At 44.2% G+C, this 57,671-nt stretch carries 48 protein-coding genes and 1 riboswitch (2 of these 49 running past the window's edge); of the genes, 27 read left to right on the top strand and 21 right to left on the bottom strand.

Going from position 1 to position 57,671, the window contains the following annotated elements; genetic code table 11:
* From ACMAZD_RS04225 to tadA, 4 genes are all read left to right on the top strand, one after another.
* Nucleotides 1-742, top strand: partial view of a hypothetical protein gene (locus ACMAZD_RS04225; RefSeq protein WP_435248687.1) — the 3' portion only. It extends 599 nt beyond the left edge of the window; the window shows 742 of its 1,341 coding nt (coding positions 600-1,341); its start codon lies beyond the left edge, outside the window; its stop codon occupies nucleotides 740-742.
* Entirely contained in the window at nucleotides 732-1,181 is a 450-nt protein-coding gene (locus ACMAZD_RS04230; RefSeq protein WP_435248688.1) for a type IV pilus modification PilV family protein, read from the top strand. The genes ACMAZD_RS04225 and ACMAZD_RS04230 overlap by 11 nt, the downstream gene beginning before the upstream one ends.
* 297 nt (nucleotides 1,182-1,478) lie before the next feature.
* On the top strand, nucleotides 1,479-3,041 hold the full coding sequence (locus tag ACMAZD_RS04235; RefSeq protein WP_435248689.1) for an AbgT family transporter: 1,563 nt from the start codon (nucleotides 1,479-1,481) through the stop codon (nucleotides 3,039-3,041).
* A 223-nt stretch (nucleotides 3,042-3,264) separates the two neighbouring features.
* Complete coding sequence (gene tadA, locus ACMAZD_RS04240; RefSeq protein ID WP_435248690.1) at nucleotides 3,265-3,831, top strand: tRNA adenosine(34) deaminase TadA; 567 nt, start codon at nucleotides 3,265-3,267, stop codon at nucleotides 3,829-3,831.
* Between the two features lie 56 nt (nucleotides 3,832-3,887).
* Here tadA and ACMAZD_RS04245 read toward each other — a convergent pair whose 3' ends face one another.
* Together ACMAZD_RS04245 and mltF are read right to left on the bottom strand one after the other, a co-directional pair.
* Nucleotides 3,888-4,022 (bottom strand): hypothetical protein, encoded by a 135-nt coding sequence (locus ACMAZD_RS04245; protein WP_017106613.1) that lies wholly within the window; start codon nucleotides 4,020-4,022, stop codon nucleotides 3,888-3,890.
* A 302-nt stretch (nucleotides 4,023-4,324) separates the two neighbouring features.
* Nucleotides 4,325-5,893, bottom strand: a complete 1,569-nt coding sequence (gene mltF / locus ACMAZD_RS04250) for a membrane-bound lytic murein transglycosylase MltF (protein WP_435248691.1) — start codon at nucleotides 5,891-5,893, stop codon at nucleotides 4,325-4,327.
* A gap of 329 nt (nucleotides 5,894-6,222) precedes the next feature.
* On the opposite strand from mltF, the gene purL reads away from it, so the two are divergent.
* A complete protein-coding gene (gene purL, locus ACMAZD_RS04255) occupies nucleotides 6,223-10,167 on the top strand; it encodes a phosphoribosylformylglycinamidine synthase (RefSeq protein WP_435248692.1) in 3,945 nt (1,314 codons plus the stop codon).
* 186 nt (nucleotides 10,168-10,353) lie between these two features.
* Here the strand turns inward: purL and ACMAZD_RS04260 are convergent, their stop codons facing one another.
* The 7 genes from ACMAZD_RS04260 to ACMAZD_RS04290 all read right to left on the bottom strand — a co-directional run bounded on the left by ACMAZD_RS04260 (nucleotide 10,354) and on the right by ACMAZD_RS04290 (nucleotide 17,131).
* The gene (locus tag ACMAZD_RS04260; protein ID WP_435248693.1) at nucleotides 10,354-11,295 is read right to left on the bottom strand and encodes a VirK/YbjX family protein; all 942 of its coding nucleotides are present in this window, start codon (nucleotides 11,293-11,295) and stop codon (nucleotides 10,354-10,356) included.
* A gap of 287 nt (nucleotides 11,296-11,582) precedes the next feature.
* Nucleotides 11,583-12,614: a 2,3,4,5-tetrahydropyridine-2,6-dicarboxylate N-succinyltransferase gene (dapD, locus tag ACMAZD_RS04265; RefSeq protein WP_435248694.1), complete on the bottom strand. Its 1,032-nt coding sequence runs from the start codon at nucleotides 12,612-12,614 to the stop codon at nucleotides 11,583-11,585.
* A gap of 228 nt (nucleotides 12,615-12,842) precedes the next feature.
* The gene (locus ACMAZD_RS04270; protein ID WP_435248695.1) at nucleotides 12,843-13,484 is read right to left on the bottom strand and encodes a MarC family protein; all 642 of its coding nucleotides are present in this window, start codon (nucleotides 13,482-13,484) and stop codon (nucleotides 12,843-12,845) included.
* A 229-nt stretch (nucleotides 13,485-13,713) separates the two neighbouring features.
* Nucleotides 13,714-14,703, bottom strand: coding sequence for a GGGtGRT protein (locus ACMAZD_RS04275; RefSeq protein ID WP_435248696.1), 990 nt, complete (start codon nucleotides 14,701-14,703; stop codon nucleotides 13,714-13,716).
* 23 nt (nucleotides 14,704-14,726) lie between these two features.
* A complete protein-coding gene (locus tag ACMAZD_RS04280; protein ID WP_435248697.1) occupies nucleotides 14,727-15,419 on the bottom strand; it encodes an iron-sulfur cluster assembly scaffold protein in 693 nt (230 codons plus the stop codon).
* Between the two features lie 194 nt (nucleotides 15,420-15,613).
* Nucleotides 15,614-15,698, bottom strand: a riboswitch (Fluoride riboswitch).
* 154 nt (nucleotides 15,699-15,852) lie between these two features.
* Nucleotides 15,853-16,146: a YebG family protein gene (locus tag ACMAZD_RS04285; protein WP_004735185.1), complete on the bottom strand. Its 294-nt coding sequence runs from the start codon at nucleotides 16,144-16,146 to the stop codon at nucleotides 15,853-15,855.
* A gap of 88 nt (nucleotides 16,147-16,234) precedes the next feature.
* Nucleotides 16,235-17,131 (bottom strand): LysR family transcriptional regulator, encoded by an 897-nt coding sequence (locus ACMAZD_RS04290; RefSeq protein ID WP_435248698.1) that lies wholly within the window; start codon nucleotides 17,129-17,131, stop codon nucleotides 16,235-16,237.
* 161 nt (nucleotides 17,132-17,292) lie between these two features.
* On the opposite strand from ACMAZD_RS04290, the gene ACMAZD_RS04295 reads away from it, so the two are divergent.
* The 5 genes from ACMAZD_RS04295 to recD all read left to right on the top strand — a co-directional run bounded on the left by ACMAZD_RS04295 (nucleotide 17,293) and on the right by recD (nucleotide 28,252).
* Nucleotides 17,293-18,273: a TDT family transporter gene (locus tag ACMAZD_RS04295; protein WP_435248699.1), complete on the top strand. Its 981-nt coding sequence runs from the start codon at nucleotides 17,293-17,295 to the stop codon at nucleotides 18,271-18,273.
* A gap of 141 nt (nucleotides 18,274-18,414) precedes the next feature.
* On the top strand, nucleotides 18,415-21,891 hold the full coding sequence (gene recC / locus ACMAZD_RS04300; RefSeq protein WP_435248700.1) for an exodeoxyribonuclease V subunit gamma: 3,477 nt from the start codon (nucleotides 18,415-18,417) through the stop codon (nucleotides 21,889-21,891).
* A gap of 6 nt (nucleotides 21,892-21,897) precedes the next feature.
* Complete coding sequence (locus tag ACMAZD_RS04305) at nucleotides 21,898-22,107, top strand: hypothetical protein (protein WP_435248701.1); 210 nt, start codon at nucleotides 21,898-21,900, stop codon at nucleotides 22,105-22,107.
* A 245-nt stretch (nucleotides 22,108-22,352) separates the two neighbouring features.
* Entirely contained in the window at nucleotides 22,353-26,027 is a 3,675-nt protein-coding gene (gene recB / locus ACMAZD_RS04310) for an exodeoxyribonuclease V subunit beta (protein ID WP_435248702.1), read from the top strand.
* Nucleotides 26,027-28,252 (top strand): exodeoxyribonuclease V subunit alpha, encoded by a 2,226-nt coding sequence (recD, locus tag ACMAZD_RS04315; protein ID WP_435248703.1) that lies wholly within the window; start codon nucleotides 26,027-26,029, stop codon nucleotides 28,250-28,252. Before recB ends, recD begins: the two co-directional genes overlap by 1 nt.
* A gap of 115 nt (nucleotides 28,253-28,367) precedes the next feature.
* Here recD and ACMAZD_RS04320 read toward each other — a convergent pair whose 3' ends face one another.
* Together ACMAZD_RS04320 and argA are read right to left on the bottom strand one after the other, a co-directional pair.
* Nucleotides 28,368-28,559 carry a hypothetical protein gene (locus ACMAZD_RS04320; RefSeq protein WP_435248704.1) on the bottom strand — a complete coding sequence of 64 codons (192 nt, stop codon included), beginning with the start codon at nucleotides 28,557-28,559 and terminating at the stop codon, nucleotides 28,368-28,370.
* Between the two features lie 279 nt (nucleotides 28,560-28,838).
* Nucleotides 28,839-30,176 carry an amino-acid N-acetyltransferase gene (gene argA / locus ACMAZD_RS04325; protein ID WP_435248705.1) on the bottom strand — a complete coding sequence of 446 codons (1,338 nt, stop codon included), beginning with the start codon at nucleotides 30,174-30,176 and terminating at the stop codon, nucleotides 28,839-28,841.
* Between the two features lie 162 nt (nucleotides 30,177-30,338).
* Between argA and ACMAZD_RS04330 the strand changes: the two genes are divergently transcribed.
* The 4 genes from ACMAZD_RS04330 (at nucleotide 30,339) to csdE (ending at nucleotide 33,440) form a co-directional block, all read left to right on the top strand.
* On the top strand, nucleotides 30,339-30,812 hold the full coding sequence (locus tag ACMAZD_RS04330; protein WP_435249327.1) for a DUF2850 domain-containing protein: 474 nt from the start codon (nucleotides 30,339-30,341) through the stop codon (nucleotides 30,810-30,812).
* An 81-nt stretch (nucleotides 30,813-30,893) separates the two neighbouring features.
* A complete protein-coding gene (gene mltA / locus ACMAZD_RS04335) occupies nucleotides 30,894-32,006 on the top strand; it encodes a murein transglycosylase A (RefSeq protein ID WP_435248706.1) in 1,113 nt (370 codons plus the stop codon).
* 113 nt (nucleotides 32,007-32,119) lie between these two features.
* A complete protein-coding gene (gene tcdA / locus ACMAZD_RS04340) occupies nucleotides 32,120-32,929 on the top strand; it encodes a tRNA cyclic N6-threonylcarbamoyladenosine(37) synthase TcdA (protein ID WP_435248707.1) in 810 nt (269 codons plus the stop codon).
* Nucleotides 32,930-33,011: 82 nt separating this feature from the next.
* Nucleotides 33,012-33,440 carry a cysteine desulfurase sulfur acceptor subunit CsdE gene (csdE, locus tag ACMAZD_RS04345; protein WP_435248708.1) on the top strand — a complete coding sequence of 143 codons (429 nt, stop codon included), beginning with the start codon at nucleotides 33,012-33,014 and terminating at the stop codon, nucleotides 33,438-33,440.
* 62 nt (nucleotides 33,441-33,502) lie between these two features.
* Here the strand turns inward: csdE and csdA are convergent, their stop codons facing one another.
* The 7 genes from csdA to ACMAZD_RS04380 form a co-directional block, all read right to left on the bottom strand.
* On the bottom strand, nucleotides 33,503-34,714 hold the full coding sequence (gene csdA / locus ACMAZD_RS04350; RefSeq protein ID WP_435248709.1) for a cysteine desulfurase CsdA: 1,212 nt from the start codon (nucleotides 34,712-34,714) through the stop codon (nucleotides 33,503-33,505).
* Between the two features lie 87 nt (nucleotides 34,715-34,801).
* Complete coding sequence (gene panE, locus ACMAZD_RS04355; protein ID WP_435248710.1) at nucleotides 34,802-35,695, bottom strand: 2-dehydropantoate 2-reductase; 894 nt, start codon at nucleotides 35,693-35,695, stop codon at nucleotides 34,802-34,804.
* A 110-nt stretch (nucleotides 35,696-35,805) separates the two neighbouring features.
* A complete protein-coding gene (locus ACMAZD_RS04360) occupies nucleotides 35,806-36,612 on the bottom strand; it encodes an outer membrane protein OmpK (protein ID WP_435248711.1) in 807 nt (268 codons plus the stop codon).
* Nucleotides 36,613-37,374: 762 nt separating this feature from the next.
* On the bottom strand, nucleotides 37,375-38,733 hold the full coding sequence (locus ACMAZD_RS04365; protein ID WP_435248712.1) for an AmpG family muropeptide MFS transporter: 1,359 nt from the start codon (nucleotides 38,731-38,733) through the stop codon (nucleotides 37,375-37,377).
* Nucleotides 38,734-38,787: 54 nt separating this feature from the next.
* Nucleotides 38,788-39,336 (bottom strand): peptidylprolyl isomerase, encoded by a 549-nt coding sequence (locus tag ACMAZD_RS04370; RefSeq protein WP_435248713.1) that lies wholly within the window; start codon nucleotides 39,334-39,336, stop codon nucleotides 38,788-38,790.
* Nucleotides 39,336-39,905, bottom strand: coding sequence for a YajG family lipoprotein (locus ACMAZD_RS04375; RefSeq protein ID WP_435248714.1), 570 nt, complete (start codon nucleotides 39,903-39,905; stop codon nucleotides 39,336-39,338). Before ACMAZD_RS04375 ends, ACMAZD_RS04370 begins: the two co-directional genes overlap by 1 nt.
* Nucleotides 39,906-39,972: 67 nt before the next feature.
* Nucleotides 39,973-41,124, bottom strand: coding sequence for a methyltransferase (locus tag ACMAZD_RS04380; protein ID WP_435248715.1), 1,152 nt, complete (start codon nucleotides 41,122-41,124; stop codon nucleotides 39,973-39,975).
* A gap of 175 nt (nucleotides 41,125-41,299) precedes the next feature.
* On the opposite strand from ACMAZD_RS04380, the gene bolA reads away from it, so the two are divergent.
* The 9 genes from bolA (at nucleotide 41,300) to nqrM (ending at nucleotide 49,417) form a co-directional block, all read left to right on the top strand.
* Nucleotides 41,300-41,608, top strand: coding sequence for a transcriptional regulator BolA (gene bolA / locus ACMAZD_RS04385; RefSeq protein ID WP_017064186.1), 309 nt, complete (start codon nucleotides 41,300-41,302; stop codon nucleotides 41,606-41,608).
* Between the two features lie 520 nt (nucleotides 41,609-42,128).
* Nucleotides 42,129-43,469: a Na(+)-translocating NADH-quinone reductase subunit A gene (locus tag ACMAZD_RS04390; RefSeq protein WP_435248716.1), complete on the top strand. Its 1,341-nt coding sequence runs from the start codon at nucleotides 42,129-42,131 to the stop codon at nucleotides 43,467-43,469.
* Between the two features lie 5 nt (nucleotides 43,470-43,474).
* On the top strand, nucleotides 43,475-44,719 hold the full coding sequence (locus tag ACMAZD_RS04395) for an NADH:ubiquinone reductase (Na(+)-transporting) subunit B (RefSeq protein ID WP_017104448.1): 1,245 nt from the start codon (nucleotides 43,475-43,477) through the stop codon (nucleotides 44,717-44,719).
* Nucleotides 44,709-45,476, top strand: coding sequence for a Na(+)-translocating NADH-quinone reductase subunit C (locus ACMAZD_RS04400; protein ID WP_017104447.1), 768 nt, complete (start codon nucleotides 44,709-44,711; stop codon nucleotides 45,474-45,476). The genes ACMAZD_RS04395 and ACMAZD_RS04400 overlap by 11 nt, the downstream gene beginning before the upstream one ends.
* A complete protein-coding gene (locus ACMAZD_RS04405; protein WP_435248717.1) occupies nucleotides 45,476-46,108 on the top strand; it encodes an NADH:ubiquinone reductase (Na(+)-transporting) subunit D in 633 nt (210 codons plus the stop codon). Before ACMAZD_RS04400 ends, ACMAZD_RS04405 begins: the two co-directional genes overlap by 1 nt.
* 7 nt (nucleotides 46,109-46,115) lie before the next feature.
* Nucleotides 46,116-46,712 carry an NADH:ubiquinone reductase (Na(+)-transporting) subunit E gene (gene nqrE / locus ACMAZD_RS04410; RefSeq protein WP_004735211.1) on the top strand — a complete coding sequence of 199 codons (597 nt, stop codon included), beginning with the start codon at nucleotides 46,116-46,118 and terminating at the stop codon, nucleotides 46,710-46,712.
* 29 nt (nucleotides 46,713-46,741) lie between these two features.
* Nucleotides 46,742-47,968: an NADH:ubiquinone reductase (Na(+)-transporting) subunit F gene (gene nqrF, locus ACMAZD_RS04415; RefSeq protein WP_004735212.1), complete on the top strand. Its 1,227-nt coding sequence runs from the start codon at nucleotides 46,742-46,744 to the stop codon at nucleotides 47,966-47,968.
* A 173-nt stretch (nucleotides 47,969-48,141) separates the two neighbouring features.
* On the top strand, nucleotides 48,142-49,146 hold the full coding sequence (locus ACMAZD_RS04420) for an FAD:protein FMN transferase (RefSeq protein ID WP_435248718.1): 1,005 nt from the start codon (nucleotides 48,142-48,144) through the stop codon (nucleotides 49,144-49,146).
* Nucleotides 49,147-49,162: 16 nt separating this feature from the next.
* Nucleotides 49,163-49,417: a (Na+)-NQR maturation NqrM gene (nqrM, locus tag ACMAZD_RS04425; RefSeq protein WP_017104444.1), complete on the top strand. Its 255-nt coding sequence runs from the start codon at nucleotides 49,163-49,165 to the stop codon at nucleotides 49,415-49,417.
* A gap of 149 nt (nucleotides 49,418-49,566) precedes the next feature.
* Here the strand turns inward: nqrM and ACMAZD_RS04430 are convergent, their stop codons facing one another.
* On the bottom strand, nucleotides 49,567-50,817 hold the full coding sequence (locus ACMAZD_RS04430; RefSeq protein WP_435248719.1) for a diguanylate cyclase: 1,251 nt from the start codon (nucleotides 50,815-50,817) through the stop codon (nucleotides 49,567-49,569).
* Between the two features lie 159 nt (nucleotides 50,818-50,976).
* Here ACMAZD_RS04430 and dinB point away from each other — a divergent pair, with 159 nt between their 5' ends.
* Entirely contained in the window at nucleotides 50,977-52,053 is a 1,077-nt protein-coding gene (gene dinB, locus ACMAZD_RS04435) for a DNA polymerase IV (protein ID WP_435249328.1), read from the top strand.
* Between the two features lie 66 nt (nucleotides 52,054-52,119).
* On the opposite strand, the gene ACMAZD_RS04440 is transcribed toward dinB, so the two are convergent.
* Nucleotides 52,120-54,054 (bottom strand): RecQ family ATP-dependent DNA helicase, encoded by a 1,935-nt coding sequence (locus ACMAZD_RS04440; RefSeq protein ID WP_435248720.1) that lies wholly within the window; start codon nucleotides 54,052-54,054, stop codon nucleotides 52,120-52,122.
* A gap of 145 nt (nucleotides 54,055-54,199) precedes the next feature.
* Between ACMAZD_RS04440 and ACMAZD_RS04445 the strand changes: the two genes are divergently transcribed.
* The 3 genes from ACMAZD_RS04445 (at nucleotide 54,200) to ACMAZD_RS04455 (ending at nucleotide 57,153) form a co-directional block, all read left to right on the top strand.
* The gene (locus ACMAZD_RS04445) at nucleotides 54,200-54,673 is read left to right on the top strand and encodes a GreA/GreB family elongation factor (protein ID WP_435248721.1); all 474 of its coding nucleotides are present in this window, start codon (nucleotides 54,200-54,202) and stop codon (nucleotides 54,671-54,673) included.
* A gap of 87 nt (nucleotides 54,674-54,760) precedes the next feature.
* Nucleotides 54,761-55,519, top strand: a complete 759-nt coding sequence (locus ACMAZD_RS04450) for a YggN family protein (protein ID WP_435248722.1) — start codon at nucleotides 54,761-54,763, stop codon at nucleotides 55,517-55,519.
* Nucleotides 55,520-55,791: 272 nt separating this feature from the next.
* The gene (locus tag ACMAZD_RS04455; protein WP_435248723.1) at nucleotides 55,792-57,153 is read left to right on the top strand and encodes a sodium-dependent transporter; all 1,362 of its coding nucleotides are present in this window, start codon (nucleotides 55,792-55,794) and stop codon (nucleotides 57,151-57,153) included.
* A gap of 160 nt (nucleotides 57,154-57,313) precedes the next feature.
* On the opposite strand, the gene lipA is transcribed toward ACMAZD_RS04455, so the two are convergent.
* Nucleotides 57,314-57,671 carry the 3' end of a lipoyl synthase gene (lipA, locus tag ACMAZD_RS04460; protein WP_017110197.1) on the bottom strand. 608 nt of this gene lie beyond the right edge of the window, so 358 of the gene's 966 nt are visible here — the last part of the coding sequence; the start codon falls outside the window, past its right edge; its stop codon occupies nucleotides 57,314-57,316.

The following is a 57,671-nucleotide window of genomic DNA, read 5'->3' on the forward strand; positions in this document are numbered from 1 at the left end:
CCCGTTTTCTGGTTTTGATGGCGTATGTGATAGCGAATATAAAACGGAGATCCCCAAAGGCAATTCAGGAAGTCGCTATTCAATTTATGCGCCAGACTCCTCTCAAGGAACAAATCAGCCTCCCTTCCAAAAAGATTTTAATCCCGATCCAAATATGAGCCCGTTTTATACTTTCTTTGGTATCGCGAAAACGGATCAAAATATTGTCGACTTATCACAAGACACTGATCTTTTTAAGCGCGTGCAGATACTGAATGCGACAGAGTGTGGCACCGAAATTATGGACCATTTTACTCTAGGGCAAACCAAGGGATTGTGGGTTGAGGGAAATTGCCATATCAATTCAGCGCTTGCTGCCGCCAACAATCAATCTCAACTTCTGGTGATTCAAGATGGTGTGCTCGCGTTAAATGGTGCCATGGCTTACAACGGTGTGATTTATCATTTGGTCGACTATCAAAAGAGCCATGTTAAAACTCGTATAGACGACTTCTGGAAAGCGCTTGTCACTCCCAATGTATTTGCTCCTTTTATCAAAGACATCGATGACGCTACCGTCCTGAAAAAAAGTGTTGGGATTCAATTTGCCTCTGATTTACCTTCAGGTGGCCTTATCTTTGATTCGCCACTTGGTGTGACAACGATTGTTGGTGATATGGATTTGGATTTTCGTTCAGAATCTAATGCGAGTGATCCGCCTGCAATTTACCAATGGAAGCGAGGATCATGGAATGACTTCTAAACACCAAGGTTTCAGTTTGATAGAGGTGCTTATCTCTTTTTTGCTCATAGGGGTTGCTTCGTTAGGGTTGGTTAAATTACAGATTTATGTTGAACAAAAATCGGACTTTGCTCTCCACAGTGTTGAAGCGCTGTATTTTGCTGAAAGGCAGATGGAGTATTATCGAACTCGGGCGTCTAATGCGAGTGGGGCGGTAGGTTTAATTCCTTTTTCGGAACTCAATCAAGTGAGTTACTGTCTGAACACGACAAGTTCAGTTCCCTTGTCCGGCTTATCTGGCTCTGCTTATGTGATGACATGCGAAGTGACAAATGCCAACGGTGCTTTGTCTGGTGCTTTGAAAAACATTATTGTGACAGTTGCATGGCAAGATCGTATGAACAAATCACAAAGCATTTATCTAGAAACTATGCTATCCAAATACAGTGAGTTTGACTGATCCCTAAGCAAGCGTTTACTGCATGCCAAGGCACACGACACTCCTTTTACCGACACTTTTCATTTCTAGGACATTGTTTGCGTACTAGTTAAATGGCTGTATATGGAATGGTGTTTTTTGTGTTTTTATATTGTTGCCGTTGCATTGTATTTTTGCAAAATATGTCTCCATTTATGGAAAATAAGGTGGAATATTGTGCTTTTTTATGGCGACTTTAATAGAATATGTGCTGCACCAATAGGCCGTGGTCAAAACTTATATTAGGCCTAAACAAATAACATCACATATGGAGTTACCATGAGTAACCAAGCCGTAAAAAAAGCACCATCGACTGAGAAGACCAGTGGGATGGACCGCTTTCTAAACTTCATTGAACGCGCCGGCAACAAAATTCCAGACCCAGCAATTCTGTTCTTCTGGGCTCTAGTTATCGTATGGGTAGCATCTGCACTTTTGTCGAATCTTTCATTCGACCTAATCAACCCTCAAACGGGTGCTGCTCTAGAAGTTAACAACCTACTAACTGGTGAAGCGCTTGCTAGCTTCCTAGCGAATATGGTTACCACATTCACAGGTTTTGCACCGCTAGGCATTGTACTTGTTGCTATGCTAGGTGTTGGCGTTGCTGACTCTTCAGGCTTCATTACGACTGGCCTTAAGAAGATGCTTAACTTCACGCCAGCTAAGCTACTAACGCCAATGCTAATTTTGGTTGCTATCGTGTCTCACACAGCAGCTGATGCAGGTTACGTTCTAGTCATTCCTCTTGGCGGTATCATCTTCCACGCAGCGGGTCGTCACCCTCTAGCGGGTATTGCAGCAGCGTTTGCTGGTGTATCTGGTGGTTTCTCTGCGAACTTCATTCCTTCAGGTATTGATCCTCTACTAGCAGGTTTCACTCAAACAGCGGCAAACGTTCTTGACCCTGCATACGTGGTTAACCCTCTAGCGAACATCTTCTTTACGGGCCTATCTTCCGTTCTAATCGTTGCTATCGGTTGGTACGTAACAGAGAAGATCATCGAACCTCGTCTTGCTAACACTCCTGTTGATGAAGATGCAGAACAAGCACCTGATCTAGGTACCTTCACGGCGATTGAATCTAAAGCATTCAAATTTGCTGGTTGGGCAATGGTTGCAGGTATTGGTCTGCTTATTGCTGCTTTGGTTCCTGAAAACTCTGCACTTCGTTCGCCTGAAGGTGAACTAACGGCGTTCTCAGCACCAGTGATGAAGTCTATCGTTCCTCTGATCTTCATCCTGTTTATTATTCCGGGTATCGTCTACGGCCGTGTTGCGGGTACTTTCAAGAATAGTAATGATGTTATCAAAGCAATGTCTGAGACGATGGCAACGATGGGCGCATACATTGTAATGTCGTTCTTCTGTGCTCAGTTCCTATCTGCATTCGCTCAATCAAACATCGGTACTATGTTGGCACTTTACGGTGCTGAAGGCCTGAAAGCGATGGATCTTCCTGGTGAAGCGACAATCGTTGGTATGATTCTACTAACGGCTGCAGTTAACCTTCTTGTAGGTTCTGCTTCTGCTAAGTGGGCACTGATTGGTCCTATCCTAGTACCTATGCTAATGGTTGTGGGTATCTCTCCTGAGCTATCTCAAGCGGCTTACCGTGTAGGCGATTCAGTGTCTAACATCATCTCTCCACTAATGGTGTTCTTCCCACTGGTTGTTGTTTACTGTCAACGTTACGTTAAGTCGACAGGTATCGGTACTCTAGCTTCTCTAATGATGCCATTCTCGATTGCTATGCTAATCGGTTGGTCAATCTTCCTGCTAGCTTACTGGGCTCTTGGTATCCCACTGGGTATCCAAGCACCTTACACTTACACTATGTAAGATTGAACTAAGCAAAATTAAGCTTTATTCATTACTAAGCCCGCACCGAAATGTGCGGGCTTTTTCTGTTATTTAGATAGAGATATAGTTAAAAGTAAAAACTAACCTCTATTATCTAGCACGTGGTTATTGTTCACATCTCTTTGTTGTTCATCATCACTAAGATTAGGTATGCTTCACCGCATACTTTTTTGTTTCTATTGTTTGCTTTTTGGAGTCTCCTTTGTCAGACCATCAATTCACCCCTCAAGATGAAATCTTCATGCGACGAGCCATCGAAGTAGCCAAAAAAGCGGAGAGTGAGGGAGAGGTGCCCGTCGGTGCCGTGTTAGTAAAAGATGGTGAAATTATCTCTGAAGGATGGAACCGTTCGATTGGCAGCCATGACGCAACAGCGCACGCTGAAGTGGAAACCTTGCGCAAAGCGGGGCAGGTTCTGGAAAATTATCGACTGCTTGATACCACCTTGTATGTCACGCTTGAGCCATGCCCTATGTGTGCGGGTGCCTTGTTACACAGCCGAGTGAAGCGCATTGTTTTTGGTGCGCCAGATCTAAAAGCGGGTGCTGCAGGGACGGTGTTGAATTTGTTTGAGAGCCAAGCTTCTTATCACTATGCCGATGTTGATCACGGGCTATTAGAGGATGAGTGTCGCGAGCAACTACAGGCGTTTTTTAAACGACGTAGAAAAGAGATCAAAGAGAAGCGAAAGCTTGAGCGTTTGCAGGAAGAGCAGCGTTTAGAAGCCAATAAGGCAAGTGACAAGAATAAGGACAGTAACAATAGATAGAAGCATGCTTCGGCACTCTCATTGCAAGAGTGCCGCAGAAAACTTACTCGGTATCTTTACTCAGAAAGTATCTGCATGAAAGCACGGTTGCGCCAAATGATCTTTTTCTTATTATTTGAAAGCATACGCTTACGACGGTTTGCAGCAACGGTCTTATCAAGGCGTTTCGATTTCAGTTTGTTCTTCATCATTTCAACGATTTCCTATTTGTCGTCTGGCTTTGTAATTATGACTTCAGTTTTAATTATAGTGGTTATTTGTTTATGAGCTCTGTCGCGAACTTAGCGATACCTTTTGAGTAACCATCGCGATGGCCAGTGTCTGAATACAGCAGAACACATGGCGCTTATGGTGTGTCGTTATAAAGTTCGATTGTTACTGCAATATGACACCTTAAATTTAACGGTCACTTTGTTTACTTATTTTCTCAATGCTAACCAGCAGTTAAACAAACAAAAAAAAGAGCAACGCTATATAGCATTGCTCTTTTTATTTATTTGGAAGACTCAGCTTCGTCGACAGCGGATTCAGCCGCACTGATTGTCGATTCAGCGCCCGAGATCTCTAAAGGTGGGATAACCACCAAACCTTCAAGGCTTGCTTCTTCTTCTTTATTTCGCTTGTTCACATGGCCAATAATGCTTTGGTAATAACGTCGAATGTTCTCAACGTAATTCCTTGCTTCATCACCACGAGCATAACCGTAACGAGCTTTACTGTAGTACTTCTTATGTCTTAGAAGAGGCAGCCTGTCTTTCACATCCCCCCAAGCGTCAGGATCACCGCCTTGTGCTTTGGTTAAGCGACGTGCATCCATCATGTGACCGTAACCTACGTTATATGACGCGAGGGCAAACCAGATTTTTTCATGTTGAGTAATAGAGTCAGGAACTCGATTCACGATACGACGTAAGTATTCCACGCCACCTTGTACCGATTGTTTAGGATCAAGACGATTGGTTACACCTACGCTCTTCGCGGTTGGCAGCGTCAACATCATCATGCCACGAACACCGGTTGGAGAACGCGCGACTGGGTTCCAGTGTGACTCTTGGTATGCCAAAGCAGCGATTAAGCGCCAATCAAATTCTTGTGAGTATTGCTGAAATAGTGGTGACCATTTTGGTAGCTTGCTGTCCAATGCACGGATAAAAGCACGAGTATCAACGTAGTCAAAGGTACTAATGTGACCGATGTATTTCTCTTCCAGTGAAGCCAGTTCACCTGACTGTTTAAGGTTACCGAAGAACTCAATCAGCAACGCATACAGACTCTCATCTTCTGAACGTTCTAAATACCAAGAGATAGGTTGGTCTTCAGTGAGTTCGAAAGCAAGAGCCACATCAGGGTATAAACGCTGAGCCAATGAAAGTTCAATGGAGTCTGCAACAGTAAACAATCGCTCTCCGGTTGATACTTCTTTTAGCAGGTCATTGATGTCTGCATTCCCGACCGCATCGTAGATAAAGTCATCGTGTGTATTCTGAAGCTGTTTTAGTGTTGGTTCAAAGTGTGAGTCTTTCACCACAACTAAAGATGGCGTCAGTGTTTCATTTGATGCCGTTTCTTCTGATTCAGATTGTTTTTTTACAAACTCGGCCTGACGATCGTTCTCAAACTTGATCAGTTGATCGAGATTTCTTGGTCGCCATTGACCTTTCTTGTACACGACTTGTTGGCTTACGTAGTAATAAGCAGGCGCAGCGCGATACGTACGTGTCAGGTTGTTGTTTTGTGTTAACCCAGTCGCGATAAGATCGATTTCGCCTTTCTTCAACGCAGGGAATAGGCCGGATAAGCGGTATGCAGGTTTAACTTCAAGCTTTACACCAAGCTCTTTAGCAAACTCACGAGCCAGTTCATAATCTAAGCCAGCAGGGCCATCGGGACCAATGTAATAAGAGAGTTGGTTATTCAGTGTGCCGACACGCAGAACGCCGCGATCTCGTATCTGCTCAAGGACACTTTTAGGTTCAGACTCAATCTGGCATCCAGCTAGTCCAAAAAGAGCAATAGCAAGCAGAAGGAATTTGGACGAAAAGATGAGCGTAAATTTAGGCATCAAAATGAAATCTCGAAAAGTGGAAGCCCCTTTATACCAAACCCCGCAAGGCTGGCAAAGCAGGTTTATTTAAACAGTTGTAAAAGTGCTGATAAATGCAGCAAAACTGTCATTTATATCGTTAGATGAAAAAAATAACGCAAACGGTTGCTTTTGGTGTTACGTCACAAAAAGAAATGCTTTATAATGCGCTCGCATTGAAGAGGTGGAATCGGCATAGGTTTGTTAACCTTCGGGAATAGCTTCGAAGAAAACAGTTAGGTTGTTCCTATAACCCACTGAATTTATTCCAATATCACCTTAATCAACTGCATAAGAGACCTAAGCACATGAGAATTTTGCGTGGCTCCCCAGCTCTATCTGAGTTTCGTGTTAACAAGCTTTTAGAGCTTTGTCGTGAATTAAGCTTACCTGTAACAGGTATTTACGCTGAGTTTGCCCACTTTGCTGATTTAACGGCAGACCTAGATGCGTCTGAAGTTGAGAAGCTAGAAAAGCTACTGACTTACGGTCCAACGATTGAAGAGCATGAACCTGAAGGTTTATTGCTGCTTGCAACGCCACGTCCAGGCACTATCTCGCCTTGGTCTTCAAAATCAACTGATATCGCACACAACTGTGGACTGGCTAAAGTGTCACGTCTAGAGCGCGGTACCGCTTTCTACATTGAAACTTCTTCTGAACTTTCTGAGCTTCAACTTGTTGAGCTGAAAGCAATCTTGCACGACCGTATGATGGAAGTGGTTTTCACTGACTTCGAATCGGCCGCAGCACTATTTATTGTTGCTGAACCTGCTCCTTATGCGGAAGTTGACCTATTAACTGGCGGACGTAAAGCGCTCGAACAAGCAAACGTTACCCTAGGTCTTGCGCTTGCAGAAGATGAAATTGATTACCTTTTTGAAAGCTTCACTGAAAAGCTAGGTCGTAACCCGACTGACATCGAGCTAATGATGTTCGCACAAGCGAACTCAGAGCACTGTCGTCACAAGATCTTTAACGCTGATTGGACTATCGATGGCGTTAAGCAAGAAAAATCATTGTTCAAGATGATTAAGAACACCTTTGAAACGACACCAGAACACGTTCTGTCTGCTTATAAAGATAATGCAGCGGTAATGACAGGTTCTGAAGTCGGTCGTTTCTTCCCAGATCCAGAAACTCGTCAGTACAACTATCACCAAGAGAAAACACACATCTTGATGAAAGTTGAAACGCACAACCACCCAACGGCAATCTCTCCATGGCCGGGCGCATCAACAGGTTCAGGCGGTGAAATCCGTGATGAAGGCGCGACAGGTATTGGTGGTAAGCCAAAAGCGGGTCTGGTTGCTTTCTCTGTATCTAACCTTAAGATCCCGAACTTCGTTCAACCTTGGGAAACTGACTTTGGTAAGCCGAGCCGTATCGTTACTGCTTTGGATATCATGCTTGAAGGTCCTCTTGGTGGCGCAGCATTCAACAACGAATTTGGTCGTCCAAACCTACTAGGTTACTTCCGTACTTACGAAGAGAAAGTAAACTCTCACGCAGGTGAAGAAGTACGTGGTTACCACAAGCCAATCATGCTGGCTGGTGGTCTAGGTAACATTCGTGATGATCATGTTCAGAAGAAAGAGATTCCAGTAGGTGCAAGCCTAATCGTTCTTGGTGGTCCTGCGATGAACATCGGCCTTGGTGGCGGTGCTGCATCTTCAATGGATTCTGGTTCTTCTTCTGAAGACTTAGATTTTGCTTCTGTACAGCGTGAAAATCCAGAAATGGAACGTCGTTGTCAGGAAGTGATCGACCGTTGTTGGCAGCTTGGTAATGCGAACCCAATCGCATTCATCCACGATGTGGGCGCAGGCGGTATCTCGAATGCACTTCCTGAGCTAGTAGACGATGGCGAGCGTGGCGGTATCTTTAATCTACGTGACGTGCCAAACGATGAGCCGGGCATGAGCCCACTTGAGATCTGGTGTAACGAATCTCAAGAGCGTTACGTTATGGCGGTTGCTGATAAAGACATGGCAACATTCGACGCGATTTGTAAACGTGAACGCGCACCTTACGCGGTGGTTGGTAAAGCAACAGAAGAACGTGATCTTAAATTAGAAGATTCTCACTTCGACAACACGCCAATCGACATGCCAATGGACATCCTATTAGGTAAAACACCTAAGATGAACCGTGATGCGAAGACGCTAAAAGCAAACAATTCTGCGATTGACCGTTCTGGTATCGAGCTGAACGAAGCGGTTGACCGTATCCTTCGCCTACCAACCGTGGCAGAGAAAACCTTCCTTATTACTATCGGTGACCGCTCGGTAACAGGCCTTGTCGCTCGTGACCAAATGGTTGGCCCATGGCAGGTTCCAGTAGCAAACTGTGCGGTAACCGCAGCTAGTTACGACACTTACCACGGTGAGGCAATGTCTCTTGGTGAGCGTACGCCAGTGGCACTACTAGACTTCGGCGCATCAGCTCGTCTAGCGGTTGGTGAAGCAATCACTAACATCGCAGCGACCAACATCGGCGATATTAAACACATTAAATTGTCAGCTAACTGGATGTCTCCAGCAGGTCACCCAGGTGAAGATGCTGGTCTTTACGAAGCAGTTAAAGCCGTCGGTGAAGAGCTATGTCCGGCACTGGGTCTTACTATCCCAGTAGGTAAAGACTCAATGTCGATGAAGACCAAGTGGGAAGAGAACGGCGAGCAGAAAGAAGTAACATCTCCGCTATCTCTTGTTATCACTGCGTTTGCACGTGTTGAAGATGTTCGTAAAACTATTACTCCTCAATTGCGTACCCCTGATAACCTTGAAGGACTAGGCAATACTTCACTGATTCTTATCGACCTAGGTAACGGCCAAAACCGCATGGGCGCAACAGCACTTGCTCAGGTTTATAAGCAGCTTGGTGATAAGCCAGCAGACGTAGACAACGCAGCACAGCTAAAAGGTTTCTACGAAGGTGTTCAAGCACTTGTAGCGAACGACCAAGTTGTGGCTTACCACGATAAAGGCGATGGCGGTCTATTCGTAACGCTGGCTGAAATGGCGTTCGCAGGTCACTGTGGTGTTAATGCTGATATTGCAGCGCTTTTATCTGCATCAGAGAATAGCGAAGATACGTTAGCAGCGCTCTTCAACGAAGAGCTAGGTGCGGTAATCCAAGTTCGTAACGACGACCTAGACGCAGTTCTTTCTACGCTTGCAGCCAACGGCCTAGAAGCGTGTTCACACGTAATCGGTTCTGTTGAAGCATCAGACGAAGTAGTGATTAAGTCAGGTGCAGACGTTGTAATCCAACGTAGCCGTACTGAGCTTCGTACTATCTGGGCTGAAACCACGCACAAGATGCAAGGTCTACGTGATAACCCAATCTGTGCAGACCAAGAACACGAAGCGAAGAAAGACAACTCAGACCCAGGTCTGAACGTGAAACTAAGCTTTGACGTAAACGAAGACATTGCAGCACCGTTCATAGCTGGCTCTATGATAAATAAAGGCGCTAAGCCTAAAATGGCGATTCTACGTGAGCAGGGTGTTAACTCTCACGTTGAAATGGCAGCAGCATTCGACCGTGCAGGCTTCGAAGCGACTGATATTCACATGAGCGACATCCTTACTGGTCAAGCGGTACTTGATGATTATAACGGCCTTGTAGCATGTGGTGGCTTCTCTTACGGTGACGTACTAGGCGCTGGTGAAGGTTGGGCTAAGTCGGTTCTGTTTAACGATTCGACTCGTGAGCAATTTGAAAGCTTCTTCAAGCGTGAAGATACCTTCTCTTTAGGTGTGTGTAACGGTTGTCAGATGTTATCTAACTTACGTGAGCTAATCCCAGGCGCAGAATACTGGCCTCGTTTCGTTCGTAACGAATCAGAGCGTTTTGAAGCTCGCTTCAGTTTAGTTGAAGTTCAGAAGTCTGATTCAGTGTTCTTCAATGGTATGGAAGGTTCTCGTATGCCAATCGCTGTTTCTCACGGTGAAGGCCGCGTAGAAGTGCGTGATAACGACCACCTAAACGCGATTGAAAACTCAGGGACGGTTGCTCTACGTTACGTTGATAACAACGGTAACCAAACGCAGCAATACCCGAACAACCCGAATGGTTCGCCAAACGCTATCACAGGTCTAACAACGACGGATGGCCGCGTGACTATCATGATGCCTCACCCAGAGCGTGTATTCCGTACGGTTGCTAACTCTTGGTCTCCAGAAGGTTGGGGCGAGAATGGTGCTTGGATGCGTATGTTCCAAAACGCACGTAAGAATGTGGGTTAATCATGCCGCGTTAATCTGATTAGATTAAGCAGAAGTAAAAAGCGCAGATCCAAAGGTCTGCGCTTTTTAAATTCATTTGGCCAGTATGTTTGAAGGTTGCTCAATAATTAATTGTTATTATGAACGAGGAAATTGTTTTTTATCATTAGATCTATTGACTCTCAGATTTGATGACATCACTTCGGTTCAAATAATTGAATCGCTTGCTTCGTTTGGTAAGGCAATTTTTGATAAAGACTCAGTCAGTTCCTCCTCCCATTTATCAAGTAGAGCGTACCTTTTTGAGTAAAGGTTACGCTGACTTCTTTTTAAATGAGTTAGGTCTTTGCGTTCTAATTCAACTGGAATCTGATAAAAGAACTTATTTACTTTTTGTCCGCCCATCTCTTCCCACAAAGAGTCATAATCACTGCCAATAGCACCTCTTTTTGAACCCAAGTATCGCAAAGCCTGATATACATGGCCTTTATTTGATACTGCGATCACTTTGTTCACTTCAAAATACCTAGCAAATATTAAGCTCAAATTGAGCATTAGAGCTTTAGGGCGAAGGCCGTGAAGTGTTCGAGTTATTTCTTTAATCTTAATCTGACTATCAATGACATGGCGGTTGGTTCCTTGTAAGCAACCTATGTGTAAAACTCTGTCATGTCCTTGTTTAGAGAGGTTACACGTAATTGAATATATGGTCTGGCCAGAATGCAATTCTACAAGCTTAATGCCGATAGATCCCTCTCTTGACTCACCTGGATAAAGCTCAATCGTGTAAGATTGACCATTCCTATCTTTGAAGGTTGTTATCTCGAATGGTTTTTCATAAAGGTTGATAACTTTGCTATTAAACTTATCAGTTAAAATTTGAAAATGTGATCGTATGAGCTCTAGCCTCTGGGGGGATGAGAAACTAGAAGAGATAAATGGTTTCAATGGCTTTTCAAAGAGCTTGTAGTTGTTTTCAAAGATTGCTGTTAGTTTTTTATCCTTCTGTAAATCGTACATTCCTTGAGTAACTTGACGATTGAGCAATCCCCACATAACAAATCGAATGTTTTTACGAAGGTAATCTACTCCGTAACAATGCGGGTGAACTTTCTTTGATAGAAGGTGTAATTCTTTTAAACTTTGCATGAGAATTTTGTTCGAAATGAGTGGATCAATTAAGGTGATTATATACAACAATAAAACACTGTTCAAAATTTCATGGCCATTTAGTTAGTTGTTAGCAGGGAATTTGGCTCTCTGAGCTGTTTCTGTCATGTGTCACTGGATAAGGTGAATTTGTTAGAAAATGTGTATGTTAACAGGTATATTGGTGGATTAAGGGTTGACATACTTTTGGACACTAGCAAAAGAATGAAGAAAGCCGCTGGATTTCACCCCAGCGGCTTCGTATTTTCTAGCATCGAGTAATTAGATTAGTTGTTGCTGTGTAGCTCGCTGTTTAGTTCAACAGCAGACTTGTTCGCTAGACACTCAATTTGACCAGTGATCGAGTTGCGACGGAACAGCAGATCAGAAACGCCAGCTAGATCGCGAGCTTTGATAATTTCTACTTCGTTGCCTTCTTTATCTAGCATGCGAACTTTCGTACCAGCCGTTACATATAGGCCAGACTCGACAGTACAACGGTCGCCCATTGGGAAGCCAAGGCCCGCGTTTGCGCCTAGTAGGCAGTTTTCGCCGATAGAAATAACCATAGTACCGCCACCAGACAGAGTACCCATGATTGAAGCGCCGCCGCCGATGTCTGAACCGTTACCCACAACAACACCTGCAGAGATACGACCTTCAACCATGCTTACGCCAGTAGTACCTGCATTGAAGTTGATGAAACCTTCGTGCATTACCGTTGTACCTTCACCCACATGTGCGCCAAGACGAACACGAGAAGTGTCAGCAATACGAATCCCAGTTGGTACTACGTAATCCACCATTTTAGGGAACTTGTCTACGCAATCTACAGACAGAATACGACCTGCAAGGCGAGCTTCGATTTGACGCTCAGCCAGTTCAGGAAGGTCGATTGGACCTTCGTTTGTCCATGCGATGTTGTGCAGTAGACCGAAGATGCCGTCTAGTACCGTGCCGTGTGGCTGAACTAGGCGGTTAGAGATAAGTTGTAGCTTTAGGAAGCCTTCAGTAACAGATGCTGGCTTCTCGTCAGTCGCAAGAACAACAAGAACAAGTGGCTGCTCAGACGCTGCAGCTTTTTCTGCGAAAGATGCGTTTGCTGCGTCGTCGTTTGCTGCGAATGCTTTCGCCAGTTCTGCGCTTTGTGCAGCAGAGATTTCGATAGCTTGGTTGCCTTCAGTGTAACCTGCAATTTCACCGATAGCCGCTACTAGAGCGTCGCTTGGATTTAGAAGTGGGCTAGGGAAGAACGCTTCGATGATTTTATTGTCGCGGTTTTTGGTTGCCGTACCGAAGGCTAGTGAAAAGAAAGCCATGTTGAATCTCCATGTGTTGAGTCTTGATTTTGCTATCTCATAACAGCGGCTCGAATAACCAGCGCTGCCATTAGCAAAGTTAATTTAATTGCGTTCATCATAAAGAGAGCGCCCTCGTTATGAAAGGGCGTATCGGGATAAAGTCTGTAAAATGATATTGCTTGTCTTTTTAGCGATAGTTTTCTGCAATGAGAAAATGATGCAGTTCAACACAATTATGGTCGTACTCTAAACAAACAGAGCCTTGTAAGCCTGTTCAATCCCTTCAATCAACATCTGCATACCGATGACTGCAAGTATCAACCCCATCATTCGGGTAATTACGTTCAGTGCGCTTGGTCCTACGGCTTTCACGAAGCGTTCGCCGAATACAAATAATATGTAGGTTAAGGTACACAGTAGACCAAAGGCTACTATGGTGATTATGGTCTCGTAAATTCCTTCGGTACTGGCGAAGTTCATCGCAGTGGCAATAGTGCCCGGGCCTGCCAGTATTGGCATGGCTAAAGGTGATACTGCGATACTCAGAGCTGCGTTTCTCTGGGCGTCTGAGTTGACCTTCTCTTTCGCTTTGGCGTGTGTTGAATCACCTTGCAGCATGTGGAAGCCAATCAAAAAGACCAGAATGCCGCCTGTGATGCGCAGCGCGTATAAAGTGATACCAAAGAGGTCAAAGATCAGTTTACCAGATATCGCAAAAGTACTGACGATAACAAAGGCAATGAGTACCGATCGGAATGCGATAGATTTAACCGTTTCCCTGTCATTGTCACCGGTTAATCCAAGAAAGATTGGCGTATTAGCGATAGGGTTCATAATGGCAAAAAAGCCCATGAACACGGTAATGGTATGAATGATGAGCTCTTTCATATTATTCCTTTGAAAAGATGCAGTTAAATACGAATGGTTTGTGTATTTAATCTTAGATACAAATAATTATTAGAAATAGATAGTAGAGCAAGTGTGAATAAAAAACAGCCAGTATAAGGCTGGCTGTTTGGTTTTAGTGATAGGTGTAGAGTTTTGGTCGTCTGTTATTACTTGTTTCTCAGTTAACGGACTCTACTCTATGGATAAATCGTTGCGCTCAACGTTGTCGTTATGCGTTTTGAGATTCGCTCACTGCCACAGCTAATGCAACCGTCGCACCGACCATTGGGTTATTGCCCATACCGATGAAGCCCATCATTGCCACGTGAGCAGGGACAGAAGAGCTACCTGCGAACTGAGCATCAGCGTGCATTCTGCCCATGGTATCTGTCATGCCGTAAGACGCAGGGCCTGCTGCCACGTTATCTGGGTGCAATGTTCTACCTGTACCGCCGCCTGAAGCAACGGAGAAGTAAGGTAAACCTTGGCGAGTACGTTCTGCTTTGTAGATACCTGCAACAGGGTGTTGGAAGCGCGTTGGGTTAGTTGAGTTACCTGTAATACTTACATCCACTTCTTCTCTGTGCATAATCGCTACGCCTTCACGTACATCATCAGCGCCGTAACACAAGATCTCTCCGCGAGGGCCTTGTGAGAAGCGGCGACGTTCTGTTTCAACAAGTTCACCGGTTTGGTAATCGTATTGAGTGCGAACATAGGTAAAACCATTGATGCGAGAGATTAAGTAAGCCGCATCTTTACCTAGACCATTGAGTATTACCTTTAATGGGTTGTGACGTGATTTGTTGACGTTGAGTGCGATTTTTATTGCACCTTCTGCAGCAGCAAAAGATTCATGGCCCGCAAGGAAAGCAAAACAGTGGCTCTCTTCATTGAGAAGACGCGCAGCCAATGCGCCGTGGCCAATACCGACTTGGCGTTGTTCGGCAACACTGCCGGGTTTAGTAAATGCTTGAAGGCCCTCACCAATGATATTCGCTGCTTGTTCCTCGCTAGTGGCTTTACGAAATAACGCCAGTGCTGAGCCAAGAATATAAGCATCGGCAGCGCTTTCAAAAGCGATAGGCTGGGTGTCCATCACTAAGGCTTTTGGATCAACGTTGTGGGCTTTGCAGTATTGGTTCGCTTGCTCTAAAGAGTCGAAGTTCATTTCTGCCAATACGCGAGTTACTGATTCATTAAATTGAGTGTTCATCATATCTTTCCTCTAAATTGGCAAAATTAGTGTTGGCGTGGGTTAATGGTGGTAACGGCTTCATCGAAGCGACCGTAAGTCCCCGTCGCAAGGTCAGCAGCTTCATTGGCTGGTACACCTTGATTAATCGCCTTCATCATTTTGCCGAGGTTGAGATATTCGTAGCCAATCACTTCGCTGTGATCATCAAGTGCAAGCTTGGTCACGTAGCCTTCTGCAAGCTCTAGGTAACGAACGCCTTTCGCTGAGGTTGAATAGCTGGTGCCTACTTGGCTACGTTGTGTTTGACCTAAGTCTTCCAATGCTGCGCCAATTTCTAGGCCGTCTTCAGAGAATGCGGATTGAGTTCGACCGTAAACGAATTGCAGAAAGATTTCACGCATCGCTACGTTGATCGCATCACACACCAAGTCAGTATTCAGAGCTTCAAGAATGGTTCTTCCTGTGAGGATTTCGGCTGCCATCGCGGCTGATTGAGTCATGCCTGAACAACCAATCGTTTCGATTAGCGCTTCTTCGATGATGCCGTTTTTTACGTTCAGCGTCAGTTTTGCTGCACCTTGTTGTGGTGCACAAGTGCCTACGCCATGGCTTAAACCAGAAATAGCGATGACATCTTTTGGACTAACCATAGCGCCTTCAACTGGAATTGGCGCTGAAGTGTGAAGATCACCCCTTTGAATAGGGCACATTGATTGAATTTCTGAAGAGTAGTGCATAATGTTTTCTCACTGATAGAGCCATTTAAGACCTAGGGCGTTGAGAAAACAGGATGTGTTGGAAGAGGTGCGGCTAATTCACTACAGATCTTGAGTATCGATCATCCAAAGGTGTCATGAAGCTCGGTCTTAATAGACTAAGTCCGTTCCAAAATGGAGGAGTAGCGATACATCCAACAGTATTACCTGTTTTCGATTCTGTAGGAGTCATTAGCACTGTTCGAAAAGAACGGGCGGTTGAAGCAAAAGCTTAGGTGGAACCCCATCACCTGATGGCTATAGATTAGATCTTAATCACACTTTTGTGCAAGCGAATGTTTAGAGCTATTTCGACTATAAACAGAGTTCATTATATTTCGATAAGCATAAAAAACGCCAATAACGAGCTCCAATTAGAGGCGTCATTGACGTTTTCTAGAAAAATATCAGCTAGTTATGCAGCATCTTCTTCTGCGTCTTCAACAGCTTCAAGTTTCTTTTCTTTTTTCGGAGCTGGTTTGCGCTTAGCACCTAGTGCGTAAAGTACTTCTTCTTTATTCTTCGCTAGGTACATTGCAAGTTCTTCTTGCTTGCCTTCATCTTCAACTAAATCGCTTTTGCTTAACAGTTCAAAAAGCTCATCAGCCATATCCAGCATTTTGTCGTATGCGTCAGCTTCGGCTTTAGAGGTAAAAGTCATTTTCTCTTCTCCGTTGCGTTCGACCACGTACTTGACGATAACAGCCATGGTTAATCCTCTAAGTTTGATAAGTTTTACTGGCTTTTTATACAGCTTCTGATGCAAAAAGTCCAGTTAATGACCTAACTATGCGGCCTCAATTTTGATGTGTAGCCCAGTCTTCACAATAACCCATGAAAGATTTCAGCAGCGGACTCTGATATTTGTCTTTGTGCACCAGCATCCAGAATCGGCGTTTCATGTCGAGCGGGACATCGAGTGTTTTAACTCGGCCGGAATCAATCGCTCGTTGTGCGGCTAACCGTGATAAACAGGCAAGTCCAAGCCCTGCAGAAACCGAATTAATGATCGCCTCGGTGGTGTTGAGCTCAAAGGATTCATACCAATGTTCGATACGAGGTGCGACGGCACGCAGGAAAAACTCACGAGTTCCTGAGCCTGACTCACGCAATATCCAGTGGCTGCCTTCTAAATCTTGTAATGCAACTTTGTCTTGAGAAAGGAGAGGGTATTGATTACTAACGATAATACACATTTCATCGCTACTAAACTGGCTAGAGATCAACTCCGGATGGAGTGTTTTTCCTTCAATTAACGCGATATCCAGTTCATAATCCACCAACTTTTGGCAAATCAGCGCACTGTTTGAAATGAACAAGCTCTGATCTTGATGCTGAGTTAGCTCGCGAAAGCCAGACAGAATAAATGGTGCGACTTGATTACCAATAGTGTCGCTCGCACCAACCTTTAAATTGCCACTTAATGGTTGGTCATCTCGGAACAAAACATCGATACCTGCGGCTCTGTGAAGAATCTCGTCAGCCAAAGGAAGCAGCTTTTGTCCTTCTTGATTGAGAATTAATCGGTTGTTGACCCGGTCAAATAGAGAGTGACCTAACTGTTTCTCCATTTCACCCAGCGCCATGCTGACAGCAGCCTTAGATAAAAACAGTGCTTCCGATGCGGCGGTAAGCGTTGAATGCTGGGTAATGGTGACAAACACTTTGAGTTGTTTGATTGAAATATTAGCCATCAGGTTCCTAGTTTACGCTGCTGGTGGAAAAGGTATCGTTCAGTATTGATGAACGCTTGTTATATATAATTGGATATTGTTTAACGAAGCGCAAGCGTATTATGGCTTCAACAAGCTGATGAGTTCACAAGTTTAGTGAATTAAGTTTAAGAGAGGCTGACATGATTCAACGTATTAAATATAGATTAACAGGAGCTCCAACCCCCATGGCTGGGTTAGCACTTGCAATTGCAAGCTTAGGCTGGTGTTGGGATGGTGTTTTAGTCGCACAAGGTATTTTACACACACCGGGTTTGGTGCAGTGGATCAGTGCTGGTATTGCTGCGGTATTACTTCTTGTTTTAGCAGTGAAATTTTTGACTCACGGCCACTTATTACGTGAAGACCTTGCTCATCCTGTTGTCGGCAGTGTTGTACCCACATTCGCAATGGGTTGTATGGTGGTGTCTGCTTCGTTGGCGCCAATCTCTCAATTCCTACAAGAAGCTGTGTGGCTCGCTTCGGTAGCGTTACATGTCGTGTTTCTAGTGAGCTTTTTGTATTACAGAGCAAAACAGTTTGAACTTCATCACATGGTGCCAAGTTGGTTTGTACCACCAATTGGTATTATCGTTGCGGATGTTTCTTTCTCTGGTAACCCGATCTTAGAACCTGTTGCTCACGCGACTTTAGTCTTTGGCTTATTGGTTTATGCCGTAATGTTACCGCTCATGATCTACCGTTTGATCTTCTCTCATGAAGTGCCTGACGCAGCCAAACCAACCATTGCGATTATGGCGGCTCCAGCAAGTCTATCTTTAGCAGGCTACCTAACGGTGACGGCAAATCCTTCGCCAGTGATCATTGGGTTACTCTTTGGCATTGCAGTGTTGATGACGTTTATTATCTACATCGCGTTTTTCAAACTACTTCGTCTGCCATTCAGCCCAGGTTATGCGGCGTTTACATTCCCAATCGTGATTGGTGCAACGGCACTATTTAAATTGGCAGCTTGGATGCAAACTGTTGGTGTGGAAACTCACTATGTGGATCAAGTCTTCAACCTAGCGTATCTAGAACTGATTGTGGCAACGTTTGTAGTAAGTTATGTGGCGGTTCGTTATTACATGAATTACAAACCTCACGGTATGATTAGCCGTTAATCGTAGATTGTAAGTAAGCATTAGTTCAAAAGGTAAACAGAGCTTAAGTTTTCAGTATTTCATAAGCTTATATTGCTAATCCAAACTCGGCACTTATGCTAATCTGGCAGTATATTGTGGCAAGATTAGCGTGAGTGCACTTTGTTTACTGTTTACCATTCCAATAAAGTTGATACTTTAAAAATTCTTCTCGTTCACTTAATCAAAAGTGACCCTTTAGCCAACCCTTTCGAAAAAGAGCAGATCTTGGTTCAGAGCCCAGGTATGTCTCAATGGCTTAAGATGGAACTCGCCAAAGAGTTTGGTGTAGCAGCAAATATCGATTTTCCTCTTCCTGCAACCTTCATTTGGGATATGTTTACCCAAGTGCTTCCTGATGTACCCAAACGCAGTGCTTTTAACAAAGAAGCGATGACGTGGAAGTTGATGAGTTTGCTACCCGCTAAGCTTGACCACCCTGATTTTTTACCGCTACAACGTTATCTTGAAAATGATGAAGATGACTCTAAGTTGTATCAATTGGCAGAGAAAATTGCCGATATCTTCGATGGTTACTTGGTGTATCGACCTGAATGGATGGCGATGTGGGAAGCGGGAGAGCCCGTTACTGAGTTGGTCGATGATGAGGGACAGCAAGAGCACCCTTGGCAGCCAATTTTGTGGCAAGCACTCTATGAGCAAACTCTGTCTCAAGGCCAATCTAAATACCACCGTGGCAACTTGTATCACGATTTCATTGAAGCTTTAGCCAATCAACAAGGCCAACTGCAACATCTGCCTAAACGCTTATTTGTGTTTGGTATTTCATCGCTGCCTCCTCGTTATATGGACGCGTTGAAAGCACTTGGTGAGCAGATTGATGTGCACTTGATGTTTACTAACCCTTGTCAGCATTATTGGGGCGATATTCGCGATCGTAAATACTTGGCAAGAGTCGAAGCGCAGCGCCGTAAGCAGTTTGCGTTGGTTGATGGTTTACCTCAGCTAGAAGGCGAAGTATCACCATTGAAAGATGGTATTGAAGCCAACGTTGAAGATAAACTGCACACCAGCCAAGCCGTTGGTAATAGTTTGCTTGCGTCTATGGGTAAATTGGGCAGAGATAACCTATTTTTGCTATCTCAATCAGATAGCGAAGAACATGAGTTCTTTATTGATGTTGAGAGGGATAACCTACTTCATCAACTGCAAGCCGACATTCTCCAGTTAGAAGAGCATCAAGACGACCACATCTTAGATTCCAGTCATCATAAACAGGTGGTTGAGCTTGGCGATCGCTCTCTGACCGTACATGCGTGTCACAGCCCTATGCGAGAGGTCGAAGCTCTTCATGATCAGTTGTTGGCGATGTTTGATGCCGACCCGACACTAAAACCACGCGACATCATCGTAATGGTGTCTGACATCAATGCCTATAGCCCAGCGATTCAGGCGGTATTTGGTAATGCTCCGGGTGAGCGTTATATCCCTTACTCGATCTCTGATAGAACCGCAGACCAAGAAAGCCCAATTCTGACCGCCTTCATGCAGTTGGTCGCGCTACCGAATACGCGTTGTTTAGCGTCTGAGTTACTAGAGCTATTAGAAATTCCTGCAATGATGGCGCGCTTTGGTATTAATGAGTTTCAATTCGAGCAAGCCAAACAGTGGGTTGAAGAAGCGGGTATCCGTTGGGGCGTCGATGCTTCAACGGCGACAGAATTTGATCTACCTGCCACCGAGCAAAATACCTGGCTATTTGGTATCCAGCGTATGTTGTTGGGCTATGCGATGTCAGACTCTGCAGGTTTGTTTGAAACTGAACACTCTCCAATTGCCGCTTATAACGAAGTTCAAGGCATTAACGCCGAACTTGCAGGTAAGTTAGCGCACTTTATCGATCATATCGCCCATTACCGTCAAAGCCTTACTGAGACTCAATCCATCGATATGTGGCGTGAAACCTTGCTGCAAATGATTGATGATTTCTTTGCGGTTGAACTGGAAGGCGAGGTGGTGCTCAAATCGATTCGCGATGCACTTTCGCAACTGAATGAACAGCTTGATGATGCCTTGTATGAACAAGAGTTGTCGCCAAGCATTATCTACCAGTACCTCAATAATAAGTTATCTGGCGCACGTATTAGCCAGCGTTTCTTAGCGGGCCAAGTTAACTTTTGTACCTTGATGCCGATGCGTTCTATTCCGTTCAAAACCGTCTGTTTGTTAGGCATGAATGATGGTGTTTACCCTCGCTCAATGCCGCCAGAAGGTTTTGATTTGATGAACGGGCGCACTCGTCCGGGTGACCGTTCTCGCCGTGATGATGACCGCTATCTATTCTTAGAGGCGATGCTGTCAGCGCAAGAATGCTTGTACATCAGCTATGTTGGCCGTTCGATTCAAGATAATACTGAGCGAGTGCCATCGGTGTTGGTTTCAGAGTTGATTGAATACTGCCAACAGAATTACTGTTTGAGTGAAGACCAAGCCTTACCAAGTGATGATTCAGGCATCAACCTGACTCAAGCGATCAGCTTTGAACACACTATGACACCGTTTAGCCCAGCAGCCTTTACACAAGGTGATGCAAGCCATGTATTGAGTTATGCCAAAGAGTGGCTTCCAGCGGCTAACCGTTCCGGTGAACGCAGTGGTAAATTTAATCGCGCATTGGATAATTACTTGTTGGGTGCAACGTATCCTTTAGAACTCGACTTGGTTGAGTTACAGCGTTTTTGGCGTTTGCCAGTGCAGTACTTCTTTAATCGCCGTCTAAAAGTGGTGTTTGAGCCGCCACTTCCTGTGATGGAAGATGATGAGCCATTTGTACTTAATGGTTTAGAGAGTTTCCAACTTAAGGATGCTTTGCTGCAAGTGTTGCTGGACCACCCTGAAGGCGCAGACGAAGCGGTTCGATTGTTTGTCTTTGAGCAAAAAGCACAGGGCCGATTACCGGTTGGCGCCTTTGGTGATATCGAATTTGAAACTAACCGTGTTCAAGCGGAAGACTTAGCCAAAGAGATTCGATTTGTGAGCGGATCACCGCAACAAGATCTCGAAGTGAATATCGAATTTGATGTGCTGGGCGAAGGTAAGCCTGTTCGCTTGATGGGCTGGTTAACTCAAAACTATCAATCAGGTCTAGTACGTTTCCGTAGTGGAACAATTCGTTCGCAAGATTATTTGGCAGCGTGGATTGATCATCTATGTTGTGCAGTGATGGGACACGGAAAGACGACCCATATTATTGGCTACGACAGAAAAGAAGGCGTGGTTCACCAAACGCTACAACCTATCGGCGATGCGCAGCAAGCGAAGAGTTTGCTGGCTGAGTTAGTACGACTGTTTTATCAAGGCATGACAGCTCCGTTACCTTACTTCCCGAAAACCGCATTGGCTGGCGTTGAGGCGGGCTTTAGTCGTGGTAAGTGGGTTGATGACGAAGAGAAGTCTCTGAAGAAAATGGCCGATACCTTTAATGACAGCTTCGCCTTTATGGGCGAGGGCAGAGATACCTACATCTCACGCATTTGGCCTAAGTGGGATGATGAATTGGCTGCTGAGTCGCGTATTTATTCAACGCTTGTGTTACAGGCCGCAAGACTTGCCGCTGCCGATCTAGAAGATCAGGAGTAATCGGCAGTGATCAGCAAGATCGCCAACGATACTAACGTCAAAGAGATGCACTTGAATAAAGGCATGGAAAAGAAAGAGTTAGATGTAAATTTGGAGTGCTTGGCTTATCAAAAGGTGAGAGGTAATCGAGGTATAAGCTTAGTAAAAGCGATAGATAGTGACTTGCGGGAAGTTAGGGTACAGGAAATAAAGTGGCCGCCAGTAAATCATTATTAGTGTAGGGCGTTCGCTGTACGGCCACAGGTCAGAGGGACCATTATTCTGTGGTTCAAAGTAACGCATGAGAATAAACTCGAATCGCGCTCCCGAACTCGTGCGCGCATAGTAGCGAGGCGATCTGAATTGATCCGTGAGAGAGATCGCACTAACTATTAACAAATCAGCGTAGGACGTAAATTGAATGACGTTTTCCACGCTAGGTCACATTTGTAACAAACTAATTTATCAGAAGGCAGTAAGGCATGACGACCACAAGCAGTGTTCAGGTAATCGCTCCACAGACACTCGATACCATGACGTTTCCACTTCATGGCGCGCGTTTAATTGAAGCATCAGCGGGTACTGGTAAAACATTCACCATCGCTGGCTTGTACTTGCGCCTACTGCTCGGTCACGGCACGGCTGCACCACAAGGTGATCTGACTGAAGCCACTCGACACCATGAGCCGCTGACCGTAGATCAAATTCTGGTGGTGACCTTTACTGAAGCGGCAACGGCAGAGCTACGTGATCGTATTCGAGCTCGAATTCATGATGCACGTATTGCGTTTGCACTTGGACAAAGTGACGACCCAGTGATTGCACCTCTGTTACAAGCCATCGAAGATCATGCTGGTGCGGCGAAAACTCTACTCAATGCCGAAAGACAAATGGATGAAGCGGCTGTCTACACCATTCATGGCTTCTGTCAGCGTATGTTGACTCAAAATGCCTTTGAGTCTGGCAGCCGGTTTGATAATGAATTTGTGACCGATGAAAGTCACCTGAAAGCGCAAGTGGTAGCTGACTATTGGCGTAAGCAGTTTTACCCGCTGCCAATTCAACTGGCTGGCGAAGTGCGAAATATTTGGGGTTCGCCTGCTACATTATTAGCAGACGTAAATCGTTATCTGACAGGATCTCCGCTGAAATTGACGGTAGATGCGATGTCGGGTGACTTGCAAACTCTGCACAATCAAAACCTAGATAAAGTGAAGCAACTTAAGGCGTTGTGGTGCGAATCCGAAGCGGACTTTTTGGCTTTGATCTCAGGTTCAGATGTAAACAAGCGTAGCTACACCAAGAAGTCTTTGCCGACTTGGTTAGAAGCGGTAACAGAATGGGCGCAGAGCAACACTCATGATTACCAGTTCCCAGATAAATTAGAGAAGTTCTCACAAACAACATTAATCGAGAAAACACCGAAAGGCACGGCTCCTCAGCACGCCGTTTTCGAAGCGATTGACGGTTTCTTAAATAACCCTGCCGATTTGAAAGCTCCGCTATTGGCGCATGCCATTACCCATTGTCGAACTATGTTAGCTAAGGCTAAACAGCAGAAGCAATGGCTATCGTTTGATGATTTGCTGACTCAGTTATCTGCATCGATTGATGTGGATGAGCAATCACTGCTGGTGGAGAGAATCCGCACCTTATACCCAGTGGCGATGATCGATGAATTCCAAGATACCGATCCGCTGCAATACAGTATTTTTAGCCGAATCTACCTCGATAACCCGCAATGTGGTCTGTTTATGATCGGTGATCCGAAGCAGGCTATCTATGGCTTCCGTGGCGCGGATATTTTTACCTATATCAAGGCGAGAAACCAAGTTAGTGCTCACTACACCTTAGGGACTAACTGGCGTTCGAGTGCTGACATGGTCAGTGCAGTAAACCAAGTGTTTATGAATTCAGACAGTCCGTTTATTTACGACCAAGACATTCCATTTTTTCCCGTTGCAGCCAGCCCATCGGCCGACAAGCGCCAATGGGTGATGAACGGAGAAACTCAGCACGCGCTCACCTTTTGGCTACAAGAGGCTGAAGATAAGCCGTTACCAAAGGGGGAATATCACAAAGCCATGGCCGAGGCGACCGCGAGTAAAATTCAAACTATTCTGACCGCATCTCAAAATCAACAAGCCTATTTTGATAACGGTAAAAAACAACATGCCGTGAATGCGGGTGACATTGCTGTCTTAGTTCGAACCGGCAGTGAAGGCCGTCTAATCAAGAACGCGCTATCCGAACAGGGCATTGCGAGTGTGTATCTGTCGAACCGAGACAGTGTGTTTACTAGCTTAGTTGCGCAAGATATTCAACGCTTACTGCAAGCGGTGCTGACGCCTGAAAATGACCGTGCATTGCGCGCGAGTTTAGCGTCGGAATTGTTTGCTTTGGATGCCGCATCATTGGATGAACTCAACAACGATGAAGTGGTGTGGGAAAACGTCGTTAACGAATTTAGAGAATATCGTAAGTTGTGGCTACAGCGCGGCGTGTTACCAATGTTGCGCAGCGTGATCAGTAAAAGACATCTCGCGGAACGCTTACTGGAGGAAGAAAATGGTGAGCGCTCACTAACCGATTTGATGCACATTGGCGAGCTGCTGCAACAAGCAAGGCAAGATCTCGACAGTGACTATGGTTTACTGCGTTGGTTGGCTGAAGCGATATCGGATGCACAAAATGGTTTAGGTGGCAGTGAAGACGACATTCAACGCCTTGAATCAGAAAGAAACTTGGTTCAAATCGTTACTATTCATAAATCGAAAGGCTTGGAATATGACTTAGTGTTTTTGCCGTTCGTTGCAAGCTATCGTGAAGCGAGTGAAGGTAAATTCTACGATCACGAGTCAGATACCACAGTACTTGATATTACGGGTAGCGACAGTGCCTTAGCAAAAGCCGATAAAGAGCGATTGGCAGAAGATCTACGTTTGATTTACGTGGCGCTGACTCGTGCGGTTTATGGCTGTTTTATTGGTATGGCTCCTTTACGTAAAGGGCGCTCAACCAAAGAACCGACGGGCGTGCATTTGAGTGCGATGGGCTATTTGGTTCAAAACGGACAAGAGCAAGGCATCGCCGAGTTACATCAAGCTCTATCTGCAATTGAGGGTAAGAATTCAAGCGTATTACTGTCTGAAATGCCTACCGCTCACGAACAAATTTTTATGCAAACAGAGCAAGTGAGTGAAGACTTACAGGCCAATGAACTCAAGGCTTCAATTGACCGAGCTTGGCGTATCACTAGTTACTCGGGGCTTGTAAAGCAAGGCAGTCACGGCGCAAGTCATGATGCCACGATTGAGGTGTCTGGTTTCGATATTGATTCGGCTGATGAACAAGATGAGTCGGAACTGATTGAACCTGAACGTTCTATATTCACGTTCCCTCGTGGCGCTCGCCCGGGTACCTTCTTACACACCTTGTTTGAGGATGTTGAATTTACCGAGCCAGCAACCAGCGAACATAACACGCAAGTAATCACTCACTTATTAGAGTCGGAGCAATATGAACTAGAGTGGTTACCCGTGCTTCAACAGCTTGTCGATACGGTGCTTAACACCGCATTAGATGGCAAAAATCTAAAGCTGAGTGAGAAAGACTCGACTCAACGCTTAGTTGAGATGGAGTTCTTGTTGCCGATCGAAGTGTTGGCCGCATCTGAGCTGAATCAAACCATTCAATATCATGATCCGTTATCAGCCAAAGCGGGTGATCTAGGTTTCCAAACCGTGCAAGGCATGTTGAAAGGCTTCATCGATTTGGTGTTCGAGCACCAAGGTAAATACTATGTGCTCGACTGGAAATCGAACCATTTAGGTGATGACGTTGCCGTCTACCATGGTGAAGCATTGAAATCGGCGATGGCAGACCACCGCTACGATCTACAATATCAAATCTATGCATTGGCACTGCACCGCTTTTTACGGAGTCGTGTTGCCAATTACAGCTACGAACAACATTTTGGTGGGGTTTATTACTTGTTTTTAAGAGGAATGGACGGCCAATCTCAACAAGGTATTTTCTCGGCGAAACCTACATTGGCTTTGCTCAATGAAATGGATCAATTGATTGATGGTAAAGTGATAGACAGACGTTCAGCACAATTAAATGACAATGAAACTGGACAGATGGGGCTTCTATAATGACGACAACGACCGCGAATACCAGCATAGAGACAGCCAACTTTGTTAAGCCAGTTTCACTTATCCCTGAGCAGCTCATGGATGTATTAAAGTTCCTCGCCGACAAGGGCTCAATTCGTCAACTGGATTATCAGTTTGCCCGTTTTATTTCTCAGCAAGCGACGAGTCATTCTCAAGAGATCGGCTTTCTCGCTGGGGTGGTGAGCCATGAATTAGGCAAGGGGCATATTTGTACTCGGCTTATACAGCTACATACGGCAGGCCTTGAGCAAACGGCAGATCTAGCTCAGTTACTCGGTTTGTACGGTGAAACGGCACTGCAATTGAACCAAAAACTGTTGGGTATTGATTGGGTGACGGTTCTGCAATCATCTAACCTCGTTGGAACAACGAATGACTGCGTTAAGCCGCTGATGTTTGATGGACAGCGCGTCTACTTACAGCGTTATTGGAACTATGAAGTTGTGTTGGCTGAAACGTTAAACCGTTTAAGTAAGCCAGTAGAGTTCAATATTGAGCAGAAAAAGGCGCTGACAGAAACGCTCAATCAGCTTTTCGCACGTAGTTATCACTTTCTGTTTAACGCCTTAGCCAAGGCTGAAGCAAATCAGCAGACGTCTCAGGTACTGCGCCAACAGCTGGTGTGTGATCACCTTGATATTGTCGATGAGCAATCTTTGAATTGGGGCGCAATTGACCAAGCGATTGTTCAAGCCAAACAAGTGACCGATTTAGATGTGCTGGATAGTCTAGTACCGTTATCTATCTGTTTGAATTGGCAAAAAGTAGCGGCAGCGGTGGCGCTGAGTCGTCGCTTCGCGGTGATCTCTGGTGGGCCGGGTACTGGTAAAACGACCACAGTAACCAAGTTATTGTCGGCGATGGTCGAGCAATCACTAAGCCAAGGCAAAATACCGACGATCAAGCTGGTGGCACCGACAGGTAAAGCCGCGGCTCGTTTAACAGAGTCGATTGGTAAAGCGATTGAGCAACTGCCTTTAGCGCCTGAAGTAAAAACCAACATACCAACGGAATCGAGCACTTTACACCGATTGCTTGGCGCGATTCCTAATCGAGCTGAGTTTAGACACAACCGACGCAATCCACTTCACCTTGATATCTTGGTGGTGGATGAAGCATCAATGGTCGACCTGTCGATGATGTATAAGCTGGTGGATGCACTCCCTGAACACGCAAGGTTGATTCTGCTTGGTGATAAAGATCAGCTCGCTTCAGTAGAAGCGGGCGCGGTGTTGGGCGATATCTGCTCGTTTAATTCAACAGGCTACAGCTCAGCGCAAGGCAATTTGATTGCGGAAATGACAGGCTTTGATGTGATAGCTAAACCAAGGCAAGTCAAAGCTGGATCGGTTAACCCTCCTGCGATTGCTGATAGCTTGTGTATGCTGCAGAAGAGTTATCGTTTCGATGCCCGTTCAGGTATCGGGCAGTTAGCAAAAGCAATCAATAACGGCTCTGCGAATCAAGTAGACCAAGTGTTTGCCAAAGGATTTGGCGATATTGAAAATCATCCTCTATCGAGCGACAGCTATAACTTGATGTTGCGTACGTTAGTCAATGAGTATGGTGCGTACCTCAACCGAATGAATGTGCAACTGGAAGAGTTAGAAACTCAAGAAGCGAGAGCTAAATCGGTACTCGATTTGTTCAGCCAGTGTCGATTGCTGTGTTCGATTCGTGAAGGCGATTTTGGTGTTAAAGGCCTCAACCACAGAATCGAAAGGGCGCTTGCCGCAAGACGTTTAGTGAATCCACATAACGATGAATTGTGGTATCACGGGCGACCAGTAATGGTAACGCGCAACGATCATGGCTTGGGCTTATACAATGGTGATATTGGTATTTGTATGCTTGAGGCTGATGCAAGTAGCTCTTCTTCAAATGACGATAACTCAGTCCCTCGATTAAAGGTGTACTTTGAATTGCCCGATGGCAGCGTAAAAGCCGTACTACCAAGTCGAGTGCCTGATCATGAAACCGCCTATGCGATGACGATACACAAATCTCAGGGCAGTGAATTTGATCTGACCTTAATGATCCTTCCGCCAGATTTTAGCCCCATCTTGACGCGAGAGCTTATCTACACAGGTATTACGCGTGCGAAGAAACGATTAATGATGTTCAGTGATACTAACGTATTGAAGCGTGGTATTAAGGTGAAAACAGAGCGAGTCAGTGGTTTAGGCAGTCGCCTAACCAGTTAACAGTCAGTCGTTTTAACGAAGATGTTGCTGGAAGTAAAACGACGAAATAGCAGGGTAGAATGTAGAATGTAGAATGTATACACAAAGCAACCATCCCTGGTTGCTTTGAACGTTATTAGGAATCCGTGCCTAAAAACGCTCGGGTAAACGATATATGTTTTATCTTGTACTTTGCTTGGCAATTCAAAATAAACTCTTTGAGGTTCTCACTCACAGGGAACACGCAGTGCACGTCTAGCCCTTCTAAGAATTGGTTATCAGCCATATCCCAAAAACTTTGCAGCGAGTTACAAACAATGGTTCTCATATCAATGTTGCTCTTTTTGCTGTTTATACTAACGTCAGAGCTACTGCTAGCGTCTGACCGTTAACGGGTATAGCAATCCGTGCAGTTACCATCTCAAGAAGTCGATATGACTATCGAGGTGGCAATTCCTATAAAAACATTTGTTAATATTATTAAAGCGCTTAAATTCTATACAATAATTCGTGTGAGTGAAAGTGCATACTTAAAAATCTCATATAGAAAACGATTACATGTGCAATTATTTTTCTTTTGAACTGAGGTTTTAGTCCAAAACTTTATTTACACATTCAACGCTAAGATCTTTGAGTTACGTTGATAGTTGTATAACCCCTGCTTTTCCATTGGTAACTCATCCACACCTATCTCGTAAAAGCCCTGTTCTCGGAACCAATGCAGGCTATGTGTGGTAAGAACAAAGATCTGGTCGATGTCACGTGACTTGGATTGATGACGCATGTAATTCAGCAGTAATTGCCCACGGTTTCCATCGCGGTAATCAGGATGGATAGCAACACACGCCATTTCTGCCATGTGATCTTCAGGATAAGCATATAGTGCAGCGCAGCCAATAATCAGACCGTCTTTTTCAATGATGGTAAAACGATGGACTTCTTGTTCTAACTGCTCTCTTGAGCGACGCACGAGAATACCTTGTTCTTCAAGCGGGCGAATGAGGTCAAAGATGCCGCCAATATCATCAATCTGAGCTTGTCTGACTTGCTCGGCACTTGCCATGACCACTTGGGTTCCAATACCGTCGAAAGAGAACAGCTCTTGGATTAGTGCGCCATCGACTTTGTAGCTGATTAAGTGACAACGAGGCACACCAGCACGACATGCTGAGATTGCGCCTTTCAAGAATCGCAATGTTCCTGTACTTATGTCTTCAGCTGGGCCTTGAGATTGAGTTAAGCGTTCCAAAATATGTTTTGCGTCTTTAGGGAACAGTTCGGCGAGCACATTGCCGTTTTGATCCGTTACCCCCTGCTCAGAGCAAAAACCAACCAACTTATCGGCCTTTAAACGAATGGCCACTTGAGTGGCGACTTCTTCAGAAAGTAGGTTAAAGCTTTCGCCTGTTACCGAGCTAGCAATAGGGCCAAGCAGAACGATGGATCCTTGGTCGAGTGTGCGATTAATCCCTTCAATATCGATTCGACGAATGCGCCCGCTGTGGCAGTAATCCGTACCATCATCGACACCTAGTGGCTGAGCGGTAATAAAGTTGCCACTCATGACATTCAGTTGAGTGCCTGCCATTGGGGTGTTGTTCAGGCTCATTGAGAGTCGAGCTGTGATGGCAAGTTGTAATTGGCCAGCAGCTTGCATCGCAACACCTAGGGAATACTCATCGGTGACCCTAATATTCTTGTGGTAAGGCGTGTGGCAATCTTGCTTTGCTAACAATTGGTTGATCTGCGGTCTTGCCCCATGAACAAGAACAATCTTGACCCCAAGGCTGTGGAGTAAGGCAATATCACTAATAATGTTACCAAAGTTTCTATCGGCAACGGCTTCGCCTCCCAGCATAATTACCATGGTTCTACCACGGTGAGCATTTACGTAAGGGGTTGATTGTCTGAAACCTTTTACTAGCGCTGTACTTCTTAATTTCACAGAACAAGTCCATTTATGTTTATTTATTCGTTAATTTAGCATTTAAATTCAATGTTAAACAACGTATTTTTGGAATAAAGCGCAAACTATTCTTATCTAGGGTTCATTATATAAACTGTCTCAGTGTAGAATACGCATAGCATCTTTATGAGTAGTCACCGAATGCAACAAGCTCCAGCAAGAAAGAACAAGATCGATGAAATAACCAAAGGCCTCTACAGTGAAGCTGAGCAACGCAACCAATCTAAATTGAAGCGTAAAATTATTGAACGCAGCCTAATGGTATTAGCTATGGTCGGAACGTGTGCGGTGGTGTCTCTTTTTGGTGATGTTATTAATCGATTACAAGATGCAGCAACACCCGATCACTTGCTTTATGGCACTTGGGTTGAACAAGATGTTGCTCATTATGCGACAGATGAATTTGTGCTTAATGCCAACGGTGTCTCAGTCGGTGGTTCGGTCATTTCGACTAACTTTGAGTTTGATGGTAACTACTTTGAATACAAGGCGGGGGATAAAACGTACCGCTTCCGCATGACCAAATCTGATCATACAGAAATGGTGCTCGATTCAAATGGGCACTACAACCCAGTCTTTCGCCTCAAAGGCTATATCGATAATTCCGTTCGATAGGTTATCTTACTGTAAACTCTTACAATCTAAGATTGTGTTATCTGACCATTTTTGTCATCCTCGATGCATAGAATTTTTAGGATGACTCTTGTGATTAAAAAATGGCTTCCCCTTGTTGCCGCCTCCTTACTATTTGGCTGTGCTCAACCCACCGATCGTGCTCAACAACACCTTGATGATGAATTTCTCCGCGCCTTAAATAAGGTCGATCAGGTTGAATCCAATAAACCAAGAGACTACACCGCATTTTCAGAACAAGCTGAGATGGTGGTTTCTAAATCCCCTTCAATGGCAAAAATCTATGAGCCGCTTTATCAGCAACTTAACGAGTGGGCGATGCAAAGTGGTGACCCGAGCGAACTAGCCAATTTCGGTGTTCAAACCGCGCAACTTGGTGGTGGCGATAAGCAAGGTAATGTTTTGTTCACGGGTTACTTTTCTCCGGTGATGGAACTGCGCCATGAAGCGAATGAAGCATACAGATTCCCTGTTTATGGACTACCTGATTGTGATAAAGATTGTCCGACTCGTGAAGAGATCTACAACGGTGCATTAGAAGGCCAAGGTCTTGAATTAGGTTACGCAGCAAACCGTATTGACCCGTTTATGATGGAAGTACAGGGTAGTGGCTTTGTCCATTTTGGTGACGATGACACGCTTAAATATTTCGCGTATGCGGGTAAGAACAACAAAGCTTACGTGAGCATTGGCCGTGTTTTGATCGAGCGAGGCTTAGTTCCACGCGACAAAATGTCTTTGAAAGCCATCAAAGAGTGGGTCATGGCAAATGATCCTTCCGTGGTAAAAGAGCTGCTTGAGCAAAACCCTTCTTTTGTTTTTTTTAGTTCTAGAGAAGATTTATCGGTAATGGGTAGCGCAGGCATTCCATTGTTACCAATGGCGGCGGTTGCAGGTGATCGCTCTATCTTACCAATGGGAACTCCGATTCTTGCAGAGGTGCCACTATTAAATGCTGATGGTACTTGGAGTGGTGCGCACCAACTAAGATTGCTACTGGTTTTGGATACCGGTGGGGCGGTTAAGCAGAACCACTTGGATCTCTACCATGGTATGGGCCCAAGAGCAGGTACTGAAGCGGGTCATTACAAGCATTTTGGTCGAGTGTGGAAGCTGGGTCTAGATGGCAGCGCAACCGAAGCGCCTTGGGCTTTACCTCCTGAGAAGGTCGAGTAAACGACAATAAAATTGGGCATTGAAAGCGAATCGCTAATCCCCTAGACTTTTTATTCAAGAGTGCGTATAAAACGCACTCTTTTCTTTTTCTCAGAAATAAATTGGCGGCAACAATGCGTGAATTGACCACTCCAGCTTCAGAAAACTATGACCAACGATTTGGTGGCACTCGTCGCCTATATGGCAATAGTGAAGTCGACATACTTAGATCCGCACACGTGTGTGTTATCGGTATTGGTGGCGTGGGGTCATGGGCTGTTGAAGCGCTTGCTCGTACTGGTTTAGGTGAGCTGACGTTGATCGATATGGATGACGTGTGCGTGACTAACATCAACCGTCAGATTCACGCAATGTCGGGTACTGTCGGTAAGAGCAAAATCGAAGTGATGGCTGAGCGCGTTAAGTTGATTAACCCTGAGTGTAAAGTGAACCTGATTGATGACTTTATTGGTCCTGGCAATCAAGCTGAGTATTTGTCGAAAGAGTTTGATTTTGTGCTGGATGCTATCGATAGTATGAAGGCTAAGGCTTCGTTACTGGCGTATTGCCGCAGTAACAAAATCAAAGTGATCACTACGGGGGGCGCGGGTGGTCAAATCGACCCAACGCAAATTAAAGTGGCCGATCTGACTAAGACGATTCAAGATCCGTTAGCAAAGAAATTGAAAGACACGTTGCGTCGTCACCATAATTTTCCTAAGAACCCAGCACGTAAGTTTGGCATCGATTGTGTGTTCTCGACTGAGCAACTTAAATACCCTCAAGCTGACGGCAGTGTCTGTGCTGCGAAAGCGACCGCAGAAGGTCCAAAGCGTATGGATTGTGCGACAGGTTTTGGTGCTGCAACTGTAGTAACGGCGACTTTTGGATTTGTTGCCGTTTCGCGTATTGTAGAAAAGATCATTCAAAAGCACAGTAAGTAGTTCTCTATTATTTGCTTAAGCACATTAAGAACATTAAGCCATTGTCACCTGTACATTTAGTCATAATCTATTGGATATTAAAATGATGTCATTCCCAAGCTCTCCATTTGGTACTGAAATTACCAGTGATGATATTGTCACGAAAATGCAGACATTCAACGGTTGGGAAGACCGTTATCGCCAAGTGATTCAATGGGGTAAGAAATTACCTAGCATGCCTGATGAGCTGAAGAGTGAGCAGGTTGTAGTTTCTGGTTGTGAAAGCCAAGTCTGGCTGGTTTCTCAGAACATCAACGGTGTTTGGTATTTTTGTGCTGATTCTGATGCTCGTATTGTGCGCGGTCTGATTGCATTAGTGATGGCTGCGTATGATGGAAAAACATCAGAGCAGGTTCAAGCGTTTGATATTTATGGTTACTTTGAAAACATCGGTTTAATCACCCACCTAAGCCCATCTCGCGGTAATGGATTAAAAGCGATTGTTGCTCAAATCCAAGAGCTAAGTGCTTAATATCTCTTAGATACACAGAAACGAAAAGGGTTGACGCTAAACGCCAACCCTAAATAATCTCGCTACAGCATATCAACGGCTTTTTCTATCGCAGCGATAAGCTTATCAACGTCATCCATGTTGTTGTAAATACCAAATGAAATTCGAACCGTTCCTTTTACATTAAGCGCATCCATCAATGGGTGAGCACAATGATGCCCGGCACGTACCGCGATCCCTTGCTGATCCAACAGTGTCGCGATGTCTTGATGGTGAACACCATCCATCACAAAAGTAATCACACTGGCGTTGGGTTGATACCCCAAAACCTGAACATCATCCAGTTTACTGAGTGCAAGATAAGTCTCGTGCTGAAGCTGGTGGATATGATTTTCGACATCTTGCTGGGCAAAACCACTTAACCACCCTATTGCGGTACTTAATGCGATGGCTCCCGCCACGTTTGGCGTGCCCGCTTCAAATTTTCCCGGCAGTTCAGAAAAGGTGGTGCCAGAGAAAGACACGCGCTCAACCATCTTGCCACCACCATGCCAAGGTGGCATCGCTTCAAGCAATTCAAGCTTACCGAAAAGTACACCGATACCAGCTGGGGCATAGAGCTTGTGCCCTGAGAACACGTAGAAATCAGCCCCTAAAGCAGCAACATCAACGGGCTCATGAACGATACCTTGTGCGCCATCTACTACCACAATTGCATTCATTTTATGTGCTTTCTTGATGACCGCTTCAATCGGCTGACGAGAGCCTGTGACATTGGTTATCTGAGCCAGAGCAACAATCTTAGTTCGTTCATTCAAAAGGGCGTCAAACGCAGCAACGTCAAAGTCACAATCTGATGTAATTGGTACTTTCACGACTTTAGCACCAGTTTGTTCAGCCACAATTTGCCAAGGCACGATGTTGGCGTGATGTTCCATTTCACTCACTAAGATCTCATCGCCAGGTTGAAGCGTGCTTCTTGCGTAAGTTTGTGCGATCAGGTTAAGTGCTTCGGTTGCACCACGAGTCCAAATAATCTCTTTTGACGATGTCGCGCCAATAAACTGAGCGACCTTGTCTCTGGCCGCTTCAAATTGACTGGTTGCTTGAGCTGTTAAGCTATGACTGCCACGGTGAACATTGGCATTTTGCTTGGAGTAATATTGGCTAATGGCATCAATAACCACCTGAGGTTTTTGTGTCGTTGCCGCGCTGTCTAAGTAAATCAACGGTTGTTGGTTAATGGTTTGTGATAGCGCAGGAAACTGCTCTCGGATGTGATTGATATCAAGCATCTATTCTTACCTAAAATCTTGGAAATTGGTGCTAGCGTTATGCTGAGCGGTATCGGTATTTTATCGCGACTTGTTAACTGTTGCTGACTAATCTTGATGATTCCAGCTATTTTCTCGTTCTTTAACCTGAGCGAAGAGCTTTTGGTTAACCGGAACGTCTATCTGATGCTTAAGCGCGGTTTTTATTAGGTGTCCGGTAATGAAGTCGATCTCTGTCTTTCGTTGGTAAAACACATCTTGCTTCATTGAAGAGTTGTTCTTTGCTGTCGCTTGGATAACCTTGTTGACACTTGTCTCTAATTCGTCGAAGGAACAAGTCATATCCTCAGCCTGCATCACTTGCGTGAGTTCTTTAATTATAGAACTCAAAACCTCGCTAAACCTTTGGTCAGCAAGCTCTCCATTTTTGATTTGTTCCAACCCAGTCAGTGGGTTGATGGCGCAATTGATGGCGAGCTTGGTCCATAGCGCTGTTTTTATCTCAGGATTCCAACTCACGGCAGGTAAGGCATGTTCCAACACATCAACCAAAAAAGTGCACTGTTGACCTTTGAGGTTAAAAGCCCCCAATTGTGTTTGGCCGATTCCTGTGTGGGATACATTGTTGCGGTTGGGCTTGAATGCCGCTTGGGTGGTAGTCGCCAATACTACCGGGTGAGCATCAATTTGAGTGGCTATCTGATCGACAGCTCCCATTCCGTTGTGCATAAACATGAGAATGGTGTCGGGAGCGAGATGTTGAAGCAGTGGAGCGGTTGCTTCTTCTACTTGCCAAGCTTTGACCGTGAAGATGACTAGATCACTTTCCGATAGCTTTTCGATATTGTGATTACTGAAAGAAAGAGAAGCTTGCTCATCCAATGATAGTTTCATTGAGTCGCCAGCCGAGCGGCCCCACAAAGACACATTATGACCCGCTTGAAGTAGTTTTATCGCCCATAAAGAGCCGATGGCCCCAGGCCCAACAATCGTGATGTTCACAGCAATACCGAGATAAGAAAGTGATGCTGCAAGGATAGCGAGGCATTAAATGAAAGCAATAAAAAATGGCACCCGAGGGTGCCATTTAGGAAATTTTCTTAGAAGTTCGATTAGAACTTGTAAGTTACTGCTAGGTAGTGACCTACACCTGAAGTACGACCAGCGAAACCGCCATCTTCTAAGCCGTAAACAGTTTCGTATGCTTTTAGGCCGTAACCCACAGCATAACGGTCTGAGTGCCAGTAGATACCGTTAAACATTGCGCCGCCGCTGCTTTCTGCGCTGTACTCGTCTTCCATCGCAAATTGCCAATCAATGTAACCTTGGTAAGAGATGAATGAACCGTTTTCGAAGAAGAAGAAAGGCTTGAACCAGTTAGTTGAAATTTGGAAACCGTTCCAGTCTTTGTTGTTTGAATCGTATGTGCTGTAAAGGTTTAGACCCATTTTGCCAAACCATGGAACCATTACGTCAGAACCTAGACCGATTTTTTGTTGGTTAACACCAAAAGTAGTGTCAGTTGTGTTAACGCCGTCCCAAGTGATTTCAGAAGCTACATAAAGCTCTTGAACTGGACCGAAAGACAGATCTTTACCAGTTAGGCCGTCAAGAGACATACGTGGAGCAAACTTCATGAACATTTTTGCTTGGCTGTCTGCTTTATCGCTACCTGGATCCGAAAGTAGGTTAAATACATCAACATAGCCATATAGGTCGAAGATTCCTGAACGACCGCCAAATTCCATTTCCATATAATCATGGCTAGAGTTACCAGGCTTTTCGTTGAATGCACCCATAAGGTTGAACTGCATCCACTTGTAATCGTTCTTGTGGATGTCGCCGTCAGAATAATCAGCCGCCATTACTGGAGCAGAAGCTGCTGCAAGTAGGCCAAGAGTTAAAAGTGATTTACGCATAATGGAACTCTCTATGTTTGAAATAATTAACCCGCTAATCCGTGCGTGTTTATGATGTCCGAATGCCGAGCATAATAGCGATTTTGTTCTCAATTAAAAGTGAGAAAGAGTGAAAACTATAATTATTATGGTGAGGTTGATCACATTAACGATCTAAAGGATGGAACTTTAATGCGTAAGCGCATCTTGATGCATCTCTAATTCTATTGATTTTGTGGAATTGGATTGTTTTGTGGATAAATCGGTGAAATACTGTGCTAAGCAAACGATTCTACTAAATAGAGTGATATGCATATCAAAATCAACAGTATTCCTTTGTATGTGATTTTCTCACTAAAAGCGGATAGATCTCTCCTCATATAACCCACTTCCTGATCTATTTTTAATCAACTTCGTAATGGTGGTGGAATCAATTGATGAACGACTGACGTGATGAGTCGTCTGGAATTTGAACATGGTTGCTTTTTCTGTCACAGAACTCTTGAGACAGTTATTTGTACGAAACTCAAAGATTGCGTGAACGGTTTTTTTCACAGCGGGAACTTGCTCTGTGACATTCTTATTACTGGCTAATCATCTATTGTCGAGGTGGATTCTGTAGCGACAACCATTAGCTAATGGAGTGTTGAATCAAATGGTGGTGATTGATGATTCGATGGACGTCGGTTTTCACTTAATCGCGGGTGATACGACGGACTGATTGTGTTCCTAGAGTGACTGACAGTAAAAAAGAGAGGGTAGCGCGATGTTACCCTCTTTCTATTACTCTTGGTTGGTTTTGGCTTTTTCTAGCAAATCCGTGAAAAAGTGGCGTAACGAGTAGAGCATGATCAAACTTGGAATCACCATGAGTGCAGTAACTATAAAGAAGGTTGACCAATCATTGAGGTAGTCAACCAGCTCACCACTGAAGGAGGCCAGTGTTGTACGTCCTAAATTCCCTAAAGAGGCAAGCAAAGCATATTGCGTTGCAGAGAAAGCTTGACCAGTTACCATGGTAAGAAATGAAACGAAGGCCACCGTTGAAAAAGCAGCAGTAAAATTATCAACCATAAGAGTTGCAAGAAATAGCTGCTCATTCGGGCCCACATGAGCAATCCATGCAAACATTAAATTACTGGCTGCCATCGCTATACCGCCGATCATTAACCCTCGAACTATGCCGAATTTTACGTTAACCATACTACCAATTAATGTGAATAGCATGGTGAGTCCCCAACCAATTAATTTTGAGTAGTAACCGATTTGTTCATTTGAGAATCCGACTTCTTTATAGAAGGTGATCGACATTCTTCCTAAGAAGGCTTCACCTATCTTAAATAGGAAGACGAATAGTATTAAGGTTAAAGCGACTCTGAAACCACTACGCTTGAAGAAGTCAATAAAAGGTTCTGCGACTGTAACTGTAAGCCAAACAACAACAGGATTGCCCACCATTTTACTATGGCGAAGCTCTGCTTCTGCTTGTAAGCTATCACGTCGAGTTTTAGGTTCCCCAACGAGTAATGTGAATAGCATTAGAATAGCGACAATACCAGCCATGCCGTAATACACCCCATTCCATCCAATAGAATCAGCGTTAACGAAGGCTAGGTAACCTGGTAGTGAGTAACCTGTCCACCAACCAATAACAGCCATTGCGGAAGCTTGGGGAAGTTTAGATGTGTCTGATTTTGGAAAAGTATCAATCCGGAAGGCATCAATCGCGATATCTTGAGTCGATGAAGCAATCGCGATCCCTAGTGCTAGCATCGAGGTGAACATCAAATCATTGGCTGGGTTGACGCCGGCGATGAAGAGTGTGCAGACCAATACGAAGCTTTGGCATAGGAATATCCAACTGCGTCGTTGGCCGAGTATTGCGTGAAGCACCGGCAGTTTTACTCGGTCTACCAATGGTGCCCATAAAAAGTTAATGGCATAGACGGCAAATACACTACCGAAATAACCGATCGCAGCACGAGTTAAGCCAGCATCTTTAAGCCAGCCAGACATGTTAGAGCCGATAAGAACCCAAGGAAAGCCACTCGAACAACCCAGCATAAACACCCAAAGTAGACGTTTATCTAGGTAGCTACGAAAGGTCTGCATCCAAGAAAGAGAGGGAGTGCCAGATGACATGGGGCGTCCTTGTATAGAAAAACGCCCTTAAGAGGTTAAGGGCGCTGTATGAGATTACTTAAGAAGTGTTACTTTGTTGATGATGATAGGGTCTGATGGGATATCTGACATACGACCCATTCGCTTGGTCGGGATGGTAGCCATCTTTTGTACAACATCAAAACCCTCAGTCACCGTGCCAAAAACAGCGTAGCCAGGGTTGCCACCTTTTGCATTCAAGAAATCGTTATCAGAAAAGTTGATAAAGAACTGACGAGTTGCAGAATCTGGCGCGTTAGTGCGAGCCATTGCGATCGTTGCTGTATCATTTTTTAGACCGTTACTGCCTTCATTTTTGATCGGAGCATAAGTCGCTTGTTGATTCATGTCTTGATCAAAGCCGCCACCTTGCGCCATAAATCCAGGAATAACCCGGTGGAAGATGGTGCCTTCGTAGCTGCCATCTTCAACGTATTTTAGGAAGTTAGCCACACTAATCGGTGCTTGCTCTTGGTTTAGCTCGATGGTGAAGTCGCCTAATGTTGTCTCTACGTTTACTTTAGGGGTAGCCCAAACGCTCACGCTAACCAGCATTAATGCGATAGAAGTTAGAATACGGCTCATTAGAAACGTTCCTTCATGTAGTTTTGTAGTTCAGGATCGTTCGCGATTTCAGTAAGAACCAAGTTGATCACATCGTTTAGAACCATTGAGATGTCGTCGTTTGAAGCGCTTAATGCACCAGTACGAGTTGCTGTACCGTTGAATGTTTTCACGAGCTTACCTTCAGGTGTTTCAGCCGTGACTTCAAGTGTGACTTTACCGTCCATTTGGTTTTCCATAATGGTGTGTTCTACGGTAACAAGTGCTTCTTGAATCTCTAAAACAATTGAGTTCTCACTGTTTACACTTGCACGGAAACCTTGAGAGCCCAGTTGTTTTGCTAATGCGTCCTCTAGAGAAATACGCATGTTCTGTTTCGCGTGAATCGGCTGGATATTTGAACGGCCACTATCAACCAAGGCTACATACTGAGCGGCACGAACATCTTTGCTCGTTAGTGTGTATGTTTTGTCTTGAACGATATTGCTTGAGCTTAGTGAAGCTTCTGGCATTACGTTGATCTGTTCTTGCTGAGGGGCTGAACAGGCAGTCAGAGCCATGATAGAAGCAGCCAAAATCAGTTTTTTCATTCCTTTATCCTTTCTAAATTCACACCAGAAGCTCGGTATCTTAAATTCTTATGAAGCAGTCTACTGCCTATTTATTAAAATTAGCAGGCTCTCTTGTTGCCTGTAATATCTCAAATTTTTGGTTTAATTCAAGCGTTTCGACGTTAGCTTCACCAAATAATCTTGCTAGTTTGACATCGTATCCGAGGTGTCGGTTACCAATAACAATTAATTTACCTCCGTTGCTAAGAACATGCTTTGCATCACAGAACATTTGCCATGCGATGTGGTCTGTAATCGCTTGTTGCTGGTGGAACGGAGGATTACACATAACTAAGTAAGTGCTGTTCTTCTTGAAGCCATCTAAACAGTTGTTGGCGATGAACTGGAAGTTACCTTCTTCACCAAGGTTATCCTTGACGTTTTGGCGCGCCGATTCCACCGCCATAAAGCTTTCATCCACACAGGTGATACGAGCTTGTGGGTTCAATTGCCCGGCTTTTACACTCAATACCCCGTTACCACAGCCTAAGTCGATGATATGACGTAGCTCAGGGTCTTGAGGGATGTGCTCTAGCATATAACGAGCGCCTTGATCGAGTGCTTCCCCTGAGTAAACATTTGGTAAATTTTTCAGGCGGATATCTTCACCATCCACGTCCCACTCAACGAATGGTTCAACTTTGTGAATAGGCTGACAGTTTGGAGAGGAGAACACCAAGCGGTGCTTTTTCTTCGCCAGTGATGTTTTGGTTTCACCCAGATACTTTTCAAACAGGTTCAGTGTTGAAGTGTGGATCTCTTTTACTTTATTCACACCAATTACTTGGCAGCCTTCAGGCAATGCTTGGCGCAATTGACTCAATTGCCATATTAGGTGGCGGTTGGTTTTTGGCAATTGCATGATCACAAGGTCGATACCGTGTGGGATATCATCCATTGTGTTTAAAAAGTTCACACGGTTGCTCTGATTGCGCTGTAAGTTTTTTAGCGTTCCGCGATGAGAAATGAAAGAGTCACTCATCATGGTCACATCATGGTCTTTCGAGAACCAAGCGGATAGGGCGCCAAAACTGTCGTTCATAATCAGTATGTGTTTACCAGGTTCAAGATTCATCTCTTCAACATAGCTAATCAGGTATTCGTCGCCGGCATCCCAAGCTTGAAGGGTTTCATTTGAACGGTTGGGGAAACGATTTAGGGTTAAAATTCTATCGTGAAGGGTAAGTTCAGTTTTCATTGCTTGAGATACTTATGTAAGGAATAACAAAGATATTCTCTCAAATGCAGCCTGAACAAGATATAAAAAACTCGACTAAACTCCTCGAGTCAGCGATGAAATACTCAGACAGTCGGTTAGTTAGGGTTTATACTGGAGCGACAGATAATGCTAATACGCTATTTAAGGAATCACAATGATCCAAGAAGTTATCGAAACAAAATTGCACAATGAGTTTTCACCAAGTCATTTAAACGTGGTGAATGAGAGCTATATGCACAATGTTCCGGCTGGTTCTGAGAGTCATTTTAAAGTGATTGTTGTCAGCGATGTGTTTGAAGGTTTGCGTCTTATTGCTCGTCATCGAGCGGTAAATAAAGCACTTTCAGAAGAACTGGCGAATAATATTCACGCGCTATCCATTCATACCTATACAAAAGATGAATGGATGAAGCAGCTAGATAACGTGCCAGACAGCCCTATGTGTATGGGCGGTGGCAAGTAATAGATTCAATACAGATAAAGAGAGGTGGTATGCCGCCTCTTTTGTCATCAAAGCCATGTGTTTTTAGGTTTTATATCACTCAGATTGATGTCAAATTGAGCTGTCAGAATCACCTACAATGAGTAATGTTTTTATTAACAGTGTTTCAACATAACTCGTAAAATATTAGTTTGTGACAGAGTATTAATCTCTTGTTTAAAACACGATTCAAAAGCCATTTTATCTGTGCGGCTCGTCAAATTTATACATATTTGAGAGTCCATATGCTTCAAATCTCACCAAATAAAGGCCGTATTCAAGTTATTGGTCATGGCATCAAGTTGTCAAAAAATGCTAGAATACGGCACCTGATAAATCTCATATAATTAGTGTGATGAATTTATTAAGATAATGTTGCGATTTTGGTATCTCAAATCTACCGAAACCGGACACTGTAATGTCGTGTCTAAGGGCGGAATAAAACGTCCTGAATTTACGCAATTAAAAGAATCTTTTTCCCGATAAAGTAGTGCAAGTGCGTATGATTACAATAAAGAAGGGTTTGGATCTTCCTATCGCAGGAACTCCATCCCAGGTGATTAATGATGGTAAGTCCATCACTAAAGTCGCCTTGCTTGGCGAAGAGTACGTTGGTATGCGTCCTACGATGCATGCTCGCGTTGGTGATGAAGTGAAGAAAGGCCAAGTTCTTTTTGCAGATAAAAAGAACCCAGGTGTTGTATTTACTTCTCCAGCAAGCGGTAAAGTTATTGAAGTGAACCGTGGTGCTAAGCGTGTTCTTCAATCAGTAGTGATTGAAGTAGCAGGCAATGAGCAAATCACGTTCAATAGCTATGAAGCTAACCAACTAGTAGGCCTTGACCGTGAAACGGTTAAAGCTCAATTAGTTGAGTCTGGCGCATGGACCGCTTTGCGAACTCGTCCGTTCAGCAAGGTTCCAGCCATTGATTCTGAAACTCAGGCTATTTTCGTAACTGCTATGGATACTAATCCGCTAGCAGCTGAGCCAGAATTAATCATTAACGAGCAGTCTGATGCTTTCGTTGCTGGTTTAGATCTTCTGTCAATTCTGACTAACGGTAAAGTGTACGTTTGTAAAAAAGGTACTAGCTTACCTCGTTCAGCTCAGTCTAACGTTGAAGAACATGTTTTTGATGGCCCACACCCTGCAGGCCTTGCAGGCACGCATATGCATTACCTATACCCGGTAAATGCACAAAATGTAGCGTGGAGCATTAACTATCAAGATGTTATCGCATTCGGTAAGCTTTTCCTTACTGGTGAGATTTACTCTGAGCGTGTTGTTTCTCTGGCTGGTCCAGTGGTGAACAACCCTCGTCTAGTTCGTACTCAACTGGGTGCAAGCCTTGAAGAGTTGACAGACAGCGAGTTAATGCCAGGTGAAGTTCGTGTGATTTCTGGTTCTGTACTTACGGGTACTGAAGCCACAGATTCACATGCTTACCTTGGTCGTTACCATCAGCAAGTTTCTGTTCTACGTGAAGGTCGTGATAAAGAGCTATTCGGCTGGGCTATGCCTGGTAAGAACAAGTTCTCTATTACTCGTTCATATCTTGGTCACTTTTTCAAAGGTCAGTTGTTTAACATGACAACGACAACGAACGGTAGTGACCGTTCAATGGTTCCAATCGGTAATTACGAGCGCGTAATGCCTCTAGATATGGAACCTACATTGCTGCTTCGTGATTTGTGTGCAGGCGACGTTGATAGTGCTCAAGCACTAGGTGCGTTAGAGCTTGACGAAGAAGATGTAGCATTGTGTACCTTTGTATGTCCAGGTAAATACGAGTACGGTCAACTACTTCGTGAATGCCTAGATAAGATCGAGAAGGAAGGGTAATTTTCATGGGCCTTAAAACGTTTCTTGAAGACATTGAGCATCATTTTGAGCCAGGTGGTAAACACGAGAAGTGGTTTGCGCTTTACGAAGCAGCAGCGACAGTGTTCTACACACCAGGTCTTATTACAAAGAAAAGCTCACACGTTCGTGATAGCGTTGATTTAAAACGTATCATGATCATGGTTTGGTTCGCGGTATTCCCAGCAATGTTCTGGGGTATGTACAACGCGGGTGGCCAAGCTATCGCTGCACTTAACCATATGTACGCAGGCGCTGAATTAGTTTCTGTTATCGATGGTAACTGGCACTACTGGCTAACCGAAATGCTTGGCGCCTCCTTAGGACCCGATGCTGGTGTTGGCAGCAAGATGTTACTTGGTGCGACATACTTCCTACCTATCTATGCAACGGTATTTATCGTTGGTGGTTTCTGGGAAGTTCTGTTCTGCATGGTGCGCAAGCACGAAGTCAACGAAGGTTTCTTTGTTACTTCTATCTTATTTGCGCTTATCGTTCCGCCAACACTTCCTCTATGGCAAGCAGCACTGGGTATTACCTTCGGTGTTGTTGTTGCGAAAGAGATCTTCGGTGGTACTGGTCGTAACTTCCTGAACCCTGCACTTGCTGGCCGTGCGTTCCTGTTCTTTGCATACCCTGCACAGATTTCAGGTGACGTAGTTTGGACTGCCGCAGACGGTTTCTCTGGTGCAACTGCTCTTAGCCAATGGGCTCAAGGCGGTGGTAGCGCACTAATGAACGTAACATCTGGTGAAGCAATCACTTGGATGGACGCATTCATTGGTAACATCCCAGGTTCTATCGGTGAAGTATCGACTCTTGCACTTATGATTGGTGCAGCGATGATCGTTTACATGCGTATCGCTTCATGGCGCATCATTGCTGGTGTAATGATCGGTATGATTGCTGTGTCTACGCTATTCAACGTGATCGGTTCTGATACTAACGCAATGTTCAGCATGCCTTGGCACTGGCACCTAGTTCTAGGTGGCTTCGCGTTCGGTATGTTCTTCATGGCGACAGACCCAGTATCAGCTTCATTTACCAGCAAAGGTAAGTGGTTTTACGGCATCTTAATCGGCGCAATGTGTGTAATGATTCGTGTAGTTAACCCTGCATACCCAGAAGGCATGATGCTTGCGATTTTATTCGCAAACTTATTTGCCCCTCTGTTTGACCACGTTGTAATCGAGAAGAACATTAAGCGGAGACTAGCGCGCTATGGCAAGTAATAACGATAGCATTAAAAAGACGCTGTTTGTTGTTATCGCATTGAGCCTAGTGTGCTCAATCATCGTTTCAACAGCTGCAGTTGTTCTTAAACCTAAGCAACAAGCTAACGCAGTTCTGGATCAGCAAACTAAGATCCTAGACGTTGCGGGTATTGAGCTTGCAGGCGATATTCCAGCACTGTACGCAGAGAACATCGAACCTCGTCTAGTTGATTTCGCTACTGGCGATTTCGTTGACGGTGATGCCGCTGCGTATGACCAACGTAAAGCGGCAAAAGATCTAGATCAGTCAATCAAGCTTTCAGCTGAAGATGACATAGCTAAGATCATTCGTCGTGCTAACACGGGTACTGTATATCTTGTGAAAGATGGTGCAGAGACGACTAAAGTTATCATCCCTGTTCACGGTAACGGTCTATGGTCAATGATGTACGCATTCGTTGCGGTAGAAACTGATGGCAACACAGTTTCTGGTATCACTTACTACGAGCAAGGTGAAACTCCTGGACTTGGTGGTGAAGTTGAGAACCCAACTTGGCGTGCACAATTCGTTGGTAAGAAATTATTCGACGAAAACCACAAACCTGCTATCAAGGTTGTTAAAGGTGGCGCTCCTCAAGGCTCTGAGCACGGTGTTGATGGTCTTTCTGGTGCTACACTAACCAGCGTTGGCGTTCAACATACATTTGACTTCTGGTTAGGTGATATGGGCTTTGGTCCGTTCCTAGCAAAAGTTCGTGACGGAGGTCTGAACTAATGTCTAGTGCAAAAGAAATTAAAAAGAGCATCTTAGCGCCGGTGTTGGATAACAACCCAATCGCGCTACAGGTTCTTGGCGTGTGTTCTGCTCTTGCGGTAACCACTAAGCTAGAAACAGCATTTGTTATGACTATCGCGGTAATGTTCGTTACTGCTCTGTCTAACTTCTTCGTTTCTTTAATCCGTAATCACATTCCTAATAGTGTGCGTATCATCGTTCAGATGGCAATTATCGCATCGTTAGTAATCGTGGTAGACCAAGTGCTCAAAGCATACCTATACGATATCTCTAAACAGCTATCTGTATTCGTTGGCCTAATCATTACTAACTGTATTGTAATGGGTCGTGCTGAAGCATTCGCAATGAAGTCTGCTCCAATCCCATCTTTTATTGATGGTATTGGTAATGGTCTTGGTTACGGTTTCGTTCTTATCACTGTTGGTTTCTTCCGTGAGCTTCTAGGCTCTGGCAAACTATTTGGTATGGAAGTACTACCTCTAGTGAGCAATGGTGGTTGGTATCAGCCTAACGGCTTGATGCTTCTAGCACCTTCTGCATTCTTCCTAATTGGTTTCTTGATTTGGACAATTCGTGTGTTCAAACCAGAACAAGTAGAAGCGAAGGGGTAAGGTAGTCATGGAACATTATATTAGTCTGCTAGTTAAATCGATTTTCATCGAAAACATGGCGCTTTCTTTCTTCCTAGGTATGTGTACATTCCTCGCGGTTTCTAAGAAAGTTAAAACTTCTTTTGGTCTTGGTGTTGCGGTCGTTGTAGTACTTACAATCGCCGTTCCTGTAAACAACCTTGTTTACACACACATCCTAAAAGAAAATGCACTTGTTGCCGGTGTCGATTTAAGTTTCCTTAACTTCATCGCATTCATCGGTGTTATCGCTGCACTTGTACAAATCCTAGAGATGGTTCTAGATCGTTTCTTCCCACCTTTGTACAACGCACTAGGTATCTTCCTTCCTCTGATCACAGTTAACTGTGCAATCTTCGGTGGTGTATCTTTCATGGTAACTCGTGACTACAACTTTGCTGAATCTGTTGTTTACGGTTTCGGTTCTGGTGTGGGTTGGATGTTAGCTATCGTTGCTCTTGCGGGTATCCGTGAGAAGATGAAGTACTCTGACGTACCTCCAGGTCTACGTGGCCTTGGTATCACGTTCATTACTGTTGGTTTGATGGCGTTAGGCTTTATGTCTTTCTCTGGTGTTCAACTGTAGGGTAAGCACCCAGTAATAAGGAATAACAAATGCAAAGCATTATTCTTGGCGTAGCGATGTTTACCATTATTGTATTGGCTCTAGTATTAGTGATTCTTTTCGCTAAATCTAAGCTGGTACCATCAGGTGACATCACTATTGCTGTAAACGGCGACCCTGAGAAGGCGATCGTTACTCAACCTGGTAGTAAGCTACTTGGTGCTCTTGCTGGTGCAGGCATCTTCGTATCTTCTGCTTGTGGTGGCGGTGGCTCTTGTGGTCAGTGTCGTGTAAAAGTTAAGTCTGGCGGTGGCGATATCCTACCTACAGAACTTGATCACATTACAAAAGGCGAAGCTCGTGAAGGCGAACGTCTTGCATGTCAAGTTGCTATGAAAACTGACATGGAGATTGAGCTAGACGAAGACATCTTTGGTGTTAAGAAGTGGGAATGTACTGTTATCTCTAACGATAACGAAGCTACTTTCATCAAAGAGTTAGCACTTGCTATCCCTGAAGGCGAAGAAGTACCTTTCCGTGCCGGTGGTTACATTCAGATTGAAGCTGAACCACATCACGTGAAATACGCAGATTACGATATTCCTGACGAATACCGTGGTGACTGGGATAAGTTCAACTTGTTCCGTTACGAGTCTATCGTTAAAGAGCATTCGATCCGCGCTTACTCTATGGCTTCATACCCAGAAGAGAAAGGCATCATCAAGCTTAACGTGCGTATCGCAACTCCGCCGCCAAACAATCCTGACGTAGCTCCTGGTGTGATGTCTTCATACATCTGGTCTCTTAAAGAAGGCGACAAATGTACTATTTCTGGTCCATTTGGTGAGTTCTTTGCTAAAGACACAGACAATGAAATGGTATTCATCGGTGGTGGTGCTGGTATGGCGCCAATGCGTTCACATATCTTCGACCAACTTAAGCGTCTTAACTCTACTCGTAAGATGTCTTACTGGTACGGTGCACGTTCTAAGCGTGAAATGTTCTACATTGAAGACTTCGACGGCCTAGCGGCTGCAAACGAAAACTTCGTGTGGCACTGTGCTCTGTCTGATCCTCAACCTGAGGATAACTGGGACGGTTACACAGGTTTCATCCACAACGTACTGTACGAAAACTACCTGAAGGATCATGAAGCTCCTGAAGACTGTGAGTACTACATGTGTGGTCCACCAATGATGAACGCGGCTGTTATCGGCATGCTGAAAGATCTTGGTGTAGAAGATGAAAACATCCTACTAGATGACTTCGGTGGTTAATCCATTTAAGTGATTGATATTATGGCTGACTCCTACGAGTCAGCCATTTGTTTTTCTAAAGCTCGTTTTGATAACATACTGGCTTATATAAGAAAGAGTAAGGTATCTTTAAAACCTATATTTACTCTTATTTTTCCTTATATAAATCCTCAACATTAAACAGGAGTAAGCAAGTGAGAATTTGGCTTGTTGCATTAACTTCTTTGATTTTTCTTGCTGGCTGTGAAAAGCCGATTGAGCAAGTGCATTTAAGTGGCCCAACGATGGGTACTAGCTACAATATTAAATACATCAATGGTGATGAGTTCCCCGAGTCTAAAGAGATCCACACCGAGATTGATCGCTTACTTGAAGAAGTAAACGATCAGATGTCGACTTACCGTGAAGACTCAGAGCTAAGCCGTTTTAATAAGCACAAAGGTGCAGACGCATTTGAAGTTTCTGAGCAAACAGCGATTGTAGTGAAAGAAGCGATTCGTTTGAACGCTCTTACTGAAGGTGCGTTGGATGTTACCGTTGGTCCTTTAGTTAACTTGTGGGGGTTTGGCCCTGAAGCACGTCCAGAAGTTGTTCCAACAGACGAAGAGCTTGCTGCTCGTAAAGCGAAGGTGGGGATTCACCATCTAAGTATTAAAGGTAATAAACTCAGTAAAGATCTACCAAACCTGTATGTCGATCTTTCGACAATTGCAAAAGGTTGGGGTGTTGACGTTGTAGCTGACTACCTTGATTCAATTGGCATTCATAACTACATGGTTGAAATTGGCGGTGAAATTCGCTTGAAAGGTCTGAACCGTGACAATGTAGGTTGGCGCATAGCGATTGAGAAACCAAGTGTAGATGAGCGCACTATTCAAGAGATCATCGAACCGGGGGATATGGCGATTGCAACCTCTGGTGACTATCGCAACTATTTCGAGCGTGATGGTGTTCGTTACTCACATATCATCAACCCAGAAACAGGCAAGCCGCTTCATCATAAAGTGGTTTCTGTAACCGTTTTAAACCCGTCTTCAATGACTGCAGATGGATTATCTACAGGCCTTATGGTCTTAGGTGAAGAAAAAGGACTGGAAGTCGCGAACCAACATAACATTCCTGTGTTCATGGTGGTAAAAACAGCAGATGGCTTTAAAGAAATTGCTTCAGAAGCATTTAAGCCATACTTAGGTAAATAAGGTAAGCGAGAGAATTATGAATACATTTCTGATTACATTTGGTGTTTTTCTTGCCGTGATCACAGCAATGTCGATTGGTTATATTGTCCAAAAGAAAGTTGTGAAAGGTAGTTGTGGCGGTTTAGGTGCTGTCGGTATCGACAAAGTCTGTAATTGCCCAGAACCTTGTGATGCGCGTAAAAAGCGCGAAGCACGCGAAGCTTACAGAGTTGAGAAACTGGCTGAGCGTCAAGAAAAAGAAGCGGCTTGGAGTAAAGATCGTATCGCTTAACTTATATGATGAGTTAGAGCCTAACACCTCCCCAAATGAAAAAAGTTTTAGTTTAAGCTATTGAATGGTTTGTTTATTTGGGGAAGTTACTTGTTCTTGTTCTTGTTCTTGCTAGTGATAATTTAGTGGGAGCGTCACTCAGTCCAAATTTAGTTTGGTTGTTTGCTGTCTAGTTTAAAGTTATTACGAGCGAATATGACTTGGTTCTTTCCTTGTTGCTTTGCGGTATAGAGCAATTCATCTGCTGCTTTGATCTGCTTATCTATTGAAGCCTGTAGATCAGTAGCCCCAATACTTACGCTTACTTTAATACTGTTTGAATTATGCCAAATTTCATAGTGTTCAATAGCGCTTCTCATAGACTCTAATGCTTCGACAAATTGAGCGAATGGGCCACTTGATAGAATACAAAACTCTTCACCGCCAAAACGAACGGTTAGATCGTTTTTAAAGTATTTCTTAATTATTTTTCCAACTTCAATCAATACAGCATCGCCAGCATCATGCCCATAGGTATCGTTTACTTTTTTAAATAAGTCAATATCCATCATTGCAATGCTTCTGTTTTGGGAAATTGTAGGGAGTTGGTTGAACAAGTAACGACGGTTCCATAGTCCAGTGAGGGTATCCTCGTTGGCATGGCGAAGTAGTTCACTGGTAGCCTCTTTCATATCAAGTATTTGGTGAATACGGCAGAAAAATTCTTCCTGATTGAAAGGTTTGTAAAGGAAATCATTGGCGCCAGCTTTCAGAAAGCGGGCAGTCAAGGTACGGTCGTCACTGCCAGAAAGCCCAAGAATTGCGAGCTGGTTACGATCATGATACTTGCGGATCTCGTGAGTCATTGAAATACCATCTTTGTTTGGCATATCATGATCGGTCACAACAAAAGTGATATCGTTGTTTTCACGGAGTACTGCCAATGCGTGCACTCCGTCTTCTGCCTCGATGGTTTGAATATATTGGTGTTCAAGGAGTTGAACGATATATCGTCGTACGACTGTGGAATCGTCAACAACTAGAGCTTTGTGATTTCGATTATTTGAAATCCTTTTCACTAATGGCAGCAAATAGCTTACAGGTGAAAAGTTGTCTTTTAGGATGTAATCAATGACGCCTTTAGCGAGAACTTCTTCTCTAAGTGTATTGTTGAATATACGTGTTAGTACAATGACTTTCTGCTGATAGCTGAGTACCAAATCAATAATTTCGCCATCTTGACCATCAGGTAAGCAGTAATCTAAGACCGCGCATAAAAAATTTGTTTCTTGTTCTAGAATAACTTGAGCTTCTGCCACAGATTCAGCTGTCTCAACATCGTAGCCTTCATTTTTAAATTGCTGGTACAGGTAGTTTCTGAATGTTCGACTATCTTCCACTATTAGTATCTTTTCTTTCAAAACAGGTTCCTACTTGTACGCTATATGCTAAGTGGCAATACTATCAAAATAATGGGTAATTATAAAAATTATACATGGTTAGCTAGATTTTAGGCTATTTAAAATCGAAGAAAGATTGGGTATACTGTTTTTATATACAGTTTCGGGTTGTTTTCGTTAATGTGCAGTGCAGGCCAAGATAAAATCAGAAAAATAATCCATGTCGATATGGATTGTTTTTACGCAGCTGTAGAAATGAGAGATAACCCATCTTATAGAAATCGACCGCTCGCAGTCGGGGGACACGAAAAACAGCGCGGGGTTTTGAGTACATGTAATTACGAAGCTCGCAAGTTTGGTATTCGTTCTGCAATGCCAACAGGAAAAGCGCTGCAGCTTTGCCCCAACCTGTTGGTTGTTCCTGGGAGAATGTCGGTCTACGTCGAAATATCGAAAAAGATCCGCGAAATTTTTTCTCGATACACATCCATAATTGAACCTCTTTCTTTGGATGAAGCTTTCCTTGATGTCACCGATTCCAAGCAATGTCATGGTTCGGCCACACTGATTGCAGAGGCGATTCGTCACGATATCTGGAATGAACTCAACTTGACCGCTTCGGCTGGTATCGCTCCAATAAAGTTTCTAGCGAAAGTAGCGTCAGATATGAACAAGCCTAACGGACAGTTTGTGATTCCTCCACAAGACGTACAAGCTGTGATTGATGAGCTCCCACTCGAAAAGATTCCCGGTGTTGGCAAGGTCAGTATCGAAAAACTGCATCAAGCAGGCTTCTTTACTTGTAAGGATATTAAAGAGTCTGACTATCGCGATCTATTGCTCAGGTTTGGCCGTCAAGGTGCATCACTATGGAAGCGTAGTCATGGCGTTGATGACCGAGAAGTTATCATCGAACGTGAACGAAAATCGGTAGGTGTGGAGCGCACCTTTACTCAAAACATTTCTACCTACGAGGAATGTTGGCAGTTGATCGAAGATAAGCTGTTTCCTGAACTTGAAACTCGTCTCGAAAAAGCTAGCCCAAGTAAAGCGATCATCAAGCAGGGTATTAAGCTCAAGTTCGCCGATTTCCAGCAAACCACTATTGAACACATACACGCCTCTCTTGATCGCGAACACTTCAAAGAACTATTGAGTGAGATCTTAAAAAGACAACACGGGCGAGAGATACGCCTACTTGGTTTGAGTGTGATGTTACAACCCAAAGAACAAGTGAAGCAGTTGAGTTTCTTTTAATTTTAATCAGCTAGGTTTGTGTAAACCTAGCTGACTTTTTGGTACAAGCGGTGTCTTTTAATCTTCTTATCTTGGTAATCGTTTTACCAATGCTAGGGTTTCACTGAACGGTTGTTGCTCTAACTTTCCGTACCCCGACATTTTGCTAGCTTTTAATTTGGTAGAAAGCGGTGTCGCGATTCCGCATAGAAAGCGAGTAATGGCCTCATCGGTAATCAGTTGTTTGCTGTTGGATATGAATTCTTGAATCCAAGCGACGACGATCTCTTCATCTATAGGTTCAGCTTTCACGCTTGGTAATGTGGCAATTTCTCCTCGGCATACTGAGCAGTGACCACAGTTTTTGGGTGCCTTGTCATCGGCGAAGTAACTCGCAAGGCGTGAGCTTAGGCAGGTATCAGCCTCAAAGAAGCTTAGCATTTGGTTAAGACGGTTTATTTCACTGTTCTCTTTTGCTTTGAACAACTCAGTTAAACGTTCTGATAACTGCATCATATCTTCAGACGTATTGTGGATCGCGTAAACATCTGTGATCTGCTTACTTTCCAATTCAATCCAGCCTTGTTCATTGAAGTAGTCGATAGCGGTAACAACACGTTGACGGTCGGCCTGGAAGTGTGTCCAAAGCGCATCGAAATCAACTTGGCACCAGACTCTTGCTTGTGGTGAGCATTGGAAAATAGCCTCTACGAAGTGTCGGCGTTCTCCTTGGAACTGCTCTGTGATCTGTTGTTTCGGACGAATGAACTTAAATTTGTAGTCAGCGAAGTAGCTGTATTTGGGCTCAATCACGCCTTCAATTTCGAGATACACCAGTAGCGTTTTTAGCGGTAACTGACGAATGTTGGATTCACGTGATAACTGGTTAAGCATAATCTCCCATTGGTTTGCACCAGAGGCGCCAATGTTTTGGTTTTCGTAAATCTCTTTCAAGACAGCTTGGATCGAGATGTTGTCTGGCGTATCACCAAATACGAAGTTCTCTAGTGTACTGAGGCCATACTTGTTGGCGAGAAGAATACATGCTGAAGGTTGTCCATCTCGGCCTGTTCGGCCGATCTCTTGCGAGTAGTTCTCTATCGATTTTGGTAAGTCGAAGTGAATCACACGGCGAATGTTTGACTTGTCGACGCCCATCCCGAAAGCAATCGTTGCCACGATACAATGCACGTCATCATTCATGAATTGATGTTGAATAGCATCTCTATTTTCTGGTTTAAGCCCCGCATGGTAAGCGACTGCGTTGATTCCAGCATTGCGTAGTTGTTGCGCCACCATCTCTGCCGTTTGCTGAAGGGTGACATAAACGATGGTTGGAGCTTGAGGCGCTTGATTAGCGACAGAGCACAAAGTCTCTAGCTTATTAGCTTGCTCACAAGGCTGAATCGACAGATCGAGATTTTGACGATAGAAACCTGTAACTACAACGCGTTCCTCATCGATATCAAACTTAGACTTCATGTCTTGGATAACTGAGGTTGTTGCGGTTGCAGTCAGTAGTAATACCTGCGGGATATTCAGTTGTTTTTGGTATTGAGGTAACTTGAGATAATCGGGTCTAAAGTTGTGTCCCCACTCTGAAATACAGTGCGCCTCATCGACCACAAGTAGCGAGATTGGAACCTGAGAAATAAACTGGCGAAAGCGTTCATTCTTCAAACGCTCGACGGAGACCATCAGGATCTTGGTTTCTCCGTTACGCACAGACTGCATCACTTGCTGAGTGGTTTGTCTGTCTTGACTTGATTCTATCGCAGCGGCGCTGATCCCTTTACTGTGTAAGAAGCTTAACTGGTCTTTCATTAAGGCTAATAGTGGAGAAATAACCAAGGTTAAATGAGGAAGTTCTAACGCGGGTAACTGGTAGCACAGCGATTTACCTGAGCCCGTAGGGAAGATGGCCGCGGTAGAGTGACCGGATAGAACATTATCAATGACTTGCTTTTGCCCATTACGCAGTGAATCAAATCCGAATACTTGTTTTAGCTTCTGCTCAATCATTTATGTTCTACCTGAGTTATTAAGTGTCGTATGGATGCTAAAGCGTTCACCTGTCTATGATCGCGCCGCTTGATGAATCAAATGTCTTGCACCTGATTGTACCTAATTCTATTCTGTAGCTCCTATAGAAAAGCACTCCAAAAGTATGAATAAGTCTGAGCTTCGACAAATAATTTTAGAGCAACTCGAATCACGGTTACGCATCGCACAATCTGCGACTCAGCGAGCTATTGATGCTGCCACCGATGAAGAGACCGTGCCAGAGCACAAATACGATACCTTGGCGTTAGAAGCCTCGTATCTTGCGCATGGACAAGCGATGCGAGTTCAAGAGTGTGAAGATGACATCCAGTGTTATCGAAACCTCGTCTTACGAGACAGCGAAAGAATCACCGTCAGCAGCTATGTTGTCGTTATTGACGAACATGATGAATATAAACACTTTTTCCTTGGCCCTAAGGTTGGGGGGCTTTCTGTTACGTGGCACGAAAATGAGGTTGCCATCGTCACGGCGAACGCACCATTTGGTCAGGCTCTAATGGGCAAAGAAGTCGGTGATGAAATTGAGTTTAAGGTCGCTGATAAACAGTTTTGCTATGAAGTGGTATCGATTGACTGAATGACAGGCTTATAAATATAAACGTTTTTCTGACAAAGAGGCATAAACTAGCGGTATAGTCGTTGGGCAAATTGATGAGAGGGTGTTATGAAAAAAAGCGTATTAATTGCATTATTAACAGTGGCTACCGCTGTTGTGAGCCAGCCAACTTTTGCAGCTCAGTGTCGAGTTGATTTGAAAAATGAACTACGAATTGACGAGCAGAAAGTCGAAATCCATCAAGTAAATGGTGATACAGCTATTCTTGATGGCAACAACGATCTTTATATTCATGGTGAAAAAGTGGCACTTGATGCCGACCAACAAGCGGCAATTGAAAAATACCGTGACAGCATGAATGAGTATTTACCACGCGCAAAACAAATGGCGAATGACAGCTTAGCCTTGGCGAATGATGTTATTGATGATATCGCTGCCAGCCTAGATTCTCCAGAGTCGTTTGATAATGTAAAAGAATCAATGAAAACGTACTTTGCTGAATTAGAGGCTCGTTACTATAAAGATGGTGAGTTAGTTCTACCGGCTGATAGCTTCGATTCGATGGCGAATGGTTGGTCTGAAGATTTCGAAAAGGCTAAAGAGATCTTTAACCAAGAGTTTATCTCAAGTGCCTTTAATGCGATGTCGGAAAAAATGAAGCAAGACGGCGGACTAAATTTGACCGAAATGGCTGATAGCATGGCTGAATTAAAGCTTAAAGTTGAAGAGCGAATGAAAGAACACTCTCAACAAGTACAAGAGGAAGCGAATGAGTTCTGTGATTCTCTAGATGAGATGGCAGAGCAAGAGCAAGAGCTGCATAAAATCATTCCGAACCTAAAAGACTACCAAGTATTTACTATCTAGCTTGAGTTTCAGATTCGTCAGAAGAGCACCGATTGGTGCTCTTTTTTTATGGGTTAAATAAGCTAACGATTAATTAAGGAATACCTTTAAACAGGCTGAACAATCGTTTTTTGATTTTATGTGGTCATTTAGTCTGGATTATTGTTAATAATTTGGTTTTAAATACTAAATAGATTGTAAAAATAAGAGAATTGTTCATTTATTGGTTGTACCTATCATTACTTTTGATTAATGTACTCCTAGACTAGTTCACTGATCTTCATGCGGGCAATATGGACCAACAATCTTCTTCTTCAAGAGAGCACTTTAGTTCTCGTTTGGGTTTTATTTTAGCAGCAGCAGGTGCCGCTGTTGGCTTAGGTAATATTTGGGGTTTCCCCACCCAAGTTGCCAGTAACGGCGGTGGTGCTTTTCTGCTTGTTTACCTAATCATGATCTTCGTGGTTGCTTTCCCTATGTTGGTAGTTGAGATGGCGATTGGCCGTCATGGTCAAGCGAACCCTGTCGATAGTATGCGCTCTTTGACTTCGAACTCTTTAGGTAAGAAAGTCGGTGAATTTGTCGGTTGGATTGGATTAAGTGTTCCTAGCGCCGTGTTGGCCTTTTATAGCATTGTTGGAGGTTGGTTGATTTGCTTCCTTTTTGGCGCGGTTGCTGACCTGATTGGCTTAGAGTCTCTCGCTGATTGGTTCAAAGGCTTCAGTGCTGAGCGAAACGTGTTTGGTACTGTGCTCTTCTATGTACTGACTATTCTGATTGTTCAAGGTGGCGTGAAACAGGGTATCGAAAAGTGGTCGACTCGCTTAATGCCTGCGTTGTTCATTTTGTTTGGCTTACTGTTTGTTTACATCATGACGCAAGTGGGCGCGATGGAAGGGCTGAAACATTACTTGGTTCCAGACTTTGAGAAAGTGTGGGATAGAAAACTCATTCTAGCGGCAATGGGACAAGGCTTCTTCTCACTAACCATTGGTGGCTGCTCTATGTTGGTTTACGGTTCTTACTTAAGCAAGAAAGAGAACCTACCAAAAATGGCGATGAACGTGACCTTGGTTGATACTGCTGTCGCTTTTATTGCTGGCTTAGTGGTTATGCCCGCAATGTTTGTTGCGATGCAGAAGGGCGTACAAATCTACGCTGAAGATGGCTCACTCTTAAGTTCTGACACACTGGTATTTACGGTTCTGCCTTTGATGTTTGATAGCTTAGGTGTACTTGGCCAGATCTTCGCAATTGTCTTCTTCTTGTTGCTAACGATTGCTGCTCTTACTTCTTCAATTTCGATGCTGGAAGGACCTGTAGCGCTAGTGAGTGAGCGTTTTAATACAAGAAGAACGCTAACAAGCTGGGTGATTGGTGGTGCCATCGCATTGTTCAGTGTGGTGATTGTTTACAACTTTGCTGCGATGTTTGGCATGGTTGCGATGATAGCGACTCAGTATCTTCAACCGGTCGCAGCACTGATGTTCTGTCTGTTTGGCGGTTGGGTGTGGAGCCGAGCTTCAAAAGTGAAAGAGCTTGAACATGGCTGCCCTGATTTTCAGCTTGGTTGGTTTGGTAAGGTTTGGCCAATGTATGTGAAGTTCGTGTGTCCAATCTTGGTAGCAACAGTTATCTGGGCTTCATTTGGTTAGTAGACCATTTAACATCTAGGTGATTAGAATTTGTACTTAAAGGCCACTTATAATGAGTGGCCATGCTGTTTTTGTATCGAACAAGTTTGTTTTACCCAATGGAAAAAAGGCGCTGAACATACAGCTCAGTGCCTTTTCAATGTTGGTTTAAGCAATGTGATTACTTAATTTCCATACCTTGAGCTTGCAAGTCTGCATGGTAAGAAGAACGTACGAACGGCCCACAAGCTGCGTGAGTGAAGCCTAGCTCAAGAGCAATCTCTTTCAGCTCATCAAACTCAGAAGGTGGCACGTAGCGTTCTACAGGTAAGTGGTGACGGCTTGGTGCTAGGTATTGGCCTAGTGTTAGCATAGTCACGCCATGTTCACGAAGATCTTTTAGTACTTGAACGATCTCTTCTTTCGTTTCACCAAGACCCATCATTACACCTGATTTAGTTGGGATGTCTGGGTGTTGCTCTTTGAATTTTCTCAACAGATCAAGAGACCACTTGTAGTTCGCGCCTGGGCGAGCTTTA

It is taken from the genome of Vibrio sp. nBUS_14, assembly GCF_051201655.1.
GTDB lineage: Bacteria > Pseudomonadota > Gammaproteobacteria > Enterobacterales > Vibrionaceae > Vibrio.

Excerpts from the sequence above, each read along its gene's own strand:
- ACMAZD_RS04230 (WP_435248688.1), top strand. The coding sequence starts at position 732 with ATGACTTCTAAACACCAAGGTTTCAGTTTGATAGAGGTGCTTATCTCT.
- ACMAZD_RS04235 (WP_435248689.1), top strand. The coding sequence starts at position 1,479 with ATGAGTAACCAAGCCGTAAAAAAAGCACCATCGACTGAGAAGACCAGT.
- ACMAZD_RS04245 (WP_017106613.1), bottom strand. The coding sequence starts at position 4,022 with ATGATGAAGAACAAACTGAAATCGAAACGCCTTGATAAGACCGTTGCT.
- mltF (WP_435248691.1), bottom strand. The coding sequence starts at position 5,893 with ATGCCTAAATTTACGCTCATCTTTTCGTCCAAATTCCTTCTGCTTGCT.
- purL (WP_435248692.1), top strand. The coding sequence starts at position 6,223 with ATGAGAATTTTGCGTGGCTCCCCAGCTCTATCTGAGTTTCGTGTTAAC.
- ACMAZD_RS04260 (WP_435248693.1), bottom strand. The coding sequence starts at position 11,295 with ATGCAAAGTTTAAAAGAATTACACCTTCTATCAAAGAAAGTTCACCCG.
- dapD (WP_435248694.1), bottom strand. The coding sequence starts at position 12,614 with ATGGCTTTCTTTTCACTAGCCTTCGGTACGGCAACCAAAAACCGCGAC.
- ACMAZD_RS04270 (WP_435248695.1), bottom strand. The coding sequence starts at position 13,484 with ATGAAAGAGCTCATCATTCATACCATTACCGTGTTCATGGGCTTTTTT.
- ACMAZD_RS04275 (WP_435248696.1), bottom strand. The coding sequence starts at position 14,703 with ATGATGAACACTCAATTTAATGAATCAGTAACTCGCGTATTGGCAGAA.
- ACMAZD_RS04280 (WP_435248697.1), bottom strand. The coding sequence starts at position 15,419 with ATGCACTACTCTTCAGAAATTCAATCAATGTGCCCTATTCAAAGGGGT.
- ACMAZD_RS04285 (WP_004735185.1), bottom strand. The coding sequence starts at position 16,146 with ATGGCTGTTATCGTCAAGTACGTGGTCGAACGCAACGGAGAAGAGAAA.
- ACMAZD_RS04290 (WP_435248698.1), bottom strand. The coding sequence starts at position 17,131 with ATGGCTAATATTTCAATCAAACAACTCAAAGTGTTTGTCACCATTACC.
- ACMAZD_RS04295 (WP_435248699.1), top strand. The coding sequence starts at position 17,293 with ATGATTCAACGTATTAAATATAGATTAACAGGAGCTCCAACCCCCATG.
- recB (WP_435248702.1), top strand. The coding sequence starts at position 22,353 with ATGACGACCACAAGCAGTGTTCAGGTAATCGCTCCACAGACACTCGAT.
- recD (WP_435248703.1), top strand. The coding sequence starts at position 26,027 with ATGACGACAACGACCGCGAATACCAGCATAGAGACAGCCAACTTTGTT.
- ACMAZD_RS04320 (WP_435248704.1), bottom strand. The coding sequence starts at position 28,559 with ATGAGAACCATTGTTTGTAACTCGCTGCAAAGTTTTTGGGATATGGCT.
- ACMAZD_RS04330 (WP_435249327.1), top strand. The coding sequence starts at position 30,339 with ATGCAACAAGCTCCAGCAAGAAAGAACAAGATCGATGAAATAACCAAA.
- mltA (WP_435248706.1), top strand. The coding sequence starts at position 30,894 with ATGACTCTTGTGATTAAAAAATGGCTTCCCCTTGTTGCCGCCTCCTTA.
- tcdA (WP_435248707.1), top strand. The coding sequence starts at position 32,120 with ATGCGTGAATTGACCACTCCAGCTTCAGAAAACTATGACCAACGATTT.
- csdE (WP_435248708.1), top strand. The coding sequence starts at position 33,012 with ATGATGTCATTCCCAAGCTCTCCATTTGGTACTGAAATTACCAGTGAT.
- csdA (WP_435248709.1), bottom strand. The coding sequence starts at position 34,714 with ATGCTTGATATCAATCACATCCGAGAGCAGTTTCCTGCGCTATCACAA.
- ACMAZD_RS04360 (WP_435248711.1), bottom strand. The coding sequence starts at position 36,612 with ATGCGTAAATCACTTTTAACTCTTGGCCTACTTGCAGCAGCTTCTGCT.
- ACMAZD_RS04365 (WP_435248712.1), bottom strand. The coding sequence starts at position 38,733 with ATGTCATCTGGCACTCCCTCTCTTTCTTGGATGCAGACCTTTCGTAGC.
- ACMAZD_RS04370 (WP_435248713.1), bottom strand. The coding sequence starts at position 39,336 with ATGAGCCGTATTCTAACTTCTATCGCATTAATGCTGGTTAGCGTGAGC.
- ACMAZD_RS04375 (WP_435248714.1), bottom strand. The coding sequence starts at position 39,905 with ATGAAAAAACTGATTTTGGCTGCTTCTATCATGGCTCTGACTGCCTGT.
- ACMAZD_RS04380 (WP_435248715.1), bottom strand. The coding sequence starts at position 41,124 with ATGAAAACTGAACTTACCCTTCACGATAGAATTTTAACCCTAAATCGT.
- bolA (WP_017064186.1), top strand. The coding sequence starts at position 41,300 with ATGATCCAAGAAGTTATCGAAACAAAATTGCACAATGAGTTTTCACCA.
- ACMAZD_RS04390 (WP_435248716.1), top strand. The coding sequence starts at position 42,129 with ATGATTACAATAAAGAAGGGTTTGGATCTTCCTATCGCAGGAACTCCA.
- ACMAZD_RS04395 (WP_017104448.1), top strand. The coding sequence starts at position 43,475 with ATGGGCCTTAAAACGTTTCTTGAAGACATTGAGCATCATTTTGAGCCA.
- ACMAZD_RS04400 (WP_017104447.1), top strand. The coding sequence starts at position 44,709 with ATGGCAAGTAATAACGATAGCATTAAAAAGACGCTGTTTGTTGTTATC.
- ACMAZD_RS04405 (WP_435248717.1), top strand. The coding sequence starts at position 45,476 with ATGTCTAGTGCAAAAGAAATTAAAAAGAGCATCTTAGCGCCGGTGTTG.
- nqrE (WP_004735211.1), top strand. The coding sequence starts at position 46,116 with ATGGAACATTATATTAGTCTGCTAGTTAAATCGATTTTCATCGAAAAC.
- nqrF (WP_004735212.1), top strand. The coding sequence starts at position 46,742 with ATGCAAAGCATTATTCTTGGCGTAGCGATGTTTACCATTATTGTATTG.
- nqrM (WP_017104444.1), top strand. The coding sequence starts at position 49,163 with ATGAATACATTTCTGATTACATTTGGTGTTTTTCTTGCCGTGATCACA.
- dinB (WP_435249328.1), top strand. The coding sequence starts at position 50,977 with ATGTGCAGTGCAGGCCAAGATAAAATCAGAAAAATAATCCATGTCGAT.
- ACMAZD_RS04440 (WP_435248720.1), bottom strand. The coding sequence starts at position 54,054 with ATGATTGAGCAGAAGCTAAAACAAGTATTCGGATTTGATTCACTGCGT.
- ACMAZD_RS04445 (WP_435248721.1), top strand. The coding sequence starts at position 54,200 with ATGAATAAGTCTGAGCTTCGACAAATAATTTTAGAGCAACTCGAATCA.
- ACMAZD_RS04450 (WP_435248722.1), top strand. The coding sequence starts at position 54,761 with ATGAAAAAAAGCGTATTAATTGCATTATTAACAGTGGCTACCGCTGTT.
- ACMAZD_RS04455 (WP_435248723.1), top strand. The coding sequence starts at position 55,792 with ATGGACCAACAATCTTCTTCTTCAAGAGAGCACTTTAGTTCTCGTTTG.